Source organism: Neptuniibacter sp. 2_MG-2023 (genome assembly GCF_030547495.1).
Lineage (GTDB): Bacteria > Pseudomonadota > Gammaproteobacteria > Pseudomonadales > Balneatricaceae > Neptuniibacter.
On record NZ_JAUOQC010000008.1, the window covers coordinates 1 to 57,671 of the forward strand.

56 protein-coding genes (1 of these 56 running past the window's edge) are annotated in these 57,671 nt (G+C 42.0%); 43 read left to right on the plus strand and 13 right to left on the minus strand.

The features are described 5' to 3' along the window. The 6 genes from Q4486_RS09125 to Q4486_RS09150 form a co-directional block, all read left to right on the plus strand. Positions 1-329 (plus strand): hypothetical protein (locus Q4486_RS09125; RefSeq protein WP_303519140.1); only part of this gene is annotated, 329 nt, incomplete at its 5' end. A 94-nt stretch (positions 330-423) separates the two neighbouring features. Then, a complete protein-coding gene (locus tag Q4486_RS09130; protein WP_303519141.1) occupies positions 424-1,173 on the plus strand; it encodes an SDR family oxidoreductase in 750 nt (249 codons plus the stop codon). Positions 1,174-1,271: 98 nt separating this feature from the next. Then, positions 1,272-1,604, plus strand: coding sequence for a hypothetical protein (locus Q4486_RS09135; RefSeq protein ID WP_303519142.1), 333 nt, complete (start codon positions 1,272-1,274; stop codon positions 1,602-1,604). 98 nt (positions 1,605-1,702) lie between these two features. After that, positions 1,703-2,185, plus strand: coding sequence for a cupin domain-containing protein (locus Q4486_RS09140; protein ID WP_303417833.1), 483 nt, complete (start codon positions 1,703-1,705; stop codon positions 2,183-2,185). A 234-nt stretch (positions 2,186-2,419) separates the two neighbouring features. Further along, the gene (locus Q4486_RS09145; protein ID WP_303519143.1) at positions 2,420-2,773 is read left to right on the plus strand and encodes a DOPA 4,5-dioxygenase family protein; all 354 of its coding nucleotides are present in this window, start codon (positions 2,420-2,422) and stop codon (positions 2,771-2,773) included. 414 nt (positions 2,774-3,187) lie between these two features. Continuing rightward, positions 3,188-3,580 (plus strand): VOC family protein, encoded by a 393-nt coding sequence (locus Q4486_RS09150; protein WP_303417837.1) that lies wholly within the window; start codon positions 3,188-3,190, stop codon positions 3,578-3,580. A gap of 231 nt (positions 3,581-3,811) precedes the next feature. Here Q4486_RS09150 and Q4486_RS09155 read toward each other — a convergent pair whose 3' ends face one another. Beyond that, positions 3,812-4,372 (minus strand): hypothetical protein, encoded by a 561-nt coding sequence (locus Q4486_RS09155; protein WP_303519144.1) that lies wholly within the window; start codon positions 4,370-4,372, stop codon positions 3,812-3,814. Between the two features lie 590 nt (positions 4,373-4,962). Here Q4486_RS09155 and Q4486_RS09160 point away from each other — a divergent pair. Further along, the gene (locus Q4486_RS09160; protein WP_303417841.1) at positions 4,963-5,976 is read left to right on the plus strand and encodes a methyltransferase; all 1,014 of its coding nucleotides are present in this window, start codon (positions 4,963-4,965) and stop codon (positions 5,974-5,976) included. Positions 5,977-6,004: 28 nt separating this feature from the next. On the opposite strand, the gene Q4486_RS09165 is transcribed toward Q4486_RS09160, so the two are convergent. Continuing rightward, positions 6,005-6,946, minus strand: a complete 942-nt coding sequence (locus tag Q4486_RS09165; protein WP_303519146.1) for a LysR family transcriptional regulator — start codon at positions 6,944-6,946, stop codon at positions 6,005-6,007. Positions 6,947-7,068: 122 nt separating this feature from the next. Here Q4486_RS09165 and Q4486_RS09170 point away from each other — a divergent pair, with 122 nt between their 5' ends. The 6 genes from Q4486_RS09170 (at position 7,069) to Q4486_RS09195 (ending at position 15,483) form a co-directional block, all read left to right on the plus strand. Then, positions 7,069-8,250, plus strand: a complete 1,182-nt coding sequence (locus Q4486_RS09170; RefSeq protein WP_303519148.1) for an efflux RND transporter periplasmic adaptor subunit — start codon at positions 7,069-7,071, stop codon at positions 8,248-8,250. A 13-nt stretch (positions 8,251-8,263) separates the two neighbouring features. Further along, positions 8,264-11,428 (plus strand): efflux RND transporter permease subunit, encoded by a 3,165-nt coding sequence (locus Q4486_RS09175; RefSeq protein WP_303519150.1) that lies wholly within the window; start codon positions 8,264-8,266, stop codon positions 11,426-11,428. After that, a complete protein-coding gene (locus Q4486_RS09180; RefSeq protein WP_303519152.1) occupies positions 11,421-12,824 on the plus strand; it encodes a TolC family protein in 1,404 nt (467 codons plus the stop codon). Before Q4486_RS09175 ends, Q4486_RS09180 begins: the two co-directional genes overlap by 8 nt. A gap of 38 nt (positions 12,825-12,862) precedes the next feature. Next, positions 12,863-13,870, plus strand: a complete 1,008-nt coding sequence (locus Q4486_RS09185) for a zinc-binding dehydrogenase (RefSeq protein ID WP_303417851.1) — start codon at positions 12,863-12,865, stop codon at positions 13,868-13,870. Between the two features lie 280 nt (positions 13,871-14,150). Continuing rightward, positions 14,151-14,438, plus strand: a complete 288-nt coding sequence (locus tag Q4486_RS09190; protein ID WP_303519154.1) for a putative quinol monooxygenase — start codon at positions 14,151-14,153, stop codon at positions 14,436-14,438. Positions 14,439-14,571: 133 nt separating this feature from the next. Then, on the plus strand, positions 14,572-15,483 hold the full coding sequence (locus tag Q4486_RS09195; RefSeq protein WP_303417855.1) for a diguanylate cyclase: 912 nt from the start codon (positions 14,572-14,574) through the stop codon (positions 15,481-15,483). Between the two features lie 112 nt (positions 15,484-15,595). Here the strand turns inward: Q4486_RS09195 and Q4486_RS09200 are convergent, their stop codons facing one another. From Q4486_RS09200 to Q4486_RS09210, 3 genes are read right to left on the minus strand one after another with little or no spacing between them, the layout of a single operon-like run. After that, a complete protein-coding gene (locus Q4486_RS09200) occupies positions 15,596-16,831 on the minus strand; it encodes a cyclopropane-fatty-acyl-phospholipid synthase family protein (protein ID WP_303519156.1) in 1,236 nt (411 codons plus the stop codon). Then, the gene (locus Q4486_RS09205; RefSeq protein ID WP_303417859.1) at positions 16,818-17,627 is read right to left on the minus strand and encodes a DUF1365 domain-containing protein; all 810 of its coding nucleotides are present in this window, start codon (positions 17,625-17,627) and stop codon (positions 16,818-16,820) included. Before Q4486_RS09205 ends, Q4486_RS09200 begins: the two co-directional genes overlap by 14 nt. Next, positions 17,620-18,993 carry an NAD(P)/FAD-dependent oxidoreductase gene (locus Q4486_RS09210; RefSeq protein WP_303519158.1) on the minus strand — a complete coding sequence of 458 codons (1,374 nt, stop codon included), beginning with the start codon at positions 18,991-18,993 and terminating at the stop codon, positions 17,620-17,622. Before Q4486_RS09210 ends, Q4486_RS09205 begins: the two co-directional genes overlap by 8 nt. 137 nt (positions 18,994-19,130) lie before the next feature. Between Q4486_RS09210 and Q4486_RS09215 the strand changes: the two genes are divergently transcribed. The 9 genes from Q4486_RS09215 (at position 19,131) to Q4486_RS09255 (ending at position 27,598) form a co-directional block, all read left to right on the plus strand. Then, on the plus strand, positions 19,131-19,742 hold the full coding sequence (locus Q4486_RS09215) for a sigma-70 family RNA polymerase sigma factor (RefSeq protein ID WP_303417862.1): 612 nt from the start codon (positions 19,131-19,133) through the stop codon (positions 19,740-19,742). Further along, on the plus strand, positions 19,739-20,419 hold the full coding sequence (locus tag Q4486_RS09220) for a ChrR family anti-sigma-E factor (protein WP_303519160.1): 681 nt from the start codon (positions 19,739-19,741) through the stop codon (positions 20,417-20,419). Before Q4486_RS09215 ends, Q4486_RS09220 begins: the two co-directional genes overlap by 4 nt. Positions 20,420-20,462: 43 nt before the next feature. After that, complete coding sequence (locus tag Q4486_RS09225; protein ID WP_303519162.1) at positions 20,463-21,428, plus strand: DUF523 and DUF1722 domain-containing protein; 966 nt, start codon at positions 20,463-20,465, stop codon at positions 21,426-21,428. A gap of 61 nt (positions 21,429-21,489) precedes the next feature. Next, the gene (locus Q4486_RS09230; RefSeq protein WP_303519163.1) at positions 21,490-22,935 is read left to right on the plus strand and encodes a deoxyribodipyrimidine photo-lyase; all 1,446 of its coding nucleotides are present in this window, start codon (positions 21,490-21,492) and stop codon (positions 22,933-22,935) included. Between the two features lie 89 nt (positions 22,936-23,024). Beyond that, positions 23,025-23,243, plus strand: coding sequence for a TIGR02450 family Trp-rich protein (locus Q4486_RS09235; protein ID WP_303417870.1), 219 nt, complete (start codon positions 23,025-23,027; stop codon positions 23,241-23,243). A 200-nt stretch (positions 23,244-23,443) separates the two neighbouring features. Continuing rightward, complete coding sequence (maoP, locus tag Q4486_RS09240) at positions 23,444-23,782, plus strand: DUF413 domain-containing protein (RefSeq protein WP_303417872.1); 339 nt, start codon at positions 23,444-23,446, stop codon at positions 23,780-23,782. Positions 23,783-24,020: 238 nt separating this feature from the next. Next, on the plus strand, positions 24,021-24,431 hold the full coding sequence (locus Q4486_RS09245; RefSeq protein ID WP_303519165.1) for a MoaF N-terminal domain-containing protein: 411 nt from the start codon (positions 24,021-24,023) through the stop codon (positions 24,429-24,431). A 277-nt stretch (positions 24,432-24,708) separates the two neighbouring features. Continuing rightward, positions 24,709-26,145, plus strand: coding sequence for a rhomboid family intramembrane serine protease (locus tag Q4486_RS09250; RefSeq protein WP_303519166.1), 1,437 nt, complete (start codon positions 24,709-24,711; stop codon positions 26,143-26,145). A 97-nt stretch (positions 26,146-26,242) separates the two neighbouring features. After that, positions 26,243-27,598, plus strand: a complete 1,356-nt coding sequence (locus Q4486_RS09255; RefSeq protein ID WP_303519168.1) for a B-box zinc finger protein — start codon at positions 26,243-26,245, stop codon at positions 27,596-27,598. Here Q4486_RS09255 and Q4486_RS09260 read toward each other — a convergent pair. Further along, positions 27,595-28,413, minus strand: coding sequence for a pyruvate, water dikinase regulatory protein (locus Q4486_RS09260; RefSeq protein WP_303418077.1), 819 nt, complete (start codon positions 28,411-28,413; stop codon positions 27,595-27,597). The two genes, Q4486_RS09255 and Q4486_RS09260, sit on opposite strands and share 4 nt — an antisense overlap. A gap of 341 nt (positions 28,414-28,754) precedes the next feature. On the opposite strand from Q4486_RS09260, the gene ppsA reads away from it, so the two are divergent. Beyond that, on the plus strand, positions 28,755-31,118 hold the full coding sequence (gene ppsA / locus Q4486_RS09265; protein ID WP_303519171.1) for a phosphoenolpyruvate synthase: 2,364 nt from the start codon (positions 28,755-28,757) through the stop codon (positions 31,116-31,118). A gap of 148 nt (positions 31,119-31,266) precedes the next feature. On the opposite strand, the gene rrtA is transcribed toward ppsA, so the two are convergent. From rrtA to Q4486_RS09285, 4 genes are all read right to left on the minus strand, one after another. Beyond that, positions 31,267-31,896 (minus strand): rhombosortase, encoded by a 630-nt coding sequence (gene rrtA / locus Q4486_RS09270; RefSeq protein ID WP_303519173.1) that lies wholly within the window; start codon positions 31,894-31,896, stop codon positions 31,267-31,269. 18 nt (positions 31,897-31,914) lie between these two features. Further along, entirely contained in the window at positions 31,915-34,134 is a 2,220-nt protein-coding gene (locus tag Q4486_RS09275) for a VIT and VWA domain-containing protein (RefSeq protein ID WP_303519175.1), read from the minus strand. A 140-nt stretch (positions 34,135-34,274) separates the two neighbouring features. After that, positions 34,275-36,224, minus strand: a complete 1,950-nt coding sequence (locus Q4486_RS09280) for a bifunctional diguanylate cyclase/phosphodiesterase (RefSeq protein ID WP_303519176.1) — start codon at positions 36,222-36,224, stop codon at positions 34,275-34,277. Positions 36,225-36,410: 186 nt separating this feature from the next. Further along, positions 36,411-37,142, minus strand: coding sequence for a helix-turn-helix transcriptional regulator (locus tag Q4486_RS09285; RefSeq protein WP_303519177.1), 732 nt, complete (start codon positions 37,140-37,142; stop codon positions 36,411-36,413). 169 nt (positions 37,143-37,311) lie between these two features. On the opposite strand from Q4486_RS09285, the gene Q4486_RS09290 reads away from it, so the two are divergent. Then, entirely contained in the window at positions 37,312-38,166 is an 855-nt protein-coding gene (locus Q4486_RS09290) for a PA4780 family RIO1-like protein kinase (protein WP_303519178.1), read from the plus strand. Positions 38,167-38,176: 10 nt separating this feature from the next. Here the strand turns inward: Q4486_RS09290 and Q4486_RS09295 are convergent, their stop codons facing one another. Beyond that, on the minus strand, positions 38,177-39,118 hold the full coding sequence (locus tag Q4486_RS09295) for a LysR family transcriptional regulator (RefSeq protein WP_303519179.1): 942 nt from the start codon (positions 39,116-39,118) through the stop codon (positions 38,177-38,179). A gap of 150 nt (positions 39,119-39,268) precedes the next feature. Between Q4486_RS09295 and Q4486_RS09300 the strand changes: the two genes are divergently transcribed. Both Q4486_RS09300 and rraA read left to right on the plus strand, forming a co-directional pair. Further along, a complete protein-coding gene (locus Q4486_RS09300) occupies positions 39,269-42,340 on the plus strand; it encodes an FAD-binding and (Fe-S)-binding domain-containing protein (RefSeq protein ID WP_303519181.1) in 3,072 nt (1,023 codons plus the stop codon). A 502-nt stretch (positions 42,341-42,842) separates the two neighbouring features. Next, positions 42,843-43,334, plus strand: coding sequence for a ribonuclease E activity regulator RraA (gene rraA / locus Q4486_RS09305; RefSeq protein ID WP_303417897.1), 492 nt, complete (start codon positions 42,843-42,845; stop codon positions 43,332-43,334). A gap of 125 nt (positions 43,335-43,459) precedes the next feature. Here the strand turns inward: rraA and Q4486_RS09310 are convergent, their stop codons facing one another. Further along, positions 43,460-43,891 carry an Rrf2 family transcriptional regulator gene (locus Q4486_RS09310; protein WP_303417899.1) on the minus strand — a complete coding sequence of 144 codons (432 nt, stop codon included), beginning with the start codon at positions 43,889-43,891 and terminating at the stop codon, positions 43,460-43,462. Positions 43,892-44,046: 155 nt separating this feature from the next. Between Q4486_RS09310 and Q4486_RS09315 the strand changes: the two genes are divergently transcribed. Together Q4486_RS09315 and sppA are read left to right on the plus strand one after the other, a co-directional pair. Continuing rightward, positions 44,047-44,706, plus strand: coding sequence for an HAD-IA family hydrolase (locus Q4486_RS09315; RefSeq protein WP_303417901.1), 660 nt, complete (start codon positions 44,047-44,049; stop codon positions 44,704-44,706). 99 nt (positions 44,707-44,805) lie between these two features. Further along, positions 44,806-45,798: a signal peptide peptidase SppA gene (gene sppA, locus Q4486_RS09320; RefSeq protein ID WP_303519277.1), complete on the plus strand. Its 993-nt coding sequence runs from the start codon at positions 44,806-44,808 to the stop codon at positions 45,796-45,798. Between the two features lie 82 nt (positions 45,799-45,880). On the opposite strand, the gene Q4486_RS09325 is transcribed toward sppA, so the two are convergent. After that, the gene (locus tag Q4486_RS09325) at positions 45,881-46,459 is read right to left on the minus strand and encodes a nucleoside triphosphate pyrophosphatase (protein ID WP_303417903.1); all 579 of its coding nucleotides are present in this window, start codon (positions 46,457-46,459) and stop codon (positions 45,881-45,883) included. 111 nt (positions 46,460-46,570) lie between these two features. Here Q4486_RS09325 and Q4486_RS09330 point away from each other — a divergent pair, with 111 nt between their 5' ends. The 15 genes from Q4486_RS09330 to Q4486_RS09400 all read left to right on the plus strand — a co-directional run. Further along, the gene (locus Q4486_RS09330; RefSeq protein ID WP_303417905.1) at positions 46,571-47,089 is read left to right on the plus strand and encodes a YceD family protein; all 519 of its coding nucleotides are present in this window, start codon (positions 46,571-46,573) and stop codon (positions 47,087-47,089) included. Between the two features lie 23 nt (positions 47,090-47,112). Beyond that, on the plus strand, positions 47,113-47,292 hold the full coding sequence (rpmF, locus tag Q4486_RS09335) for a 50S ribosomal protein L32 (RefSeq protein ID WP_067986107.1): 180 nt from the start codon (positions 47,113-47,115) through the stop codon (positions 47,290-47,292). Between the two features lie 2 nt (positions 47,293-47,294). After that, complete coding sequence (gene plsX / locus Q4486_RS09340) at positions 47,295-48,311, plus strand: phosphate acyltransferase PlsX (RefSeq protein WP_303417908.1); 1,017 nt, start codon at positions 47,295-47,297, stop codon at positions 48,309-48,311. A gap of 116 nt (positions 48,312-48,427) precedes the next feature. Further along, positions 48,428-49,360, plus strand: coding sequence for an ACP S-malonyltransferase (fabD, locus tag Q4486_RS09345; RefSeq protein ID WP_303417910.1), 933 nt, complete (start codon positions 48,428-48,430; stop codon positions 49,358-49,360). Between the two features lie 24 nt (positions 49,361-49,384). Beyond that, the gene (fabG, locus tag Q4486_RS09350; protein ID WP_303417912.1) at positions 49,385-50,128 is read left to right on the plus strand and encodes a 3-oxoacyl-ACP reductase FabG; all 744 of its coding nucleotides are present in this window, start codon (positions 49,385-49,387) and stop codon (positions 50,126-50,128) included. Positions 50,129-50,308: 180 nt separating this feature from the next. After that, positions 50,309-50,542 (plus strand): acyl carrier protein, encoded by a 234-nt coding sequence (gene acpP, locus Q4486_RS09355; protein WP_067864849.1) that lies wholly within the window; start codon positions 50,309-50,311, stop codon positions 50,540-50,542. A gap of 109 nt (positions 50,543-50,651) precedes the next feature. Beyond that, positions 50,652-51,890 carry a beta-ketoacyl-ACP synthase II gene (gene fabF, locus Q4486_RS09360; protein ID WP_303417916.1) on the plus strand — a complete coding sequence of 413 codons (1,239 nt, stop codon included), beginning with the start codon at positions 50,652-50,654 and terminating at the stop codon, positions 51,888-51,890. Positions 51,891-51,908: 18 nt separating this feature from the next. Then, on the plus strand, positions 51,909-52,727 hold the full coding sequence (pabC, locus tag Q4486_RS09365; protein ID WP_303519182.1) for an aminodeoxychorismate lyase: 819 nt from the start codon (positions 51,909-51,911) through the stop codon (positions 52,725-52,727). A gap of 45 nt (positions 52,728-52,772) precedes the next feature. Continuing rightward, positions 52,773-53,798, plus strand: a complete 1,026-nt coding sequence (gene mltG, locus Q4486_RS09370; RefSeq protein ID WP_303519183.1) for an endolytic transglycosylase MltG — start codon at positions 52,773-52,775, stop codon at positions 53,796-53,798. Between the two features lie 17 nt (positions 53,799-53,815). After that, positions 53,816-54,451 (plus strand): dTMP kinase, encoded by a 636-nt coding sequence (gene tmk, locus Q4486_RS09375; protein WP_303519184.1) that lies wholly within the window; start codon positions 53,816-53,818, stop codon positions 54,449-54,451. A gap of 4 nt (positions 54,452-54,455) precedes the next feature. Next, positions 54,456-55,445, plus strand: coding sequence for a DNA polymerase III subunit delta' (locus Q4486_RS09380; RefSeq protein WP_303519185.1), 990 nt, complete (start codon positions 54,456-54,458; stop codon positions 55,443-55,445). A 14-nt stretch (positions 55,446-55,459) separates the two neighbouring features. Continuing rightward, positions 55,460-55,810 carry a PilZ domain-containing protein gene (locus Q4486_RS09385; RefSeq protein ID WP_303417926.1) on the plus strand — a complete coding sequence of 117 codons (351 nt, stop codon included), beginning with the start codon at positions 55,460-55,462 and terminating at the stop codon, positions 55,808-55,810. Positions 55,811-55,822: 12 nt separating this feature from the next. Further along, complete coding sequence (locus Q4486_RS09390; protein ID WP_303519187.1) at positions 55,823-56,602, plus strand: TatD family hydrolase; 780 nt, start codon at positions 55,823-55,825, stop codon at positions 56,600-56,602. Position 56,603: 1 nt separating this feature from the next. Continuing rightward, on the plus strand, positions 56,604-57,503 hold the full coding sequence (locus Q4486_RS09395) for a radical SAM protein (RefSeq protein WP_303417930.1): 900 nt from the start codon (positions 56,604-56,606) through the stop codon (positions 57,501-57,503). 159 nt (positions 57,504-57,662) lie between these two features. After that, positions 57,663-57,671 carry the start of a malate dehydrogenase gene (locus Q4486_RS09400; protein WP_303417932.1) on the plus strand. Its footprint extends 1,092 nt past the window's final position, so the window shows 9 of its 1,101 coding nt (coding positions 1-9); its start codon is at positions 57,663-57,665; its stop codon lies off the right edge, out of view.

Here is a 57,671-nt window from a genome sequence, read left to right on the forward strand (position 1 = left end):
GCCGAAGGTGGGTCTCAATTTACCCGTTTTTAAAAGGATTTAAAAAGGTGGAATATCCTCAAGAACAACCATACAAGTCGCTGCAATTGATAAAAATACCTGCCACGAATTTTGCTTCGCAAAATATAGCGCTAGGTATTTTTGCAACTGAGCTCAGCGTTAGGCTTTTGGTCATGGTAGATATTCGAGAAAAACGGAAAGTAACTATTAGCACGATTAAAGAGATCGGAAATCCACAAATATTCGCTCAACTAGGTTACGATGTTCTCAGTGAGGCACCAGCGATGGGGTTCGAGGGACTGGATGGTCAATCAGTTACAACGGTCTAAATGTGTCGCATGTTGGCCTAATAAAAACAGGCAGCAGGATGCTCGCAAGCTCGCGATTCTGCTGTAGACGTTCTGTACTTATACTGGGTGTGAAATGGAATCAAAATTAGTGTTAATAACGGGTGGTAGTCGAGGCATAGGGGCAGAGTCTGCACTATTGGCCGCCAAAAAAGGTTGGGATGTTGTTATTACTTATCGCAATCAAATTTCTGAAGCTGAATCGATTGTTGATAAAATATTACAGCTCGGTCGTAGCGCCTTGGCCATTCAGGTTGATGTAAGTAATGAGCAAGATATTTACGATTTGTTTAAAACTATTGATGAAAAGTTTGGCCGTTTGGATGCATTTGTAAACAATGCTGCTGTAATTACTCCTATATCTTCTTTCGTCGATATGCCACCTTCCAGAATCCGTGACGTCTTTAATACTAATGTTGTTGGAGCCTTTATTTGTGCGCAAGAAGCGGTAAAAAGAATGTCCTGTAATAGTGGGGGCCAAGGTGGGTCTATTGTAAACCTGTCTTCTGCCGCTGCAAGAATTGGTTCACCTAATGAGTTTATTGACTACGCAGCATCTAAGGGCGCAATAGATACTTTAACTTTAGGGCTGTCTAAAGAAGTGGCATCACAAGGCATTAGAGTCAATGCTGTTCGTCCTGGGCTTATTTCTACTGATATGCATGCTGATGCTGGCGATAAAGATAGACCTGAAAAATTGAAAAAATTTATACCCATGCAACGTGCCGGTTTTGCATTAGAGGTGGCTAGCTCTATAGTATGGCTAATTTCTGATGAAGCATCGTATGTAAATGGTGCTTTACTAGATGTTGCAGGTGGACGGTAAAACACCTAATAAACACATTAAAAATCGCCCATAAAACGTGGGCTGACTTGCTAACGCGTGCCTTTTATAGCGGTGTTATGTGTAATGAAGAATGATCAATGAAATCAGAATACCAGTTATTTTTCTGTGATACCTCTGGCGCTCATGAGCCAGTAGTTTCGTTTGAGTCAGAGTCACCTTTTCCTACACTCTTTGTCGGTCAGCGTGTGGATGATCATGGCTGGGATAGATTGAGAGGTGTCGGAGTATTAGGTTCTGAAGAAAACCCGATACGTTACACAGTCCATAGCTTGAAATCGGTTGTATTTGTTGAGAATGGAAAAAATATAATCCAAAGCTGGGTAAATTTAAAACCTTACTCTGGTGAAAGGTCACCAGTGTTTGGTAATACGGAGCCTGCAATGTCTTCAAGTGAGGCTTTAGGAAAATGAAAACACATAACAAACACATTAAAAATCGACCACAAAAAAACGTGGGCTGCACTCGCTAACGCTCGCCTTTTATGTGGGCGATGTCTCCGGAGAGAGTTATGGATAAATACCTAATCACTAAAGAAGAAATTGATCAATTTGAAGGTATATCTAAAACTCATTTTCTGAACGAAAACGCGAAACGAACTAATAAGTCTCTTGGTGATCTCGCCGGCTTAACGGGCTTTGGGTTTCATATAATTGAAATTCAGCCCAGCCATGAATCTACAGAGTTTCATAAGCACTACCATGAGGATGAGTGCGTTTATATTTTGGAAGGTGTCGCTGAAGCTCAGATAGGCGAGCAAATATACTCAGTAAAAGCGGGGGATTTTATAGGCTATCGAGCAGGTGGCGAAGCTCATGCACTGAGAAATATTAGTGATTCGATCGTATTAAAATGTATTGTAGTCGGGCAGCGTCTTGATCATGATGTGGGTGATTACCCAAAACTGAATAAGCGTATTTATCGGCATAAAAATATGCCGTGGAACCTCGTCGATATTGATAAAATTGATGAGCCTAATGCAGGTAAAAAATAAGAAGTGGGGAGCGACGCTTTTTTCTACATCACACTTGAAGCTTTGGCAAAGGCTGGCCTCCTACTAGGGAGGTTATCATTAGGAAGTCAGCCGAATGCTTAATAAGTGCCAAAGCGAAAGGTTAATAGCCGATGAATGCGTCTAATGGGGGGTAAGCAATACCAACCACTTATAGTGTTAATTGTGCTCGGCTTTAATTAAAATTTAAACCTCTCTATATAAAAAGGTCCGTTAATGGGTATAGAAAACGCTCCTGTTAATCATCATGATTACTATCATGCCCATGTATATTTTGAACAGGAAACCTTAGCCTTTGCCACAAAGCTATGTGAACAAGCAGGTGAACGGTTTGGCTTATCGATTGGTAGGGTTCACCAAAAAAACGTCGGGCCTCATCCTAAATGGAGCTGTCAAATAAGCTTCTCATCCAGTGAGTTTGATTTATTTATTCCATGGTTAGAGAAAGAACGTCATGGTTTAACCGTATTGGTTCATGCACTAACCGGTAATAACCTAAAAGATCATACGGATTATGCTTATTGGTTAGGAAAGCCGGCAGAACTTAATTTATCTATATTTAAAAACTAACAAAAAACATACGAAATAAATTACGTCGGCTGATGCTTTTAGTTCCGTGGCCGACTTCCGGCCAAAGGTTGGCCTTCTTCAAGGGAGACTCTGATGTATGAGCTCACCCTGAGAGCGAAAGGTCCATGAGTATTAACCTGATTTATATAATGACCTTAATGCGCTTAGATAAGTTTGTTTGCAGAGGGAGGGGGCAGCTCTTGCATCGTGCATATAGGTCACTGATACCTAATTAGGGCCATATTCTTTTAAGTTGATTATTGTGATTTTTGATAGACTTTCACAAGGCGTGTGAATTGTGTCACGACCGCTAATAATTGAGTTCTCAGGTGTGTTATATCGCTTAACTTCCAGAGGCAATCCGCACAATGTAAGATCTTACCCTTAAGTTCTTCACACATAAGAGAGTATGGAATGTTTAGTCATGTAATGGTTGGATCAGATGACATTGAAAGATCAAAGAACTTTTATAACTCAGTACTTGGAGTTCTGGGTGTAAAAGAGCCCGTTGTCAATGTTAACGACACAGGGCAGACACGGCTTTTTTATATTCATAATGATTCTATTTTCTGCGTAACTGAGCCAATAAACGGTAAGCCAATGAGTGCAGCTAATGGCTCCACTATTGGTTTTACATGCGATTCGTCAGAGCAAGTAAAAGAGTTACATGACGTTGCCGTAGCAAATGGAGGAACGAGTATTGAAAGTCCTCCAGGTTTGCGAAATAACACAACGGGGAAAAAGCATTTGTGTTATTTCTTAGACCCAGATGGTCATAAAATTTGTGGCATGTACCGTTGCGATTAACTATGCCTAACAAGGGCATTTAAAGAGCTTGCTCTAGGTGCTGGGGCTAGCGAAGTATATGTTCAGCAAGGCCCAGCCCTTTCATTTAATAGCTTCGATATTGATAGACTATTTGAGGGCAAAAACAACTCAAAATGAAAGGGGTTAGCCCTTTAAACTAGTTTTTTATCTGTATCCAACTGTGATCATTAATGGCCAAGGGTAGGGGAAAGTGGCTTATAATCATTGTTATTACCAGATCGGTTTCCTATAACAAGCAGGTCCTTTATATACGCTTTTCTTCTCTTTACAGTTAAAAAAGTCTTCGAGATCCACTTTAAGTTGACAGAAAATATCCCCGTAACGATCAGGTGATGCAATAATTGTAAGATCTCTATTGCTACCTGTAATCGATAGTTCGTAGACTCGTCGGCTAGGCTTACTAAATAATTCAGCTACACCTGCAACAGATATGTCGATTTCTTCTATCTCCCCTAGAGGCTCTTTATTTTTAATCTTATTATTAAAGGATAGAACTTTTACATCACCGTTTTTATAAATTGCGACTCTCTTATCAAAGAAGGGGTTCTGGGACATGTCAATAAAAAATTTTAAGCCCAGAAGCGTTAAGAAAGCATATGTAGGATAGGCCCACCAAAATGAGGTGAGCGTAGCGGCTGACAATAAAACTGGGTATACCCATAGGTATAAGTTATTAATAAGCAAAATATGATTGTCTGCGTAATAGACAGTGATGTGAGGGTACATGCGCCTAATGTAAACTTTATCAAACTCTTCTTTGTTTAAGTTCATAGTCATTCCTTAACTTAATATTTACATATCAGTATATCTGTCGATCAAAGGGTTAAAACTAAAGCTAAGTTTCTCCAACCAGAAGCAGGTTAAATCGCTGATTAGTCAGAGCCTAGGTTGTTCTCCAGGGATAGGTGTAGCTATATTCATACCTGTAAGAGTCTCAGTTTGCGATTCGTTAATCAATATCTGCTTCATGATAGGTGTTGTGCATATGATGTAGCTGAAAAACGTTGCGATGACGGGGTTTCGGCCAAAGGTTGGCCTCCTACAAAAGACCTTTAGGAGGTAGGAACTCACCCTTTATACCCAGAACTGCATTCTCCTTTATCCGCCTGTTTTATCTTCACTATATAGAAGTGTTTATCCTTGCTGAGGGATATGTCTGTCTGCCTTTTATTGGAGGGCTGGTGGAAAAAGGGATGAAACAGACTGTCGCTAAAAGTGAATCATATAGGTTTACATGCAGCTGTCTATATTTTAAATATCCTTTATAAACAATTAGTTATAGCCTTGGCGTGTAGTTTGCTTTTGAACTTGCTTAACAATAATAAGTAAAGGAGTACGCCTACTTTGGCGTAAAGCATTCTATGTCATCATCTGAAACTAATCCTACTCAACGAATCAATGAGCTTTATTGGGGTTTTGTTATCTCTAGAGCTATTCATGTGGCAGCCAAATTAGGTATTGCTGACCATGTAAGCGGCACGGCTGTCCATGCAAAAGATATAGCTAAACATTTATCATTGAATGAAGATCGTCTTTATCGGTTGATGCGCTTATTGGCTTCTTATGGGATTTTTGAGGAGACCGATAAAGGAATGTTTTTGGCTACACCGCTCTCAAGTTCAATTAGTAGCGACGGTGAGTTTTCGATTCGTAATGCTGCGCACATGGTTACAAAATCTATGTGGGAGGCATATGGCCACTTAGAACATAGCGTATGCACGGGTGAAGATAGCTATACAGAACTTTTTGGCAAAGGTGTTTTTGAGTACTTAGATGAAGACGCTGAAGAGAATAATCAGTTTGCCAGAGCTATGCATAATTATGCAGAGTTAGAGAATCCTGTTATTGCTGAATGCTGCCCTCTGAGTGATGCGAAAACATTAGTGGATGTAGGAGGAGGGCAAGGAGGCTTTATTAAAGCGCTTCTTTCTCAAAATGAACAGCTTAATGGCACCTTGTTTGATCAGCCACATATTGTCAATCAAGCCACTCATATAGAAGAGCAATCAGCACTTAACTTACGTTTTGATAAGAGCCATGGCAGCTTTTTTGAGAAGATCCCTTCCGGAGCGGATGCTTATGTTCTTAAACGGATTCTACATGATTGGAGTGATGAGGATTGCTGCAAAATACTGCAAACAGTCAAAGCCGCAATGACGCCTGAAAGTAAACTTTATGTGATCGACGCGATTGTACCTGAAGGAAATGTCCCACATTTCTCAAAAGATATAGAAGCTTTTCTTATGACCTGGGGCGGGCAGGAACGTGATAAAGAGGAGTTTGAGAAACTATTTAGCCAAGTAGGTTTAACTCTATCCGCTATTATCGAAACACCTACACCTCTATCGGTACTTGAGGTGCAGCTACCATCGTAGATGTTTTATAACCTATTCCCATAACGGGCTATTGATACATAGAGTCAAACCCAGGGATGTTATTTTCCCAAATGGGTTTGTCTTTTCCTATGAATTCACGCACGGCATCAAAGAAGAGTTGTGTACGTACTGGTAGTTCGCGATGTGGATAGATGGCATAAAGGTGATTAAATTCAGGTAATTTAATATGAGTCAAAATAGGTGTTAATAGACCTTGTTTAATTTCATCTGAGACTAAAAAGGCAGGTGTTAAAAAGTAGGTACTTCCAGATAGGGCTTTTAAGCGAATCGCATCCCCATCATTTGATCGGAAGGTACTATGGATAGGTACCGCAACTTCTGCACCTTGGTCGTTGATGTAACTAACTTCATCTATACGTAAGGTGTTGCTGGCATAACTTGCCGCAGGTAATTTAGCGAGCTCTTCAAGTGTTGCAGGTTCACCATAAGTTTGTAGGAATTCCGGTGTGGCTAAAATGACTAGGCGATTGCGAGCGAGTTGGCGTGAAATTAAATTTGATACTTTAGGTTGGCCGATACGAAAAGCAAGATCATAACCTTCACCGACTATATCGACCATGCGATCTTCTAAGTTTAATTCGACTTCTACCTGCGGAAAGCGTTTTTGAAAATCGTTTATTACGGGTAGTAAATAGCGGCGCCCAATAATCGCTGAACTGGTTATTTTTAAGAGGCCGCGGGGTTCAGTGTGATAGTTTTCGGCAATTTGTATAGTTTCACTTAATAAAAAGCGCATTTCGGTGGCTTTTTTGACCATCTCGGCGCCTGCGGCGGTTAAAGAGATAGTGCGAGTAGAGCGGTTAAGTAAACGTACGCCTAACTCCTCTTCCAATTTATTCATCTGTTTGGAAACAACTGAACGATCGATACGGTGAGATTCAGCAACTTTTGCGAAGTTACCGAGCTCTACAACATCTAGAAACATTAGCAAACGACTCGTTGTATCCATTGGATCTCTCTTCTCAAAAGTCTATTGGTGCTATTTTTGCACTAATCAAATGATAAATTGATTCTATTTTAACACATTCATAACCTTTATGATGATTGCAATTAAATTTAGAGGGATAGGCTATGTCATTCAATAAACCTAAAAAAGTAGTGGCTATAAGTGTCTTACTTACTGCACTCGCCGCTTGTAGTGAACCGGCGGAACAAGCAAAAGCACCCGCACAAAGGCCATTGACGCAAATTGATGTAGCGCAAGTTATTTATAAGCCAGTACAAACTTGGTTTACCTACACAACACGTTTAGAAGCACCTCAGCAGGTTGCTTTAAAACCACGTGTGTCTGGTGTTGTGAATACCATTGATTTTGTGGAAGGTCAGCAGGTAAAACAGGGCGATCTATTATTTAGTCTTGATCCACGTCCATTTGAAGCTCAAGTTGCAAGCTTAAATGCTCAAGTAGTTAGCGCGGTAGCAGAATACCAACAAGCTAAAAGTGAAGCTGCAAGGGCAACACGATTACGTAAACGTGATGCAATTTCTTCCGAAGAGGCTGAGTCTAGAGCTACTGCTGCAAAAAAAGCGCAAGCGCAAATTTCTGCTTTAAGAGCGCAGCTTCAAGCCGCTCAGCTTGATTTAGAGTTTACAAAGATCACTGCACCTATTGATGGCATTATCTCTCGTGCTGAGATTACCCGTGGTAATACGGTAAATGCTAATCAAAGTACGCTAACAAGTATTGTGTCTGATCAGAAGATGTATGCGTATTTTGATATTGATGAACGTACATGGAATAGCCATTTCGAAGAAGCTAAAGCCAGTGACAATTTACCGGTTGTGATGCAGCTACTCGGTAGCGATAAATATGCATACAACGGCCATGTAGATTTTATTGATAATCAGATCAATACGTCGACAGGTACATTGCGTGTACGTGCCACTTTTATTGATGAAGATCATAAGCTGCGTAGCGGTGCATTCGCTCGTATACGTCTAGCGAGCCAAGACGCAACACAACAAGTACTGATTCCTGAAAAAGCGATAGGTACAGACCTTAAAAATCGTTTTGTATTGATTGTTGATGACAAAAATACACTGCAATACCGTCCGATTAGTGTGGGTGACCGTTATGGTGAATTTCGTGCTATCACTTCCGGTTTAGAGGCTAAGGATATAATTGCGGTTAATGGCCCAGCTAAAGTGGGTCCAGGTATGCCAATTGAACCACGTAAAACCCAATTAAATGCTGACACTGTTGGGTTAACGCTAATTGCACCATTAAACCAACCTTTATTAACTGCTAAGTAATAAGAAGCGGCCCATGAATTTTTCACACTTTTTTATAAAACGGCCAATATTTGCGGCTGTATTATCATTGGTTATTTTAATCGGTGGTGCTATATCACTGTTTCAATTACCGATCAGTGAATACCCAGAAGTGGTACCACCGACGGTTGTAGTTACGGCTAATTACCCTGGTGCTAACCCTAAAGTTATTGCAGAAACCGTTGCTACGCCATTAGAACAGGAGATTAACGGCGTAGAAAGCATGTTGTATATGTTTTCACAAGCAACTAGCGACGGTCGCATGACGCTAACAGTTACTTTTGCTTTAGGAACCGATCTGGATCGTGCTCAAGTACGTGTGCAAAACCGTGTTAACAGCGCGTTACCTCGCTTACCACAAGAAGTACAGCGTTTAGGTGTTGTTGCTAAGAAAGCCTCTCCGAATTTAACCATGGTTGTACACTTATTTTCGAAGGAAAAAAGTCGCGAAACTGATTATTTATCAAACTACGCTGACCTGTACGTGAAAGATCAAATTGCACGTATTGGTGGTGTTGGTGAAGTGCGTGTATTCGGTGGTGGTAAATATTCAATGCGTGTTTGGTTAAATCCAGATGCCTTAGCTTCACGCCAGCTTACCGCAGGTGATGTTGTTAACTCATTAAGTGAGCAAAACCAACAGGTTGCTGCCGGTTCTTTGGGGGCTCAGCCTGCGCCTAATGATGCACAGTTCCAAGTGTTATTAAATGTTAAGGGCCGCTTAACCAGTATTGAAGAGTTTGAAGACATTATCATTAAGGTCGATGATGAGGGGGCTATTACTCGTCTGAAAGATATCGCAAGAGTCGAAGTCGGCCAAGATACTTATGCGCTGCGCTCTTTGTTAAATGGCCAGCCAGCAGTTGCGATGCCTATTTTCCAACGACCAGGCTCGAATGCGATTGAACTGTCGGATGAAGTACGTGAAACTATGAAAACGCTTGCAGAAGATTTTCCTGCAGGTGTTGATTACGACATTGTATACGACCCAACAGTATTCGTTCGTGGATCTATCGAAGCGGTTATTACCACTTTATTAGAAGCCATTGCCTTGGTTGTAATTGTGGTTATCGTGTTTTTACAAACATGGCGCGCATCGATTATTCCGTTAATTGCTGTGCCTGTTTCACTTATCGGTACGTTCGCTGTTATGCAGTGGCTAGGTGTTAGTATCAACACCTTATCGCTCTTTGGTCTTGTGTTAGCCATTGGTATTGTAGTTGATGATGCGATTGTTGTAGTTGAGAACGTTGAACGTAATATAGAGAAAGGGTTATCGCCTGTTGAAGCGTCTCGCGTTGCAATGAGCGAAGTGACCGGGCCTATTATTGCGATTGCACTTGTATTACTGGCGGTATTTATCCCGACTGCGTTTATTACTGGCTTAACAGGGCAGTTCTATAAGCAGTTTGCCTTAACGATTACAATCTCGACCGTTATTTCTGCGTTTAACTCGTTAACATTATCCCCAGCATTGTCGGCGTTGCTATTAAAACCGCACGGTGCAAAACCGGATCTGTTAACGCGAATCCTAAACGCTATTTTTGGACGCTTTATATTCCGACCTTTCAACCGTCTATTCGAAAAAGGCTCATTGGCTTACCAAACGTCAATTAAAAAGCTTATTCGTTTTAGCGTTATTGTTGGCATCATCTATATTGCTTTATTAGGCTCTACTGTTGGTTTATTCAATACCGTACCGGGTGGCTTTATTCCGGCGCAAGATAAGCAGTACTTAGTCTCTATTGCCCAGCTACCGGATGCTTCAAGCTTAGATAGAACCGAAGCTGTAGTTAAAGAGATGTCGGCCATTGCACAAGAGGTTCCGGGTGTTGCAAACATTGTTGCTTTCCCTGGTTTGTCGGTTAATGGTTTTACTAACAGTCCTAATAGTGCTGTTGTGTTTACACCCCTTGAAGACTTCTCTGAGCGTCAAGGACCTGGATTGTCGGCTGCAGCTATAGCAGGGGAGTTGAATAAACGGTTCTCCGTGATTGATGAAGCGTTTGTTGCTGTGTTCCCGCCACCACCAATTTTGGGCTTAGGTACCACAGGCGGCTTTAAACTGCAGATTGAGGATCGTTCAAACCAAGGTTTTGAAGCTCTCTTCAACTCCTTACAAACGGTTATTAAGGAAGCGCGACAGCGTCCTGAACTGATGGGTTTGTATTCAAGTTTCCGTATCCAAGTACCACAGATGGACATAGAAATAGACCGTGAACAAGCAATGTTGCAGGGTATCGCGTTAGAAGAAGTGTTTAACGCATTACAAATATACCTAGGTTCATTATATGTGAACGATTTCAATATGTTTGGCCGAACTTACCAAGTTAATGCTCAAGCCGATGCAGACTTTAGGTTAGATGCTAAACAGATCCTGAACTTAAAAGTCCGTAATAACCAAGGTGCGATGGTGCCTTTAGGCGCAGTACTGAGTGCGACACCAACAACCGGCCCGGATCGTGTAATGCACTATAACGGTTACCCAAGTGCAGAACTAAACGGTAGTCCAGCGATGGGATTCAGTTCAGATCAGGCTCAACAAGCGATCGAGGAAGTTCTAGCGCAGCATTTACCTGAAGGTATTGTTTATGAGTGGACGGAAGTTACTTATCAGCAAATTCTTGCGGGTAACACAATGGTATATATCTTCCCACTCGTAGTGTTATTAGTGTTCATGGTATTGGCTGCGCAGTATGAAAGCCTACGTTTACCATTAGCCATTATTTTGATTGTGCCGATGACTATATTCTCCGCTCTTTGTGGGGTCTGGTTAATTGGTGGTGATAACAATATTTTCACCCAAATCGCTTTAATCGTGCTGGTGGCCTTGGCCTGTAAAAATGCCATATTAATGGTTGAGTTTGCGAAGGAGGAGCAAGAGACTGGATTAACACGTTTAGAGGCTATTATTCATGCTGGCCGTATGCGTTTGCGTCCAATATTAATGACCTCCATCGCCTTTACTGCCGGTGTTATTCCTCTGGTACTCGCTACGGGTGCGGGTTCTGAAATGCGTCAGGCTATGGGTATTGCCGTATTCTCCGGCATGATCGGTGTGACGCTCTTTGGCTTGTTATTTACGCCTGTCTTTTATGCTTTAGTTGCTAAAAAGTCAGCGACTGAGATTAGTGACAAGAAGGAAGACGCGCATGTTTAAGTTGAACTTAACATCAACAGCTAAGCTTTCTACATTAGCGGTGGCTATAACCTTGGCGGGCTGCGCAAGCAGCTCTAACCTTGGAGAAAGTAGTTTAGAAAAAGAGGCTTTTTTTGCAGCTCAAAGTTATGCTGCTGAATTGAGTGAAAGTGGTGCAAATAATCAATGGTGGGAAACCTACCAAAGCCAGCAATTAGATGCTTTTGTTAAGCAAGCACTGGAATCTAATCGTAATTTACAAGCGGCTCAACAGCGCCTAAAAGCGTCCATGGAACAACTTGGTTACGAAGAAGCTCAATATTTACCGCAAGGTGATGTAACCGCATTAGGTAACCGTGAATCAACTGCGGGCGTAATTGAAAGTAATGCTAGTTTAGGTGCCAATTTTAGTTGGCAGCTTGATCTGTTTGGGCGAATCTCCGCTTTGATTAAAGGTGCTGAGGCCAAGAGCTTTCAAGCACAAGAGCAAAAAACACAGTTAGTGGCAGAGATCGTTAGTGGCGTGACCCGAAGCTTTTTTGAGTGGCAAGGTAATCAGCTAAAGTTGCAGATTGTTAATCAACAGATTGTTGCGTTAACGGAAAGTATAGATGTATTGCAAGCTCGAGTTGATGAAGGTTTCGCTTCTAAATTAGATATTAATCGGACCTATGCTCAGTTAAATGAGCAAAAAACACTGTTGCCACAGATAGAAACTGCACTGTATCAAAATAAGGCAACATTGGCGGTTCTGTTAGGACAGACGCCTGAACAAGTACAGTTGAGTTTTGAAACAGATCTAATTAACAGTAATCTAATCCAGCCGGTAGCTTTAACTCAGCCAGAGAAAGCGGTGAGTCTACGTCCTGAGATTAGCATTGCCCGCTATCAGCTACTTGAGCAAAGTGCGCTGGCGGATGCCGCAAGAGCGGCCTTGTATCCGGATATTTCTATCTCGGGCTTTGTTGGGCTAATTAATCCTATTGGCGGTCAATTATCGAGTAATGACGATGCTTGGTCGCTGACGCCTCAGCTAAGCTGGTCAATTTTAAGCTGGCCCGCATTAAAGGCGCAGGCAAGAGCTCAAAGTTCACTAAGCCAAGCTGCATTTTCTGATTATGAAAATACGATTGTTAGCATTATTGCTGAATCACAAACCGCGTTGGTTAGCATGAAGCAGTCAAAAAACCTGCATGAGTTTGCAGAAAAAAGACTACATCACGCTGAAATTGCACATGAACAGGCCAAGGCAATGTATGAAGAGGGGCAGATGCCTTATCTAGATTTATTGTCAGCTCGTCAAGATGCCTTAGTTGCTAAACAAGCAGCGGTTGATGCAAAAATCGCCTTTATGCTCGCTAAAATCTCTACTTACAAAGCGTTTAGTGGTGGTTGGAGTAGAACACTAGTGTTGTAACTGGTGTTTATATTAAGAAAAAAGAAAAGGTAATAATTGTGGTTAACATAGCCAGCACGATGCAAGCAATCACCTTGGGAGAAGTCGGGGATGACTTTTCTTTGGTAAAGCAGGAGATGCCCACGCCGCAGCGGAAAGAAAGTGAACTGCTGATTCGTGTTGAATATGTTGGCCTTAATCCCATTGATGCAAAGTTAGCTAAACATGGTTTCCCTGATTGGCAATATCCGCATATTTTGGGTTTAGATGCTGTAGGTACCGTGGTAGATGCCCCTGTCGGTGTAAGCCCTAATATTGGTGATCGAGTGATGTGGCATGCCAATATTAAGCAACAGGGGATGTTAGCAAACTATGTTGCAGTACCTAATTTTGCAGTCTCTAAATTACCTGAAGGACTCGCACCTGAAGTTGCTGCTGCTCTGCCTTGTGCCGGAATGGCAGCTATTTTCGCTCTAGATAAATTGCAAATCCAAGAGGGTGAGAACTTGCTGATAGATGCAGGTGCGGGAGCGGTTGGTCAATTTGCTATTCAATTTGCGAAACAGCGTGGTGCTACGGTCTTTACTGTCTCAGCTAAAAATACTCATGCTTATTTGAAAAAAATAGGCGCTGATAAGTGTTTTGATTATAACGATAAAAATTTACTTAAAAAATTCAAGCTAGCATTAGGGCATAGTCAATTTGACGCTGTTGTTGATACTGTAGGTGGCGCAAATACTATTCGTAATATAGAACTATTACGTTTTTGCGGAAGAATTGCCTGTTTAAATGGTTTGCCTGAATTACCCTCTTCATTGTTATTTTATAAAGCCCCGGTTATTAATATTGTTTCTTTAAGTGGCGCTTGGTTAACCGAAAGCTTATGTGCTCAACAAAAGATGAGCTTTATGGGTAATTTGTTAATGAATAGTGTTAATGATGGCAGTATTAAAGCGCCTAGCATTATTCCTGTTTCGTTTGAGGCTGAGGAAATTACTCAAGCTTTAAAACAGCAGCTAAAAGGTTGTGTTTTTGGCAAGCAGGTAGTGCAAGTTCCGACTCAGTAAAACCTTACTTGGTTTGCTTGAAGTGATTCTGCTTGATCCTCAACGTTGCCGTATTTTATCCTCCGTTACTAAGCGTCCATTTTAAAGTGGTAGGCAACTTGAAAGCGCGATTTTAGGTAAAGCTCTGCCTAGAAAATCTTATGCCTACACAGCTTATATCTGCAAAAATAAGCTTGAAAGTCCTTTCTCCTATTTGTTTATATTCTGTGAATTTTGTTGCTTTAACGTTAGTGATAGTCCAGTTTGTTAAGCGGATCTTGTCTGTTTTAGAGGGGAAGTTTTGCCTAAAATTATACTGCAAGGGTTTATTCTTGTGCCTGACTCCGATCTTGAGAGAGTTAAACGTGAGCTGCCAAAGCATGAAAAACTCACCTTAGAAGAATCCGGTTGTTTAGTTTTTATGGTGACTCCTGATCTAGTTAATAGAAATAAATTTAATGTTTATGAAGAGTTCGTGAGTCGTATGGCTTTTGATCATCACCAAGCCAGAGTTCGATCCTCTATATGGGGGGAGGTGACTCAAGGTGTTGAAAGGCATTACCAAATCAGTGAAGAGGTTTCTGTGTAGGCTTGTCCGTCAGTAGGCATATAGGTTGTGTGAAGTATTAGTATGCTACATTAAGAGATGTTTTTAATAGCAGCTCGAAACTAGTAATCAGTTATAGCGATCCTTATGCATATTCTAGTGAGTAGGTGAATAAGTGGAAAATTCCCATGAAGCTTTAAGGCTGATTCTCGATTCAATTACTGAACATATTGTTGTTATTGATGATATGGGAACGATTCAGTATGCCAATAAAAGTTGGTCGGATTTTGGTAGTAACAATGCTTGCTCCGTTGGTGAAAATTGGCGGGGGATTAATTACATTGATGAATGTGATAAAGCTGCGGCAATGGGGGATGACTTCGGAGAAAAGGCAAGAAATGGCATTTTAAGTGTTATTAACAAAGAGACGCCCGCGTTTTACTTTGAATACCCCTGTCATAGTCCGGATGAAAAACGTTGGTTTATGATGCGAGTGACTGCGCTGCAGATGTCGTGTCAGGATTACTTTGTTATTTCACACCAAAATATTACCGAGAGAAAATTGGCTGAAGAAGAGGTAAGAAATCTTGCTCGGCTTGATGGGCTTACTGATATTCCTAATCGCCGAGCTTTTGATGAGTTTCTTTATAATGAGTGGCGGCGATGTTTAAGATTAAAACAACCTATCAGTTTAGCAATAGTCGATTTAGACCATTTTAAACTTCTCAATGATATCTATGGGCACCAATCGGGTGATGAGTGTTTAATCAAGATAGGTGCCTTATTGAAAGAGTTTGCTAGTAGACCCGGCGATATTTGTGCGCGATACGGCGGTGAAGAGTTTGCTTTGGTATGGGGAGGGACTTCGCTTGAACAGGCTGAAACGCTTTCAAATAGATTGTTGGAGGAAATTCTTGCTCTAAATATCAATAATAGTGATTCACCTATCAACAAGTACCTAACGGCCAGTGTGGGGTTAGCTGAGATGGTTCCCCACTTAGGTTGTAATGAGGAAGAGTTGATTAGCAAAGCCGACAGCATGCTATATAAAGCGAAAGATCAGGGTAGAAATAGAGTTGAATGTTAGGCGATAAAAATATGATATGTTGATCTTCTGAATCAACATGATTAAGCATCGCCTCAAGGCTACTAGGCAGCCCATATGGCATTATTCAGCTAAGATCATTCTCTTGTGGGCTTTAAAGCTTATCGTCCGCGTGGGCTAATACATAGAGTCCTACATCAATAGAACCATGTTCAAAACCTCCCTCACAGTAAGCTAGATAGTAGCGCCATAAACGGTGGAAGGTTTCATCAAACCCTTGTGCTTTAATATCTCCCCATGATTTTTCAAAATCGCTATACCATTCGCGTATAGTTCTGGCGTAGTCTTTACCGAATAGTTGATGTTTTTTAAGTATAAAGCCATGTTCGCTTAGTTTTTCTTTAAAGGCTGATACGCTAGGTAGCATACCGCCAGGGAACACATAACGTTGGATAAAATCGGCTTGTTTTCTGTAGCTATGGAAGCGCTCATCCTCGATGGTTATCACTTGCAGTACAGCTTGGCCTCCAGGTTTTAAGACACGTTTTAACGTTTCAAAATAAGTATCCCAATGGGCTTCACCGACCGCTTCAAACATCTCAATAGAAACCACCGCATCATATTGGGTATGGAGGTCACGGTAATCGGTTAAACTCAGATGGACTTTATCAGTGAGATTATCATCTTTAATACGTTGTTTAGCCCATTTTAGTTGTTCTTGGGATAAGGTTATGCCGTGAATTTTTAGATCATGCTCTTTGCTTGCTTGGGCTGCAAAACCTCCCCAGCCGCAGCCTATCTCGATTACATGCTCACCCGGTTGGGCATTGAGTAGTTCGAGAATGCGCGCGTTTTTTCTTTGTTGAGCTGATAGAAGGGATTCGTCTGAGTGACTATATAACGCAGAAGAATAGGTCATAGAACTATCAAGCCAGTGTTTGTAAAAATCATTCCCTAAGTCGTAGTGGGCTGCGATATTTTTCCGGCTTCCCGTCAGTGTATTGTCGCGCGTCCAGTGATAGATATTGTGGAGTGTACTTGTCACTATGCGTGCTTTAGATAGGTCCGCTAGGGAGCTTTCATAAGCGAGCGCCCATTTTACTAACTCTGTAAGATTTGAGCTTTCCCATTCTCCCGCTAGATAGCTTTCTGAACCACCATTGATACCGCCAAAAAATAGGCGATAGAGTGGTCGAAAGTTGTTTAATTGGATATCGGCTTCTGGCTGACTATGACCAATCTTGCATGTAAAACCACTTGGTAGCGTTAGGCGAAGTGTGCCTTGATGACCATTCAGTTTTTTATGGAATAGACTAAGGAGCTTTTTTTCAAACCAAGTGGCTTGAGAATAGGGAGCTTTAAGGGTTGTTTGCTGCTCATAAGCTTTCATAATGGGTCACTCCGCTTTTGTCCTGCCAGCTAATACTGTGTTTTTGTCGCGTATCTCTAGGCTGTAAACTTAGTTTTTTGCGCCATAACCTGAGTGCTTCCCAATGGATAGCTAGAATGACTTTTAAGGTCATTAGGGGGTATTTAAAAAACACTTTTAGTAAGGTTTTATCTGTTAACTCGCTTTGGGTTCCCGTAAATGTCGCTTGCAAAATAGGTTGCCTTGCTCCTAGTGTTGATTGCTCTGTTTGTCGAATGCTGACGGCGACCTTATCTGAAGGTGGGGAGATACGAAAAGAGTAGGCGGTATCCATAGGTATAAAGGGGCTCACATACATCTCTTTATTGCAGGAATGCCGTATTTGATCGGTTTTACTATCAGCCTCAAGCAGGTAAGTATGTCGTGAGCCGAATGTATTACTGACCTCGTAGAGGATCACGTCTAATTGATCATCTTGGTTGTAACAGAAATACACGCTAAGTGGATTGAAAGCATAGCCTAGAATACGGGGATAACAGAGTAGGCGTATTCGATGTGTTGCTTGGTTATAACCCCGTTGAGTTAGTAACTGACGGATGTTTTCAGCTAAGTTGCCGTGACCGCTACCATGATCTTTTTCATTAAATGAAAAAAGATTAAAACGGTTAATAGAGAGCCATCTAAATCGGTCTAAACGGGGTAGCTCATCTATATCTAGGCAAAGTGAGAAAACCTTATAGATAAATCGGTGTTTTGCAGGGCGAAAACGATGATGCATAACGGCCCCTTGATAGAGGCAAGAGCTTAATTTAACCATGGGCTTTAACCTGTTCAGCTGGGGCTGTTTCTCTACTTTGTGGTTTGCTAACAAAAATACGACTATTTTTGTCTTCGAGTGTCCAAGGTCGAGGTATACCGCCAAGCTGTTCAGCTACGGCGAGACCCGCTTGCAACCCGTCTTCATGGAAACCATAGCCAAAGTAGGCACCACAAAACCAAGTTCGCTTTTTACCTTGTAGTTGCCATAACTCTTTTTGCGTATTAAGAGCACCTTGAGAAAACTCAGGATGGTCATAAAAAAAGGTGCGAATGATGCTTCCATCTTGAGGATCTTTTAGCGGGTTAAGTGAAAGAAACAGAGGCTGCTCAGTGTTAAGCGGTTGTAATTGGTTCATCCAATAAGTTACTGATACCTCTTGAGATTGATCCCGTTGTCCAGTGGATATGTAGTTCCAGCTTGACCAAACCGCTTTACGTTTTGGCATTAAGGATGGATCTGTATGTAAATATGCTTTATTACGCTGATAGGGGAAGTGGTTAAGCAGGCGTTTCTCATCATCCGTTGGCGCCTCTAATAAAGCGAGGGCTTGATCCGAATGACAGGCTAGCACTATATCATCGTAGTATTCACGTTTACCGTGTAGATCTTCAATAATCACATGATCGTCACAACGAATAACTTTGTGAATACGGCTATTTAAGCGGATTTTATTCTGTAGGGAATCGGCTATTTTATTAACATAGCAGTGACTTCCGCCAATTACTGTTTTCCATTGAGGGCGATCTTTAAGCTGAGCCAGTCCATGATTTTTACAGAAGCGGAGAAAACTGCTGGCCGGGTAATTCAACATTTTTTCTACAGGCATTGACCAGATCGCGGCACCCATAGGTAGTAGGTGATTATAAATAAAAGCATCACCATAGTTATGCTGGTGTAAAAGCTCTCCTAAGGTCAGTTTATTGATATCTGACTGAGCTAGCATTGTGTTTGCATCGTTATAAAATCTAAGCAGCTCACGAACCATTTGCCAAAAACTAGGCTTTATCATATTGCGCTTTTGCGCGAGTAAACCGGATAAACCTGTACCAGAATATTCCAGTGCACCTTGGTTTATAGATACAGCGAAAGACATGTCCGTTTCACAGGTATTGATTTTTAGTGTTTCAAAAAGCTTCACTAGGTTCGGGTAATTTGGAGGGTTAAAAACAATGAAGCCTGTATCTACATCCACCTGCTTACCTTGAATATCACAAGTGACTGTATTTGAGTGCCCACCTAGTCGATCGTCCTTTTCGTACAGTGTTACATCGTGTGCCTTGTTTAATAGCCAAGCACAGCTTAGTCCTGAAATACCAGAACCGATCACTGCAATTCTTTTTGGACGAATAGAGGCAATATTCATTTTATGATCCATATTTAATTATATATTCATCGCTTGTTACGCAGGGTGAAGAAAAAAAGATCATGTACTATGCATATATATTTTCAGTTATATGGTTTGGGGTGATCCAATCTTTGTAAGGTATCGTAAGGGATAGTATGGAAAATAAACCACCAGGTGAAGATGTGGAAAATGTTGTAGCTATGCCATCGATGTCAAACCGTCTAAGCGGTGCAGATCCCGATTGGAGCGAGATGCTATCTCGTTTAGCGGAGAGTAAAGATAAAACGCTGTATATAGCGTTGTTTCGGCATTTTGCGCCAAGAGTTAAATCTTACCTTATACGTCTAGGGCTTGTGGATACAGTTGCAGAAGAGTTAATGCAGGAGACCATGCTCGCTGTTTGGCGTAAATCTCATCTTTACAATAGTAATAAAGCTGCCGCGAGCACTTGGATATTCACCTTGGCTAGAAACAAAAGTATCGACTTAATGCGTAAGCAGAAATATCCAGAATACGATCTGGAAGAGTGGCAAGAAGAGCCAGATCATCAGGATAACCCATGTGAGCAAGGGGTTATTTCTGACAGGATGAATAGTGCGATTAACACTTTACCGGAAAACCAAGCACAGGTTATCTATATGTCTTTTTTTGAAGGGCGATCTCACGCAGATATCTCTGATCGTCTAGGCGTGCCTTTAGGTAGCGTCAAATCAAGAATTAGGTTGGCATCTGAAAAGTTAAAAACTATGTGGAGGGATGGTGTATGAATATTAAGCATCATCTTGATGAGGCAACATTAGTTAGCTATGCCGCGGGCTCAATGTCCCAAGCAATGGCTTTAGTGACCGCTTGTCATCTCTCTATGTGCCCCCAGTGTCGTGAACGATTAGCTCACTCTGAAGCAATGGGAGGTGTTTTATTAGATGCTTTACCACCAGCAGAGGTCGCTGAGGATTCACTACAGAAGCTATTAGCCTGTATTGATGAGGAATCTGATATAGAGGCGGTGCTGTTGGATCGTCCTGATATTAATAAGCCTCATAAAGATCACAGTGATAAAGGTATCCCAACAGCCTTAGGGGATTATATTGGTGGTTCATTGGCAAATGTTGAATGGAAACGAATAGTCCCAGGTGTGTATTTTCATGATCTTCCCTGTAAAAGCGAGCGGGGCGGTGTATCACGATTGCTACGGATTGCCCCAGGCAAGGCTATGTTGCCTCACAGTCATGATGGTAATGAACTAACCTTAATACTGCAGGGATCTTTTTCTGATGAAATTGGCCGCTTTACAGTGGGTGATATCGCGGACCTTGATAGTGAAGTGGAGCATCAGCCGCTGGTGGATAGTGATGTGGATTGTATCTGTTTAATTGCAACGGATGCACCACTCAAATTTAGTACATTACTAGGAAAGATTGTTCAGCCGATGACCGGTTTTTAAATAGTCTTTGAGCCGAATAATTAAGTATTTAGAGGGTGTTGGAATGGAAACTAGTGAGCTTAAACTCTCAATTCCTGTCGGTGTTAGTGCTTGTCTTCTTGGGCACAAAGTTCGTTATGACGGTGGTCATAAGCGTTCCAAGTATTGCTTGAATGTATTGAGTGAATGTTTCGATCTAAAACCTTTTTGTCCGGAAGTTGCCATAGGGTTGAGTACTCCCCGTGAACCTATACGTTTAGTCGGCAGTGCTGAGGCTCCACGTGTTGTTGGGGTTAAGGATCCTACACTTGATGTGACTGATCGGCTTACGGCTTATGCTGATCAAGTGAGCAGTACAGAGAAAGACCTTTGTGGTTATATATTAATGCAGGGCTCGCCTAGTTGTGGCATGGAAAGAGTCAAGGTTTACCATGAAAATGGGATGCCTAATGTATCCGGTAGCGGCGCTTATGCGGCAAGATTAATGAAGCATAATCCAGCCTTACCTGTAGAAGAAGATGGTCGTTTGAATGATGCCGTACTGCGAGAAAATTTTATTACGCGGGTCTTTGTTTACTATAACTGGCAACGGGAGGTTATGAGTGACCCTAGCTTACATAAAATTATTCAGTTCCATAGCCGTCATAAGTATCAATTAATGGCGCATAGTTATGAAGGCTATAAGCAGTTGGGTAAGTACTTAGCGGATGAAGCATGTAAACAGCCTATAGATGAGGTTGTGCAAAAATATATTCTTGATCTGATGACCTATCTGACCAAAAAAGCGGACCGTAAAAGTCATACCAATGTGCTTATGCATATTATGGGCTACCTCAAAAAAGAGATTGATGCCGAAACTAAACAGGATCTATTAGAAGCGATTGAGCAATATAGAACCAATAAAGTGCATTTAGTTGTTCCTTTAGCATTACTCAAACATTATTTAAAACGACATGGCTCTGATTATATTAAATCCCAAGCTTATCTTGATCCTTACCCCCATGAGCTTGGGTTAAGAAATTATATCTAACAGGGTTCCTTCCTATGGAACTGGCTTAAGAGCTGCGTTTAAACTTTTTTATTGAGATGTCGTGAAAAATATAAAACTAGTTTGGTTTAGAAATGACCTTCGTACCCGTGACCATCGTGCCCTTTATACGGCCTGTGAGCATGTTGCTCAGAGCGCAAGTAGCGCTGAAATGGGTGTTATTGCCGTTGCTGCGATTTCATCTAAACAGTGGATGCTGCAAGATGAATCTAAGAGTCGAGTTCAGTTTTGGTTAGCTAATCTCCATTCATTAAAGGATGAGTTGGCTGGGCTTAATATTCCGTTAAAGCTTATTCATGCAGAGACTAATCAAGAGATCCCACAGCAGCTACTTAGATTAGCTAAGCAATATAATGTAAAAGCTCTCTATTTTAACGATGAAGTACCAGAATATGAGCAGCAACGAGATCAGCAAGTAGAACAACTTTTTCAACAGCAAGGGATAGGTTGTCATCGTTTTGAATCAGATCTAGTGCTTCCAGCGGGGTCTGTGCTTAACCAACAAGGCTTGCCTTATAAAGTATTCACACCATTCAGTAAGGCTTGGCGACAACAATTTACACAGAGTGAGCAGGGGCCTTTACCCGCTCCCCGGTCTTTGTCGTCTAAGGTTTATACTGCTATTGAAACGGATAATATTCCAGAGGATATAGGTTATGGCCTAAGGCTTGGAGCTGACTGGAATAAACAGATCTGGCCAGCAGGTACAGAAAGTGCGCATCGGAAGCTACAGCAGTTTGTGTCGGAGCAGTTAACCGATTATAGCCAGTTAAGGGACTTTCCTGCGCAAACGGGAACCTCCTCACTTTCACCTTATTTAAGTGTTGGTGTACTAACAGCAAGGCAGTGTATTGCAGGTGTGCAAGCTTATTCAGATGATCCTGAATGGTTTTATAATCAATGGGTTACTGAGCTTGTTTGGCGGGAATTCTATCGTCATCTTTTAATTCTTTTTCCTGAAATGAACCGTTGGAAACCCTTTAAACCTGATATAGAAAAGAAAATAGCTTGGCAGCACGACAAAGCCAAATTTGATGCTTGGTGCAAGGGTGAAACAGGCTTTGATATTGTTGATGCAGGGATGAAGCAGTTATTAGAAACAGGATGGATGCATAATCGTGTGAGAATGATAACGGCCTCGTTTTTAACAAAACTACTGCGTCAAGATTGGCGTTTAGGTGCGCGTTTTTTTATGCAGCATTTAATTGATGGTGATTTTTCTTCTAATTTAGGTGGTTGGCAGTGGAGTGCATCGGTTGGTGCTGATGCAGCGCCTTATTTTAGGATTTTTAATCCAATGCGACAGGCTGATCGTTTTGATGCAAAAGGCCTTTATTCTCAGCAGTGGTTGGACTTGGGCCATCCAGGCGACACCAATATGGATACTGATCTATTGGGTGATGCTTTGCCTTCTGATTTAGGCCAACGACCTCAACCTATTATTGATTATGCAGCTGAACGTAGGCGTAGTATTGAAGAGTACCAGTAAGTATTTAAACGTACCTTAATGCTGATCTAGGCTAGCGGGTTAATATTTATGGTTATAACCTTCGTTATTAATTGGGCAGAATTTATCAAATGAATCAATTTAATCCTAATAAACTCCTGCTTTCCAAGTGGACGGCGGTTAAGCCGGTCGAGAAAAGGAAACACTTTATTGTCACTGAGCTTGTTAAGGATGAGTTGGAACAACAGGTCATCGGTTGTGTCTTAGAAGCGGTGATCAATAAACAACAATTCCCTATGGATTTTAATGAGTTGAAAGACCAAAATCGATGGTTGCAAGGCTGGATATAAAAACCTCAATATTTTGCTTCTTTAAATACTTCTATTCGTCATCTTTTAGGATTATTATCGCAAAAAAACTGATCGGTGGTATGTGTTAAAGCCGTTGTGAATGAGGCTGTTAGCATCTAAATCTTTCCTCAAGGTTAAAGAGAACCACTCGATTTTTCTATTGTCAGCGATATTACTTAATAGATTTGGGGAGCATGTAGATGCAACTTGATGACGCTTTCAAGTCAGATAAATTATTTAGAGATCCTAAAAACTTTCCTTACGGTTTTGCACGCAGTGGTGAGTTCACGCGTGAGCAAGCCCAGTTAATTGAGAATCATGGTCATGCTTATATTGAATTAGCATCAGGCGCACGCGCCCCTTTATGTGATCAAGAGCAATCGTTTATGGCGTTCTGCAAAGGTGATAAAGACGCAGAATCTCTCCATGAGCGAACTTGGAAGCGTTACCAAGATAAAGTAAACCGTAAAATAAACTGCTATACCTTGGCGAGTATTCCTTCTGTATCGGATGATGATACCTCCGATGATGACGATTAAGGGTTTTAACCTTTATAAAAACAGCACCTCTAAGCCTTTATAACGCTTAGAGGCGCTATTCATAGCGCCTTTTGATAAAGTACTCAAACAGTCAGCACTAAAATACCAGTATAACTACGTCGATGTATTGCTTTAGCTCGTCTAAACAGAATGATGCATCAGCTGTTGGCTAAGCGACCCGATCGTTGCTCTTTAATCTCAACCTGAGATCTAATCCAAGACTAAAATGGTAACTATTATGAAAAAGGCAAACGGCTTCTATTCACTCGTTTTACCATTCTTTTGTTTACTATTCGCGGTTGGAAATACTTATGGCGACGCTTCTGAAACGACTCGAGTTCTGAATGGAACTCAAATCACGTATATGTACTCGAGTGGCCGTTCATATAATGTGAAGTTTGAAGAGAAGGGAGTTAGCTACCGCTATCTGACAGGCTCAAAACCGGATGTGTGGTGGGGGACTTTTCCATATCAAGCAATGGAGGTGGAAGATAATCTTTATTTTGCCTCCTGGTTTGAGAAAGGCTACGGTGATTACGTTACCTTGCTGATTAATTTTGATAAAAACGTTATACATGGCAGTGCCATTATAGGTGGAAACGAAGTGCACTTTCATAAAGCTGAGCTTGTGGAGGTTGCTAAGCCTTGAGTCTTTATCTGTGGTTAGCAGATTAAGATAATAGTTATAAAAACCACTGATTACAGGCTATATGCCCCATTGTTCGATGGGGTATCTTATCAGCGATATAGGCTTAACTTGTGTCAGTTAGGATTTAATTGGTTTTGAGTAAGTCTTCTAACTCTCTGTTTTTTATTGATTTTCATAGAAAGGCAGGCATAAGCTTTTAACCGTGCTAGTCTTTCCTAAAGACTGATAATAATAAGATAAATGATAACTGTAGATCAGAGGATGGATCTGACGCGTTATGGTCATTATACCAACGGAAAAACGATTTGATTGGAAGCGCCCTCCAATCATGCTGTTCATCTTGGTGCTCACCAATGTGATTATTTTTTTTGTATATCAAGGAGGAGATGAAAAAAAGCTTCAAGGTGCTTTAGATCGTTATGACAGGTTGGAATACTTTGAAACAGAGTGGCCTGTCTATCTTGATTATCTTCAAAGTAATGATGTTCCTGAAGCTATTATCTCCGATTACCAAACACTTTATAACCAAGGCCATCACCAGCAGCTTAGTTTTTATATCCTTAGCGATTTTCACTTTCTTGACTATTTAAATGCCCACTGGGTTAGTTTTCAAGAACCTACAAAAGGGGATTATTGGAAAGATAGGCGGCAAATACACGATGAATTTGAATCAACCGCCCTTTATGGTTTCGGTTTAAAGCCTAAAGATCTTGGTCTTGCTGAATTAGTCACCTATCAATTTTTGCATGGTAGTCCTATGCACCTATTTGGAAATATGTTTTTCCTCGTTATTTTCGGTTTTGCTGTTGAAGCAGCTATAGGGCACTTTCGGTTTCTTCTGTTTTACCTTGTCTCCGGTATCGCTGGTGGCGTTCTGTTTGTCATGGTCAATCAATACAGTCCAAATGCGCTGGTGGGTGCCTCCGGTGCTATTTCCGGAGTGATGGCTATGTATTTAGGTGTGTTTCGTTTTAGGAAGATAGAGTTTTTTTACTGGTTTTTTGTTTTTGTTGGTTTTATTCGAGCCCCAGCACTGTTTATTCTTCCGCTCTATATAGCAAATGAGCTCTATAACTATCTCACTTATACGGACTCTAATGTTGCCTTTATGGCTCATACTGGGGGCTTTATTAGTGGGGCTATCTTGATATTGACTGCATTGCTGGTCGATCCAAAAATGTTGGATGAGGAATATCTGGCAGAGGATGAGGTTGAGTCTCCAAAGCAGAGAGATTTAGATAAAATTTATAAAGCCTTAGGCCGTTTCTCTTTTGATACGGCTTTAAAAGCGTTAGATGAGTTTATTGATACTTATGGCGAAGATTTTGACCTGCTGAAATTGAAATACTCAATATTAAAAGGACGTGAAGATCCAGAGCAGGAAGCCGCACTTATCAAGCTATTGAATATGGAAAAACTCAATCTTAACCAGTTGGAAAGGGTGGAAACACTTTGGTTAGATAATGAAAGCCTGAAACAGAGCATGTCTAATGATGAGGTTCTTCAGCTAGGCTGGCGCTTGTCAGCCTTGCCTAGCCTAATGACCTCTGAACAGATTTTTATTTATCTTTATTCTAACGGGATCAAAAATGAGACCTTGAGCCACTTTGCGAGAAAGCTTTCCATCGGCTTTGGTGAGCGAGAGCATGAGGCGAAAAAAGTAAAATATGAAAAAGCGGCTGTTGAGATCTATGAACGATGCCGTAGATATTAAATGTTATAGAGCTAGGATGACTCATTAAGTGATATGGGTGATTTAATACGCCGAGTTTTTATCGGTTTAACAACCGCTTGTAGGAGTTAAATGCAATATGGAGTATTGCAAATACCATCCACTAACTGCAGCAACCTATCATTGTGAACATTGTCAGATCAGTTTATGCGATCACTGTATTGATGATGATCCTGAATACCCCGAGCCGCGCTGTTTTGTCTGTGGGGGTGAGGTGGATAGTTTAGGTTCTGCCGATATCGCACCTTTCTGGCGGAGGTTGGATAGTGCTTTTCAATATCCAATGAATAAACAAACTATATTATTGATCATGATTGCATCGGTTCTCACCTCTATAGGTGCATTTATTGGCGGGATAACGGGTTTTTGTATATCTCTCGCAATAACCGCTATCACAACCAAATACAGTTTTCTGTGCTTACAAGGCACGACAATGGGGGTTCTCAGAGCACCTGATATGAATGAAGCGTTTTCCGGCGGCTTTAAAATCATATGGCATATTATTGTGATATTGATTGTTATCAGTTTAATGATTTCAGGTGTTGAAAGAGTCTTTGGGGGGCTTGTTGCCGTCTTATTTTTGATCTTTTGGATAGTCTGTTTGCCTGCTGTTTTTATTAACTATGCGCGGTTTGAGGATATAGGCCCAGCGATTAATCCCATTGAGATTGGGCGATTGGTTGTGACGCTAGGTAGTGCTTATCTGCTCTTACTATTATTTATTACGATCATGATGGCTTCGGTTGGTACCTTGCATGAGATATTAGACGAGCAATTCTATTTTTTCTCGGCGGTTTTACAGAGCATCGTCTCTTACTATTATCTGATAGTGATATTCCACTTAATGGGTTATCTCATTTTTCAGAAACAAAAAGCATTAGGTTTTTCTAGCCGTTTAGAATCATCGACACCTTCAGATCAACGCTCTGAGAAAAATAGAGTGTTGTCTAAAGTTGATATTCTTACCAAAGAGGGTGACTTTGAAGGGGCGCTGGCTACGTTTAAGCAGGGGACTAAAGTCGTCATCAATGATTATGATTTTTATAGCCGTTTCTTTGATTTTCTTTGTGGCATAAAGAGAATCAAGGAGATCGATAATCTCTTAGTCGATTATTTAGCGATTTTAAAAAACTATGGTCGGGAGAATCTATTAACAACGGTTTATCAGCGTATTTTGCTGCTCGATAAGCAATATGTACCGGCATCACCTGAAGTGCGTTATCAACTCGCCTTAGGGTGCTTTGATTCGGGCAAATCCCTTTTTGTTGTGAAATTACTGAATGGTTTACACCGAGATTTTCCTGATTATAAGGAGCTTATACCTGCATATGAGCTGATGGCTAAAGCGCTAGATGATCTTCCGAATAAAGAGCATCAAGCTGAAAAGTTTAGAGGCTTAGTACGGCAGTTAAAAGGCGCTTCAACGCAGGACTAATTCATCCTGCGATTGAGGCCTGCTTGCGCCATAATTCGGGTGGATATCTCTTCTATAGAGAAGTTAGTTGTATTAATACTGGGAATATTAAGTTTCTTAAATAGCTTCTCTACTTCACGCACTTCAAAATCACACTGGTCTAGAGAAGCGTACTTACTGTTAGCGCGGCGCTCATGCCGTATTGCCGCTAACTGAAATGAGTCAATTGTTAAGCCGTAGAGCTTATGTCTATATTTTTCAAGAACATCAGGTAACTTATTGAATTCTAAATCTTCTTCTGTGAGAGGGTAGTTGGCCGCTTTGATTCCAAACTGCATCGCCATATAAAGGCAGGTGGGTGTTTTACCGCATCGAGATACACCCACTAAGATAATATCGGCATTTGCATATTGGCGTGTTCTGGCACCATCGTCGTTGTCTATTGCGAAGTTGACGGAATCAATTCTATCTTTGTAACGCGTCTGCTCAACAATACCGTGGGACTTACCAACAGAGTAATTCGAGCGGGCATTGAGTTCGCTTTCGAGCGGTTTTAAAAAGCTTGAAAAAACATCAATTTTGAATGCGACAGATTCAGCAATAATGGCGCGAATATCTTCATTAACTACTGTATCGAAAATAAGCGGTCTTGTGCCATCTTTAGTTGCTGCATTGTTGATACGAGATACCGCTTCTTGCGCTTTTTCGGGCGTATCTATGTAAGGAAGTGTTATCTGCTCAAACTCTATACTATCGAATTGGGCTAAAAGACTGTGTCCTAAAGCTTCAGAGGTAATGCCGGTGCCATCAGAGATAAAAAAAGCTGTTCGTTTCATCATTGGTTTATAAATATAGCGGACAATAGAGTGAGCACTATAACAGATTGGCTAAAGTAGAGGGATTTTGATCCGGCTTAAATAGATCTGAAAAACACTATAAATAGAGTTTTAAGTCTGTAAATGCATTCGGGCTCTGCGATTTTCGCCTGTTTTAAATCATTTAAACTGGGCTTGGTAAGGATTTTTTGTTTTCACTCAAGTAAGATCAAAGTCAGATTAGCGCTCTTTTCGACGTTTAATCACATTATAATAAGTAGGAAAAGGTCAGCAAAATGTAATGCTGATAGATCCCCATGGGGTTGATAAACAGTTACGACAGCCGAGTAGGAGATAGACCGTTGCAGAACTATGTACTGCGCCTTGATCAGGTAGGTATGAATGATATAGAGAAAGTGGGTGGTAAAAACGCTTCTCTAGGGGAGATGTTGCAAGAGCTGGCGGGGGCAAATGTTAAAGTCCCGAACGGCTTCGCAACGACCGCGCTTGCCTATAAAGATTTTTTAACTTATGGCGGCTTAGAAGACCAAATTAAGGATAAGCTAGAACAGCTGGATACGAATAATATCCAAGATCTTAAAGAGGCAGGAAAAGCAATTCGTGCCTTAATTATGGGTGCTGAGTTTCAACCGCAACTTAATAGCGCGATTGAAGCCGCTTGGGCAGAAATGTCTAATGGCGAAGATATTGCGGTCGCTGTCCGTTCATCTGCAACAGCGGAAGATCTTCCAGATGCATCCTTTGCCGGCCAGCAGGAAACCTTTCTTAATGTTCGCGGGCTTGAGGATATTAAAGCCTCGATAAAAGAGGTGTTTGCATCGCTGTACAATGACAGAGCCATCTCCTATCGCGTTCATCACGGTTTTGAACATAGCGAAGTGGCCTTATCTGCCGGTGTTCAGAGAATGGTTAGAAGTGAGACCGGTGCTTCAGGTGTTATGTTTACCTTAGATACTGAGTCCGGTTTTAACCATGTGGTCTTTATTACTGCTGCCTATGGGCTAGGTGAAACCGTTGTACAAGGTGCGGTAAATCCCGATGAGTTCTATGTTTATAAACCTACGCTTAAAATGGGTGCGCCTGCGATTATTCGCCGAACTATAGGTTCTAAAGCGATCAAGATGGTTTATTCCGAACCCGGTTCCGAGAGCCCAGTTTGTACTGTCCAGGTTAGCCCAGAAGAGCGCTGTAGCTTCTCTATTGATGATGGCGATGTGGAAACGCTTGCTAAGATTGCTCTAGAAATAGAATCCCATTACGGGCGTCCTATGGATATTGAATGGGCGAAGGATGGGGATACAGGTGAAATATTTGTTGTACAAGCACGCCCTGAAACGGTGAAGAGCCGCAGTAATCAGGCTGTGATTGAACGCTATTTACTGAAAGAAACAAGCCGAGTTCTAGTTGAGGGTCGCTCTATTGGCCACCGAATTGGCTCCGGCAAAGTACGTATTGTCTATGACCTTAGCGAAATGGATAAGGTCCAACCCGGTGAAGTACTTGTTACGGATATGACAGACCCTGACTGGGAACCTGTTATGAAACGCGCCGCTGCAATCATTACTAACCGTGGTGGGCGTACTTGTCATGCGGCGATTATTGCCCGTGAACTAGGTATTCCTGCAATTGTTGGTTGTGGTGATGCGACAGAGCAGTTTGTTAATGGTCAGTTGGTGACAGCATCTTGTGCTGAAGGTGATACTGGGCGAGTGTATGAAGGCAAGTTAGATTACGAGCATCAATCTAATAGTGTCGAATCTATGCCGGAGTTACCTTTCCAAATTATGATGAATGTTGGAAATCCGGATAGGGCGTTTGATTTTCAGGCCTTACCTAGTGCTGGAGTCGGTCTTGCGAGATTGGAATTTATTATCAATCGCATGATTGGTATACACCCTAAAGCCTTGTTGAACTTTGATCAGCAAGCTCCTTCATTACAGCAAACGATTAAACGTCGTATCTCTGGTTATAAAAGCCCCGTCGATTTTTATGTTGACCGTCTTGTTGAGGGTATATCTACCTTGGCAGCGGCTTTCTATCCAAAGAAAGTGATAGTGCGTATGTCGGACTTTAAGTCCAATGAATACGGACACCTGATTGGCGGTGATATGTATGAGCCAAACGAAGAAAACCCTATGTTAGGGTTTCGTGGGGCTACTCGGTATATATCAGAATCATTTCGTGATTGCTTTGAGTTAGAGTGCCGAGCGCTTAAGCGTGTTCGTGATGAGATGCAGCTAACCAATGTGGAAGTGATGATCCCATTTGTGCGCACCCCAGGAGAGGCTAAGCAAGTGGTTGATCTTCTTGCGGCTAATGGTCTCAAACGAGGAGAAAATAGCTTACGTGTCATTATGATGTGCGAGATACCTTCCAATGCTTTGTTGGCTGAAGAGTTTTTAGAGCATTTTGATGGTTTCTCTATAGGGTCAAATGATTTGACTCAGTTAACATTAGGGCTCGATCGAGATTCTGGCGTTATTGCCCATCTTTTTGATGAACGAGATGAAGCGGTTAAAAAACTACTCTCTATGGCGATCTCTGCTTGTAAAAAACAAGGTAAATACATTGGTATTTGCGGCCAAGGCCCATCAGATCATCCTGATCTTGCGCGTTGGTTGATGGAACAGGGGATTGATACAATTTCCTTAAATCCAGATTCAGTGTTAGATACGTGGTTTTTCTTAGCTAATAACGAAAAATAAAGCTTAACCGCTTGGTTTAAAGGAGATTACTTATCGAGTGATCTTCCGCCAAGCGGGTTTTCTATAGCGCATTACCTGTAGGCTTATCCTCCTGTCTTTTTGAGCGTAAACGCTCGCCTTAAGTGAATACTCTTTTGCTTTTTAATCGTTATTTCGCCGATCGGTTTCGTCTATATAGGCACCATAGTGCAATGCCAATTGCTGCGCCAATTAGATGAGCGGGTGGATATAGGCTCCATCCCTCTGTGACAAATAGAGCGTTTTGAGCCGTTAGTTCTACAATGGTTTTAATGAGAATCATAAGCAAAGGAACAAGGCCCAGTAGGGATGGTTCTTTTTTATACCAAAACAGAGCGGCGAGGGTGATCACTGTATATAGAACACCTGAGATTCCTGCATAGCTTTCAAGGCTTGAAAGAGGTGAAAGTAGGTACAGATCTAACGCCGTAGCGGAGACAACTATTCCATATATTAAAAGCTTAGGGCTTTGCTTTTCGAGATAAAATGCGGCAACAGTAAAGGTTGTTAAATCCCATAACAGGTGGTTCCACGAGCTGTGTATTAAATGGCCGGTTATCAGCCGCCAATACTGTTGTTGTTCGATAATGGCGACGTAATCAAAACTTAATGAGTGAAGCCCTACTAAGCTGTTGGGTAGAACACCTAAAATCAACATTATTGCGCAGGCTATAAGAGTTACATAGGGGGTGGAGCCTTTATGAGGCGAAAGCCCCCCCCTTGGGGAGGCTGTGAATGTGTCGTTAAATAAGGAACGCATAATCATCATACCTTGCTATTAAACGTCTTTAGAGCGGTTTGAATGAGAGCGACTTAATTGAACTAATGCAATACTGGCGGCCATCAAGATAACCAACCAAGGGGATATGGCGCCACCTCCGGATCCAGAGCGGCTAGGCGATACGGATGCACGCTGCTGACTTTGGTTGGGTTGAGCAGAGGACGAGTCAATAAACATCGGCTGTTGTTGATCAACGCGGTTTTGCTGTGCCGTAACGGGTTGTTGTGCACGTAACTCGCGGGCTTTCTGTTCTTTCTCTACCCGTTGCTGATTATTACGTTGAATGTTTAATGCTTTAAATACCTCATCTCGTACCACAATCATTGAGGTGTAATCTGTTACTAAACCATATTCAATAGCCGTATCCGTTATCGCTTGCTCGGCGTCTTTATCTGTTCCTAAATAATCAATCTTTGCTTGTAGCTCCTCAATTGCTGCATAAGCCCATAAACGTTCGAGTTCTGGATGCTGAGTGGATTGTTCTGGAAGCATAAAACGTGTTTTGTAGCTCTTCTCTTTGCCATTAACAGTACCTGTTAATGTGATTTCAGCTTCGCCAGGCTGATAATAGTGACCAAAGACAGTTAACTGCTGACCATGATAAAGGGTGTTCACTAAACGAGGTTTTACGATCTCTTTACTACGTACGCCTGATACTTTTAGGCTGACATCGCGCATAGCTGCATGAGACATTTTGCCCTTTGCTAGCATTAATTGGCCCATAATGTCGTCAGCATTAGAGATTGACATAGCAAAGCCATTAGATACCCGTGTCATCTCCTCTAGTAGAGGGCGGTTGGCACTATTACCCATAATAAAGGTAAATAAGCGCGCATCACGTTTTTCTAGGAGATTAAGGAATTTTGATTTCTCAGTTTCACCAACATTAGCAACACCATCAGTAACAAGGATAATCGCAGTGCTGCGGTCGGAATCTAGTTGATCAATGCCATTTTTTAATCCTGCATATAGGTTGGTGCCATTTCCGGGTTGTACATTATCAAGCTGGGTCATAACGCGCTTAATGGTCTGTTTATCTGCGGGTTGATAACCTTGAGTGAAATTCTGTGCCTGATTATTAAAGAGAACGACTTTAAAACGATCTTGAGGCGGTAGCTGTCCCAGTCCCTGACGTACACCTTCTACTAAACTTGAGAATTTACCTTGCATTGAGCCGGATATGTCTAAGACGAAGACCCAGTCCCGTCCTTGTGTAACAAGAGGTAGATCAGTACCCGGTGTTAAGGTTAGCTTAAAGGTACCTTTACTGTTATTCGCCTCTTTATAGCTAATCATATCGACGCTGGCAGGAAGCCCCTCAGCTTGCCTCCAGTAGAGAAGAATATCTTTATTTAATTGTGTCAGTGTTGTTGGTTGGTTAAGTGTTTTTGTATCTGTTTCATCGTTAAGGTCTAAATGAGTGGGCGTATTCGTGTCCGGTGTTTCCAGGTCCGGTGAGATAGTGTGATCAATCCTATTGTGTACCTGTGTAGCGGTTTGGTTAATGAGCGCAGCTTGCCACTCATAAGGAGCGACTTGTTGTAGTTGGGCATTTGGATGTTGAGGCATGCGCAGCCCATCGACTGGATAGCTTGTACGCAGTTTTACATTAAAGGTAAACGCTTCTTCAACGGTTTCATTGCGGCTCCAAAAACTGTGTTTTTCAACATCTACACCGCCATCTTCAAGTGGATAAACATAACGACCTATACCTGTGTCCGTTTGAGTGTTTTGTAGATAGACCAGTTTTATTTTTACGTCTTGGTTTGCTTTAACTGGAAAAACGGAGATATCAAAAGTTTTATACTTATCTTTTTCCACAAGAGCTGTTTCATTGCCTTGTGCTTTCTGTTGTTCATAAATCTGTCGTGCTTGTTGCTTTTCGACGACTTCGCCAGTGACCGGTTTACCATCTATCCAGTAGCTGAACTCGCCAACAGCCGCTTTTTCTGGCACAGGAAACGAATAGATCGCTTCGAGGTCATTGCTGTTGGGATTGTGGAAGGTCTGCTCGATGGTCGTGGTGGCATACATATCTTCGATAACAACATTAACGTGGTGTTCTTTGATCTGTAAGTCAGTGTAATTTGCATTATGGGGTTTGAGTAAGCCCGCAGCTTCTATGGAAGGTGAATAGAATAGGGATGAGCTTAGACCAAAGCTTAGACCTAACGCTGTTAAGAGTGCTGTTTTGTGTGTGCTTGTTAAGTTAGTCATTATGTTTCCCTCGTGAATGAACGAGGGAAAGATTGATGGAATTTGTTTTTAGCTAATACGTTTCTATGTAAAGTTACGAGATATTGAACTTTGGGTATTATATTTCAATACCAGAGCTTGTTTTTGGTTGAGTAAGACGCTTATTGCATTGATGTGGTTTCAGCAATGGATTGAAAGGAGGCGCCAAATTGATTTGTGAGATCCAGATAGTTTTGGGGTTTGCTAAATAAATAGCCTTGTAAGTAGTGAACGCCGAGCGCTTTTAGTTTGTTTTTTTGCTCAACTGTTTCTACACCTTCAGCAACAACTTTATAGTTAAGTTCATTGGCCATTAGCATTACTGCTTTAATAATAGTCGCTCCATTTGAATCTAGTTTGTTGACGAAGGAGCGATCAATCTTAACAATGTTTACCGCTAGGTCTTGAATAACTGATAATGATGAATAGCCGGTTCCAAAGTCATCGACGGAGATAAAAAAACCTAAGGTTTGTAGCTGTTTTATTGCCTGTAAAAGCTTTGGCTTATCACTAGAGAAAACTGATTCTGTAATCTCGATATGGAAGAGGTTAGTATCAACTTGGTACTTATCTATCATATTCCTAACGATGTTTACAAACTCAGCATCTTCAAATTGAACGATAGAGACATTGATACAGATTTTTATATTTAAGCCATCTTGCATCATTAATTTTTGCTGTTGTATCGCTTTCTCAAGCACCCAATAGCCGATCTCTCGTATAGCGCCATGTTTTTCTGCTAAAGGGATAAACACATCAGGGGGAATCGCTTTTCCTTTATGTTCCCATCGCAGCAAGGCTTCCACGGCGTGGCATTCACCATTTCTAGTATCAATGATAGGTTGATACACAAGGTTAAGCTGTTTTCTAGAAACTGCCTTTCTGATAGCGGAAGAGAGTGCAAAGTCGCGTTGTACCTTTTCTGCTAGATCTTTGCTAAAAAGCACATAGTCCGTTTTTTGTGTATGTTTATTTTCATACATTGAGACATCGGCGAAAGAGATCAATTCCTCTATAGATTGGCTATGGCTGGGAAAAATAGATACGCCAATGGATGCATTTAAGTCAATTTTATACTCATCAAATATAAAGGTAGATTCAATCAGGGTATTGATTTTATTGGCAATGATCTCGACTTGTTTTTTGTTAGTTGTTTTAGCAAGGATAATAAATTCATCGCCACCCCAACGGCAGATTAAGGCATTATTATCGAAATTCTCTTTTAAACGTGATGCCAATTGTTTAAGAAGAGTATCTCCCACATGATGTCCAAAGTTATCATTCACTGGTTTAAAACTGTCTAAATCAATAAAAAATACAGATAGGTGTTTGTCTTTGGCAGTATGTTTTATCTGCTCATTTGCTGCTTCGATAAAGGCGGGTCGGTTTAAGAGCTTAGTGAGTGAGTCTAGCTGACTTAATTCAATGATCTTGTCTGTTCTTGATTCAACTTCACTTTGCATGTTTTTGAGCAGTAGAGTGTGTTGATAGCGGAGCCTGATGGAGTCTAAAGTGAATCGAGCCGATTTATACGCACTAAAGAATATAATGCCAGCGAAGATTAAGCCTAAAACCCCTAGTAGTTGGTGCTCAGGCGTACTTGATGAGGTTAATAGTAGTGAATAGGGGACGAGTAAAATTTGCGGGTAGAGGATTGCAAGCAGTAGATCTCCGGATAAAACGGTGGATGCGCCGCCTGCTAAGGTTGCAACAATGACCATTGATATACAAAGTTGATAAAGATCAGAGTCGGAATAAAAGTAAATACAATAAAAGGCCCAGAGTGAAGCGGTAAGTAATGCGCCTATGCGGAACCGTAAGAGGTCGCTGGATGTCCCTAGTTCGCCTTGTTTTGACTTAACACACCAAGTGTAACTGTGGAATAGTCGCCATAGCATCAATAACAATACAGCTACCCACCAGCCCAGTCTTACGTATGCATGGCTTGTTGAATCAAACCAAAAGACTAAGCCTGAAGCAGCGGCTAGCATTATTAGAAAGCCTGCATAGGAACTCCGATAGAGAAACTCTAATCGATCATTCAGTTCAACTTTATGATTACAGGAACGCAATATCAAACTCCATTAACATAAAAAACACTTTTTATGTCGAGATAAAAAACGACCAGAGCCTACGGTAAGTGTAGTTAACTTATACTTAATTGATTTTGTAAGTGTATTCCTAGATTCGCATTCCTTCCAGTAGCGTTTTGTTGAACAAGGTTAGCGCTAACCGTTTTCTATTTTTATGAGGGATATTTACTTACTCATTTTCTTAAATAGAGAGTACTGCCACTGGCGAATGGCTAAAACCATAGTTGTGCCATTTTTTTGCTGGCTTGGTGCTGCATGATCCTCTTGCATCAGTTCATTAAACTCGGCAGCTAAGCGCTCCATCTTTTTTTGTAAGCGGGCGTTAGAGCTATCGGTAAGGATCGCGTTGGTGACGATGAGTTTTTCGTTAGCTTTATCAAAACGAGAACTGAAAAAGTCTTGTTCTACCTTCTCTTGAAAGAACTGCTGTATGGGACCATTTGGTAACCAGTGAAAATTGGGGGCGACTAAAAGTTTGACTCTATTGTTGGGTAATAGATCTATAATTTTTAATCGATCAAGCTGTGCTAACTTTTGAATACAGGTAGTTTCAGGGATATCATATGTGTAGATAATATCGTCATAAGACATACCGCTTATAACGCTTACAGTGATTAGCAGAAGGGTTAAATCGTTAGCGATCTCTTTTTCCTGCTCTCGGGTTAGCTGTATGAGTTGATGTTGCGCTTTACTCATCCGTTGTACTAACTCGGATAGCTCGATATTTAGCATATCGCAAATGCGCTCTAAGCGTTCTAAGGTAAAGTTTTTATCTGCAAAAAGGCGCTTTACTGATGCTTCACTCAGTTCTAGAGCGTTAGCAACATCCACATAGGTTTTTCCTTGTGCCTTCAACTCGCGCTTTAGAGTATCAATCAGTGGTCCTGCTTGTGCCATAAATAAGCCTTTAAATAGAAAGGAGATCGGGTTGTTATCTTATCTGAAACAATAATTGCGCGTCAGTAAGCGTTTAACGAATACTCTTGTTAAAAAGATCGGCGGATAAAATTGCTTCTTTTTATTTCATATAGTTTCATATGTACTCTAATCCATGTATAAGGGCACCATGAAAATCCCTAAAAGAATACAACCACTTGTTGATGATGGTCTAGTCGATGAAGTTCTCAGGCAGTTAATGAGTGGCAAAGAGGCGGTAGTGTACGTGGTACGTTGTGGATCAGAGATCCGTTGTGCCAAAGTTTATAAAGAAGCGGCAAAACGTAGCTTTAAGCAAGCCGTACAGTACCAAGAAGGCCGAAAAGTGCGGAATAGTCGCCGTGCGCGCGCCATGGAAAAAGGTTCTAAATTTGGTCGAGACCAGCAGGAAACTCTTTGGCACAATGCTGAAGTCGATGCTCTTTACCGTTTAGCTGCGGCAGGGGTTAGAGTTCCTGAGCCTTATGGCTGTTTCGACGGCGTTTTGCTGATGGAATTAGTTACGGACGATAATGGTGAAGTCGCACCACGTCTTAATGATGTGGCGATGAGTGCCGAGCAGGCCTTAGCCGATCATGCGATTGTGATTCGCGATATCGTTAGAATGCTCTGTGCCGGCTTAGTCCACGGTGACCTATCTGAATTTAATGTGCTAGTTGATGCCTACGGCCCCGTTATTATTGATCTTCCTCAGGCGGTTGATGCGGCAGCGAATAATCACGCCCAGTGGATGCTGGAACGTGATGTTAATAATATGCGTAGCTATTATGGGCAGTACGCGCCGGAGCTATTAAATACGCAGTATGCTAAAGAGATCTGGGCACTCTATGAAGAGGGCGATTTAGCCCCCGATACTGAATTAACTGGGTTATTTGAAGAGAGTGGCGAAGCTGCTGATGTTGATTCAGTTCTACTTGAGATCAAAGAAGCCTTTGCTGAAGAGCAAGAGCGCCTTGCGCGTATAAGCGACTCAGAAGAGTCTTGATTGATTTAGGTTAAGGGAGCGCTTTAGTTACATGATTGGGTAATTGAGTCGTTTTAAAATAGTCCTGTAGCATAATGATCATTGTTTCTGCGGCAGGACTTAGTGCGCGACCTTTACGGGTAATAATGTAAATTTTCCGTTGTAGTCCAGGTGATTGTAAAGGCACAAAAATTAGCGTTGAAAAAGCGCTAGTGCTGGCCGCAAGTGCCGGAAGTATAGAAACACCTAGCCCCGCTTTTACCATATCTGCCAGCCCAGCTGGGGTTGAGACTTCAATTAATGGGCTTTGGGTGTTTAATCCCAGATTGTTTTCCCTTTCTAATTTATATAACTGTGAACGGGTGCCGGTATCTGTGGTTAAATGGATTCTTGGTAGTGAGCTCACCTGTGCCCAACTGAGTTGTGTCGCTTTACTCATAGGGTGGTTTGAGGGGAGAACAATACCGTACTGATCCATTAAAACCGGTTGATAGTTTAATTCCGGTTGATTTGAATGATTACCTCCTAAGCCAAAATCCACATCATTTTCTAATACCCGTTGTTCAATGCCACTCGCATTATCATCGCGCAGATAAAGCCCTATATTGGCATAGGCTTGATGGTAGGATTTAATAATCTCGGGTAGCATTCTGCCGATCATTGAGGGCGAGGCCGCAATACCAATCTTACCTTTTTGTTGAGAGGTGGTTGCTTTTAGGTCATTAAAGGCAGTATCAAAATCGGAGATTAGCTTTTCAGCCACTGGGAAGAAGTTTTCCCCTTCGCCAGTTAGCATCACGCGGCGGGTTGTGCGGTCAAACAGCTTCAATTCCACCTGCTCTTCGAGCTGTTTTATGGTGGCGGTAAGTGTTGATTGAGTCAGGTGCAGGTTTTCGGCAGCCCGCGTAAAACTACCACTTTTGGCAATTTCAGTGAAAGCACGTAGATGGCGTATAGATATATTATTCGACATAATCAATTAATTAATAGAATTTTATCGTTTGATTGATAAATAACAATTCTGCATCATAGCACCCAATATCACAAATTTGAGCAACAACCGCGATATAAGCCTGATTTTTGAGCAGATCAGTGCTGCGGTTGCCTATAGAGGTCCTAAAAGATGATCCCTCGTCTTTCGCAAGTCGAAACCACTAACGCCCTGTATCTTGATTATATTGATGCACTTAAACAAAACGGTTTTTCCGGTGATCTAAACCCTGATTACGCGAACCGCATTGTGCTATCAACGGATAACAGTATCTACCAGATGTTACCGCAAGGGGTGCTTTACCCGCGATCAGAACAGGATTTGGTACTTATTGCTAAGTTGGCGGATGAAACTCGGTTTGCCGAGGTGAAACTAAGTGCCCGTGGCGGTGGTACAGGGACTAATGGTCAATCCTTAACAGACGGTTTGATCGTTGATGTTTCCAAACATATGAATCAGGTACTAGAGATCAATGCAGAGGAACGCTGGGTCCGTGTTCAGGGCGGTGTAGTTAAAGATCAATTAAATCGTGCTCTAAAGCCGTATGGTTTGTTTTTTGCACCCGAGCTATCCACCAGTAACCGTGCAACCATTGGTGGCATGATCAATACCGATGCCAGTGGTCAAGGCTCTGTTATGTACGGAAAAACCCGTGACCATGTGCTTGAGCTTAACTCAGTGTTTCTCGGCGGAGAGGTTTGGTCATCTAAGCCTATTACGGATGACGAACTGGCTGAGATCAAAAAGCGTGACGACAAAGTAGGCGAGGTGCATCGCCAAATTGATGCGATTTTCACTGAAAAGAAAGAGCTTATTGATGCGAAATTCCCTAAGCTTAACCGCTGCCTCACCGGTTATGATCTTGCACATATTCGCGATGAAAACGGTCTTTTTAATCTAAATTCTGTGTTGTGTGGTGGTGAAGGCTCTCTCGCTTTTATTACGGAAGCGAAGCTTAATGTTTTATCTATTCCCAAATATGCAGCGCTGGTTAATATCAAATACGATAGTTTTGAAACCTCATTGCGTGACGCGACAGACTTAATGAAGTTTGGCCCAACATCTATAGAAACTATTGATTCTAAAGTACTTAACTTGGCAATGGGCGATATTATTTGGGATACAGTCAGTGCTTATTTTCCAAGCGAAGCGGGCGAGCCAGATATAAAAGGGATCAACTTAGTTGAATACACGTCTGATGATGAGGCCGCATTAAAAGCAGATGTTGCAAAGTTAGAAGCCCATTTAAAGACCGTTGAAGGTGAAGAGGGTAAAAGCTTTGGTTTCTCGGTGGTCTATGGCGCGACGGAAATTAACAAAGTTTGGGCCATGCGTAAAAAGTCGGTTGGCTTGTTAGGTAATGCAAAAGGCCAAGAGCGTCCTATCCCTTTTGTTGAAGATACAGCGGTTCCACCAGAAAACCTTGCTGACTTTATTATGGAGTTCCGTAAGGTCTTAGATGATAGAGATCTGCCATATGGCATGTTTGGTCATGTGGATGCGGGTGTTTTACATGTTCGTCCGGCAATCGATATGAAGGATGAGCGGCAAGAATCGCTGATTCGTGAGATTACTGACCAAGTGGTGGCGCTCACGGTTAAATATAAAGGGCTTTTGTGGGGGGAGCACGGTAAAGGGGTTCGGTCGGAATATTCACCTGAATTTTTTGGTGAACTCTATCCTGAGCTGCAAAAAATTAAAGTCGCCTTTGATCCACGAAATCAAATGAACCCTGGCAAGATTGCTACCCCTGCAATTGACGGGGCCGAACTGCTTAAAATTGATCAAGTGCCAACCCGTGGTCAATTTGATCGTCAGATCAGTGCTGCTGTACGGGAAGAGTATGACTCTGCCATGTTCTGTAACGGCAATGGTGCTTGTTTTAACTATGATCCGAATGACGCTATGTGTCCCTCTTGGAAAGGCACGCGTCAACGTATTAATTCCCCTAAAGGCCGTTCGTCATTAATTAGAGAGTGGCTTCGTTTAGTGGAAAAAACAGGTACTGACTTACAAGCTGAATCAGCTAAAGTGAAAACCCGTTCGTTTATCGCTTCACTGCCGAGTCGTATTAAAAATACATTGGCAAAAACAAAAGATAATGAATATGACTTCTCTCACGAAGTACATGAATCCATGATGGCTTGCTTAGCTTGCAAATCTTGCGTTGGTCAGTGCCCCATTAAGGTTAATGTTCCCGATTTTAGAGCGCGCTTTTTAGAGGTGTACTACGGGCGTTACTTGCGTCCAGCTAAAGACTATATGGTGGGCAGTTTGGAATACATGATTCCATGGCTGGCTAAGTTTCCGGCACCTTACAACTGGGCTATGAAGAATAGGGCGCTTAAAGCTATTTTCCGTAAACATGTAGGCATGGTTGATAGCCCAGCTATTTGTACCAATAGTCTTATTTCTGGCATGAAAGCTCGGGGGGTTCAATTTGCGACGCCTGATCTTATAAAAGATTTAAGTGCGGAGGATCGTGATAATGCCGTTATTATCGTACAGGACGCTTTTACGAGCTATTTTGAATCTCAACTTGTCTTGGATCTAGTTGACCTCTTAACGGGCCTAGGTTTTTATGTGCTGATGGCACCCTTTAAACCCAACGGCAAGCCACTACATGTGCATGGTTTTATGAAAGCGTTTGAGAAAGCTGCTGAATCTAATGGGAGCATGCTTAAGGCTTTAGATGAAACCGGTGTACCTTTGATTGGTGTTGATCCCTCAATGACCTTAACTTACCGTCAAGAGTATGGGTATGTTATACCTGAAAAAAATCTACCTAAGGTTCAGTTGATTCAGGAGTGGTTGGTAACACATGTTGATCGCCTTAAATCCTATAATTCAGCCAATTTGCCGAGCGCTGAATTTAAGTTGCTTGCGCACTGTACAGAAAAAACCTCCGAAGCCCCATCTATTCGCCTTTGGCAGGAGATTTATGAAGCTATGGGGCAAAAGCTAAGTATCCAAGCGGTCGGCTGTTGCGGCATGTCGGGGACTTATGGTCATGAGACTCAAAATGCAGAGACCTCTAGGACGATCTACCAATTGAGTTGGTCCGATGTGGTAAATGCGCCTGAGAATAAGAATAAGCTGGTTGCTACCGGTTATTCGTGTCGTAGCCAAGTTAAGCGAATAGATGAGCAAGTTATTCCTCATCCTATTCAAATGTTACTGGCTCAGTTGAAAACTAAACATTAGTAGTGATTTGCTTGCCGTATAAAAAACGCAGCTAATTGAGCTGCGTTTTTTTATTTTATTTGAACCTATATTGATTGCCTTTGTACTGATTTTGCATGTGCGAGAGGGTTTCGATTGAGGGTGCCTAACCTCCTGTTTGTGGTCAGTGATTATTGGGGTTTTACGTCATTAAAAACCTTCGCTTGGTCATAAATGAATTTTGCTAGGTTGTTTTTTTACGATTGAAGAAGAGATCATATTTATCGTAGATTCTGTGCATAGTGCACAATAGCAGGGTCTAGGTTGCTGCTTTTTTAGTAAGTATTGATCTGTAACGTTGAGGTTGCTTATGGCCGAATGAGCAGCGGGTGATTTTATTCTTCTAAAGCTTATTTCAACTAATGACCCTTAAATTCCTGCCTAAGTTGTAGTGCAATTGCACAATGAATCGGCGAATATACATTTTTTACTTTAAGCCTTGCAGTATAGTTGCTGCGCACAAAACTCAATTAAGGAGCTAACCGTGGAAGATCTATTGCCTGAACTATGTGATCAATTCCCAGACCTGGTACAGGTCGTAGAGCCAATGTTTGGTAATTTTGGTGGTAAAGAGCGTTTTGGGGGTGAAATTGTCACGCTAAAAGCATTTGAAGATAACTCTTTAGTTCGTGAACAGGTTGCGCTTCCAGGTAAAGGTAAAGTGCTCGTTGTTGACGGTGGCGGTTCTATGCGTAAAGCCATGTTGGGTGACATGCTAGCTGAAAAAGCGACGGTTAATGGCTGGGAAGGCATTATTATCTACGGTTGTATCCGTGATGTTAACGCGATTGCTGATCTTAATATTGGAGTTCAGGCGTTGGGGGCACATCCGATGAAAACTGATAAAAAAGGGTTGGGTGAACTTAATGTAAGCCTAACCTTTGGCGGTGTAACGTTCCACCCTGGAGAGTATGTATATGCTGATAACAATGGCGTATTGATCTCACCTGAAAAGCTTGACGTATCAGAAGGCTAAGTTGTCAGTTATTTTTAAAAGCCCGTGTTTGAGATTTTTTTATTTCAAGCTTGGGCTTTTTTCTAGGTTTATTTTTATGGCCTTAGTGTTTTGCGTGGTCAATGTTTAACTGTTTGAGAGGGGAGTTACCCTGCGCTGCGAGCAATGAGAAGTGTGCGCATTTTAGGATTAGTTAACAGATCTTCAAGGGTGTATTTTTCCAATACTTTTATAAATGCTTGCTGGGCCTCTACTAAGACCTCTTGGAGTGAGCATTGATTGGTCAGGCAGCAGGTTTGTTCCGCACAGTTAATTAACGGCTGTGAGCCTTCTGATTGATTAACAATGTCAGCAAGGTTTATTTCTGCTGTTGCTTGCGCTAATTTTATGCCGCCTTTTTTTCCGCGAAATGTGGCTAAGTAGCCCGATTTAGCTAAAGCATGTACAACCTTTCTAAGATGTTCAATAGATATATCATAGTAGTTAGCTATCTCTGAAAGTGTGACGAGACGGTCATTATGAATAGCAGCATAGAAAAGCACGCGAAGTGTATAATCGGTAAATCGACTTAATTGCATTTTTAACTTTTTTTAGGGATAAGTTCCTAAAATATACGTTACGTCACTTAAGTAAAGCAAGATATAGGTCAAGAATTAATAAGTTTGCTTGAAGTTTACGCTCAGTCCTATATATAGATGTATTCTCACTAATTAAGATGGCTCAAGGGAGTTTTGTGTATAAGTTATTGATTTTTGATTGGGATGGTACGGTTATTGATTCAACTGCACGTATCATTTCTAGCATGCAAGCGGCAGCGCTTGATTGTGATTTTCCCGTGCCATCCAGTGCTTCTGTGATGAATATTATCGGCCTAGGCTTACCTGAGGCGATCAGAATACTGATTCCAGATATAGATGATTCTGGTATTGAGCTGATGCGTGTTCAGTATGGTCATCATTTCTTAGGCGTTAATGAAACCCCAACCCCTTTGTTTCCGGGTGTGCAAAATACTTTAGAGAGTATGCATGCTAAGGGGATGCGTATGGCGGTTGCAACGGGCAAAAGTCGTCGTGGTTTAGATAGAGCTTTTGCTCAAACGGGTCTGGCTTACCTTTTTGAAATTTCGCGTTGTGCGGATGAAACTATATCTAAACCTAACCCTCTTATGTTGGAAGAGATATTAGCTGAAACAGGGGTGCTTGCCTCTGAAGCGATAATGATAGGCGATACGGAATATGATCTCGAGATGGGTAAACGAGCAGGTATGGATGTGATTGCGGTAAGTTATGGTGCGCATCATATTGATCGTTTAAAAGGTTTTGATCCTGTTTTGGAGGTGGACAACTTTCCAGAACTGGAGCATTGGTTAGATAGTAAAGGCGCTTTTGCCTAACAGGAGTGATTTGTGTCTGATAATCCATGGAATGAAAAAAAAGGCCAAGCGTCAGAGGCCGAAGCTATTAATGATTCAGTAAGTGATACTCAATCTGATATAGATGCGAATAGTAAATTAGGTAAAGCGGTAGAGAATGCTAAACAGGACTCCTCAAGTAAAAAAGAGTGGAAGCTTATAGAGAAACTCTTAAATGGGATGTTTGTTGAACAGCGTAGAGCTCGCCGCTGGGGGATCTTCTTTAAATTTCTGACTTTTGGGTACCTGTTTGCGTTGATGGGGCTTCTACTTTTTAATAATGATTTAGAAAAAAGCTCCTCGCTTGAAGCACATACTGCCGTTATAGAAGTTAAAGGGCCAATTAGTGCTGATGATGAGGCGAGTGCCGATGCGATTATTTGGTCACTTCGTGAAGCTTTTGATGAAGATAATGCAAAAGCGGTTATTTTGCGTATAAATAGTCCTGGCGGTAGCCCTGTTCAAGCAGGCTATATCTATGATGAGATTAAGCGTCTTCGCACGATGCACCCAGAGAAGCCTCTCTATTCTGTTATTGCGGATATTGGTGCGTCAGGGGCTTATTATATAGCGGCGGCATCGGATGCTATCTATGCAGATAAAGCAAGTTTAGTAGGCTCTATTGGCGTTGTGGCAGGTGGATTTGGTTTTGTTGACCTTATGGATAAAGTAGGGGTTGAACGCCGTCTTTATACTGCAGGTGAGCATAAGGCTTTTCTTGATCCTTACTCTCCAAGTAATGAAGCCGAAAAAGAATTTTGGCAAAGCGTACTTAATACCACGCATAAGCAGTTTATTGATCAAGTTAAGCAGGGGCGTGGTGATCGCTTAAAAGACGATCCACGTTTGTTTAGTGGGCTTGTGTGGACGGGTGAACAGGCCGTTGACTTAGGGCTTATTGATGGCTTAGGTAGTACGAGTTCAGTGGCACGAGAAGTCGTTAAAGTTGAAAAGCTTGTCGACTACACACCAAAACGTCAACCATGGAAGCAGATTGTGGATGAGCTTGGTGTTAGTTTTACCAAGGCGATAAGTACACAGTTGGGCTTAAGTCAGGGTGCGCAGCTACGCTAATTAGCGGGCTTATGAGAAAAAATGGAGGGCTAAGCCCTCCATTTTTTTTACCTAACACTCTGTTAGCAGTTAAATTTTAGCATTACAGGACATTGAATCCCTCTTTTTCCAGCATACGCACTAAACGAATTAACGGTAGGCCGATCAGGGTATTCGGATCTTCGCCTTCTAAACGTTCAAATAATACGATGCCGAGTGCCTCTGATTTAAAACTGCCTGCGCAATTGTAGGGTTGCTCTGCGTGCAGGTAATGTTCAATCATCTCATCAGTTAATGTTCTAAAAACAACTTTAAATGGCACCGTTTCGCTTTGAACCTTGCCACTTTTTGAATTAATCAGGGCTAGGCCTGTTAAAAAAGTAACGGTGTGGCCTGATAGTTTTTGTAGCTGTTTGACTGCATTTTCATGAGTATGGGGCTTGCCTAAAATTTCATTGCCTAAAACAGCGACTTGGTCGGAGCCTATGATTAAACTATCGGGCTCAGTTTTGGCTACTTTTTGTGCTTTTTCTATGGCTAATCGTGCAACGAGATTCTCGGGTGTTTCATTAGCTAGAGGTGATTCATCTATATCTGGAGAAATACAGGCGTATTTAAGCTGTAGTTTGTCTAAAATTTGACGACGAAACGGTGAACTAGATGCTAAAATCAGGTTTCTCATGTCTTTTTTTAACCGTTAATGTATGAAGGCTCGAATATTAGCGGTTTTATTACATAATTAAACCCCAAAGTCTTTGACAGATGGGTTTTCGAGCCCTAGAATTGCGCGCTTATGTCAAACGGTCCATTACCTAACAAAGTAGACCCGCGAAAACTTGCTGAGCGGGAAGTGCGGATAACAGGTGCAGTCGCCTTAGATAGGATGCCTATACTTTGCCAATCATTGATTGGTACAGAAGGCTCTATTGATGTCGATCTCCAGTTTGCTGTTGATGAACAGCGTATTCGTACCATTACTGGCAGCGCTGAAGGTCATGTTTTCATGACGTGTCAACGTTGCTTAGATCCAGTAGAGGTTGCCGTAGAGGTAGATTTTAATCTTGGCCTTGCTGCCAGTGAGGATGCTGCAAAACAGCTTCCTCGCATTTATGATCCTCTGATAGTAGGGGATGAAGAGATTGAGTTGCTTTCTGTGGTTGAAGAAGAGTTGATTTTAAGCCTTCCTCATGATGCTTATCATGAAGATTGCTCGATCAAAACTTCATACGGCGATGCCGGGGCAGTGGCAGAAAACAACGATAAACCGAATCCATTTAGTGTGTTGGCGCAATTAAAAGCCAATAACAAATAGAAAGAACCAGGAGCTATTTAGTCATGGCAGTTCAGAAAAGTAAGAAGTCACGTTCCCGTCGCGATATGCGTCGTTCACACGATGCGCTAGGTAACCCGACTCTATCTGTAGAAGCAACTACAGGTGAAACGCACCTTCGTCACCATGTATCTGCTGACGGTTTCTACCGTGGCAAACAAGTAATTAAGCAGGATGACGAGTAATATTGTCAGCCTACTACACCATTGCAGTTGATGTGATGGGCGGGGACTTCGGTCCCCGCATTACGATCCCCGCTACAATCGACGCATTAAAACGTTACCCGCATCTTTCGGTCAAACTTGTTGGCCATCAAGAAGCTATTACCCCTCTTTTGACCCAATTAAGCTCTGAAATTGCCTGTCGTCTTGATGTTGTTCATGCGGCTGAGACTATCTCAATGTGCGCGAAACCTTCGCTAACGATTCGTAACGGTCAAGAGTCTTCAATGTTTAAATCCCTTCAGTTAGTTGCTGATAAGCAGGCGCAGGCGTGTGTCAGCGCTGGGAATACTGGAGCTTTGATGGTTTTGGGGCGGTATATATTACGCACATTGCCTAATGTGGATCGACCCGCTATTACTTCAACTGTTCCGACTGCTGATGGGCATTGCCATATGCTTGATCTTGGCGCTAATGTTGATTGCAGTGCTGAACACCTCCTTCAGTTTGCTATAATGGGGTCAGTGATGGTGCAAGCGGTGGATGGTATAACTGAGCCTAGAATCGGCTTGCTCAATATAGGTGCCGAGGAAGTTAAAGGTAATGAGCAGGTTAAGCTTGCTTCTCGCTTAATTGAGGAGAAGGGTGGTCTTAATTATATAGGCTACATTGAAGGGGACGATATATATAAAGGCAAAGCCGATGTTGTTGTTTGTGATGGTTTTGTCGGTAATATAGCGCTTAAAAGTAGTGAAGGCTTAGCGCGATTAATGAGCCATAAATTCCAATCGAGTTTTAAAAAAGGCCTGTATCGTAAAGTATTAGCCTTTCTTGCTAGTCCGATTTTAAGTGAAATAAAGCAGCAGTTGGATCCATCACGACGCAATGGTGCAAGCTTGTTAGGTTTGCAAGGAATTGTTATCAAGAGTCATGGGGCAGCTAATAAAACCTGTTTTGGTTATGCTCTAGATCAAGCTGTAGCCGAAGTAGAGCAAAACCTTCCAAGTAAGATATGCAATGAAATTGAGCATAAGCTTGCTTGATTCGCTTTATAGCGGTTTTAATTACCTCGTAATGTTGTAAACTACGCCCCTTTGGCCTGTGTTCTTTTATCAATCCGCAGGCTTGCTATTAATTTTATTGTCGATTTGAGGAAATCATGTCGCAAAAACTCGCTTTTGTTTTTCCGGGACAAGGCTCCCAACAACAGGGAATGCTTGCTGAATTAGCAGAATCTCATCCTGTGATTACCGATACCTTTGCTGAAGCATCTGAGGTTCTAGGTTATGACCTATGGGAGCTTGTTCAGAATGGTCCTTCAGAAGATCTAGATCGGACAGATAAAACCCAGCCTGCGTTGTTAACGGCTGGTGTGGCTTTGTGGCGACTTTGGCAGGAGATGGGGGGTGAAATGCCTACTGTTCTTGCGGGTCATAGTCTAGGAGAGTACACAGCATTGGTTTGTGCTGGTGCTATTAGTTTTGCGGATGGCGTGAAACTTGTGAAAATGCGCGGTGAATTCATGCAAACGGCTGTTCCTGCGGGCGCCGGTGCTATGGCTGCCATTCTTGGTCTTGAAGATGCTGCTATTGCGCGTGCTTGTAAAGATGCGGAGCAGGGTGAAGTAGTTTCTCCTGTAAATTACAACTGTCCAGGTCAGGTTGTTATTGCAGGTCATAAAGATGCCGTTGCTCGCGCTATCGTGAATTGTAAAGAAGCGGGTGCAAAAAGAGCAATTCCTTTACCTGTAAGTGTTCCCTCTCATTGTGATTTAATGAGACCTGCCGCTGAGCAGATGGCGATTGAACTATCAAATATTGAAGTTCGTATGCCGAAAATTCAGGTTTTACAAAACACGACGGCGAAAGTACCCTCATCAGTGGATGAGCTAAAAGAAAATCTGTTAAGTCAGCTGTATAGCCCTGTACTTTGGACCAAAAGTGTTCAAAATATGGTCGCGCAAGGTATTGAAAACGCACTAGAATGTGGGCCAGGTAAAGTATTATCGGGTCTGAACAAAAAGATTCATAGACCTCTGATCGTAGCTGCGATTAATGATGCGGCGGGCCTTGAAAAAGCGCTTAATGCATAATCGTACGAGCAAGGAATAATAAGAATGAGTATTGAAGGTAAGGTAGCGCTTGTAAGCGGCGCAACACGCGGTATAGGTAAAGCGATTGCGCTCGAGCTGGGTAAGCAGGGTGCGGTTGTTATTGGCACTGCAACAAGTGAAAATGGCGCTACATCCATTGGCGAGTATCTATCCGAATCGGGTATTAAAGGTACGGGCTTAGTTTTGGATGTTGCAAGTAGTGACTCCGTTGCCGATGTGCTTAAAACAGTACAAACAGATTTCGGTACAATCGAGATACTTGTTAATAATGCAGGTATTACTCGTGATAATATCTTAATGCGTATGAAAGACGATGAATGGGATTCAGTTTTAAATACTAATCTTAATTCTGTTTTTCGCTTGGTCAAAGGCTGCCTAAGAGGCATGACTAAAGCTCGCTGGGGGCGTATTATAAGCGTCAGTTCAGTCGTTGCATCTATGGGTAACGCTGGGCAGGCTAACTATGCGGCCGCTAAATCAGGCATGGAAGGCTTTACCCGTGCTTTGGCTCGAGAAGTAGGTTCCCGTAACATTACGGTAAACTGTGTAGCGCCTGGGTTCATCGATACAGATATGACCAGTGGGCTTGCTGATGAGCATAAAGAAGCGTTGAAATCACAGATTCCTCTGAATCGTCTTGGGCGACCAGAAGAAATTGCATCAGTTGTTGGTTTTTTAGCCAGCGAAAGTGGTGGATATGTGACTGGAGAGTCGATTCAGGTCAATGGTGGCATGTATATGGGCTAAAAGCGGCCTAGGGGAATTGTTTTTTTCCTCGAAATGTTGATAATGTGCCGTCAGGTAGAGAATGTTTTCATTTTAGCTGAGTTAGGTTTAAGTTAACTTGGTTGGCTGAAATGCTTTTAATAAAATTTCTTTCCGTATGCTAAATCGGTATATGGTGTTAATAAGAAGATAGGAAGAGATATGAGCAGCATTGAAGAGCGCGTAAAAAAGATCATCGCAGAGCAGTTGGGTGTTAAAGAAGAAGAAGTTACTCAAGAAGCTTCTTTCGTTGAAGATCTGGGCGCTGACTCCCTAGACACTGTTGAGTTAGTAATGGCTCTAGAAGAAGAATTCGAAACAGAGATCCCAGACGAAGAAGCTGAGAAAATCACTACAGTTCAGCTAGCAATCGATTACATCAACGCACACCAGTAATCGCTAATAGCACGAATCTCTGACAAGCCGCCTATCCTAGATAGCGCGGCTTTTCTTTTGTCTGTCAGTCTTATTTTATACATCTGTATTCCGTGTATGGAGATATTCAATGGCACATAGGCGTGTAGTTGTCACTGGAATTGGCATGTTAACGCCAATAGGTAATACCGTCGCTGAAACTTGGTCTCAGTTATTATTAGGTAAAAGTGGTGCGGCACCTATTACTCACTTCGATGCATCCTCCTATGGGACACGTTTTGCTTCCTCAGTTAAAAACTTCGATGTAACTCAATATGTGAGCCAAAAAGAAGCGCGTAAAATGGATCTTTTTATCCAGTACGGGTTGGCTGCAGGGATACAAGCGATTGAAGACGCTGCTTTCGAAGTTACGGAGGAAAATGCTGGGCGTATAGGATGCGCAATAGGCTCGGGCATTGGTGGTTTACCAATGATCGAGAAGAACATTGATATACTGGGTCAGTCTGGCCCTCGTCGAGTTTCTCCTTTTTTTGTTCCCGGTAGTATTATTAATATGATTTCCGGTAACTTGGCCATTAAGTATGGTTTTAAAGGGCCGAATATCGCAATTACAACGGCCTGCACAACAGGAACGCACAATATTGGTCAGGCAATGCGTATGATTCAATATGGCGATGCAGATGTTATGTTGGCCGGCGGTGCTGAGATGGCGACAACACCTCTAGGCATTGCTGGTTTTTCAGCGGCTAGAGCTTTATCGACGCGTAATGAAGATCCTGAAGCGGCTAGTCGTCCTTGGGATAAAGATCGTGATGGTTTTGTTCTTGGCGATGGCGCTGGCATACTTGTTCTTGAGGAGTATGAACATGCTAAAGGGAGAGGCGCAGAGATCTATTGCGAGTTGGCTGGTTTTGGTATGAGTGATGATGCATATCATATGACCGCGCCGCCTGAATCGGGAGAAGGGGCTGCATTAGCGATGAGCAACTCAATTGCTGATGCTAAAATTTCATTAGATAAAATCCATTATATTAATGCGCATGGCACTTCGACTCCCGCAGGTGATGTGGCTGAATCTAATGCAGCTAAACAGGTTTTAGGGAGTGCGGCTGATAGTGTTCGGATGAGTTCAACAAAATCAATGATAGGGCATCTACTCGGTGCTGCGGGCGCTGTTGAAGCTATATTCTGTATAAAAGCCTTGAAGCATCAAATCGCACCAGCAACTATTAATTTAGATCAACCATCTGAAGGCTGTGATCTGAATTATGTGCCTCATACGCCGCAAGCGTGTGTTATAGAGGCAGCTTTATCCAATTCCTTTGGCTTTGGCGGGACTAACGCATCACTACTCTTTAAGAAAATTTAATTGTTTATTAGGTAAGTTATGCAGGCTGCTTGGGTAAATGGTATTTCTACTGATCAGATAAAAGTTGCTGATCGGGGGATTTGTTACGGCGATGGGGTATTTGAAACGATTGCTGTTGTAGATGGGCGCCCACAGCTTCTGTCTCAGCACTTAAGCCGTATGCGTTCTAGCTTAGAAAGGCTAGGGTTTCCCGAAGGAATAGAGTCTGCAATTGAATCAGATCTTGCTCTACTGCCGTTTGAGGGAGATCAAACACTCAAGCTGATCGTGACAAGGGGAGATGGGATTCGCGGTTATATGCCCCCTCAAGAGGTTTCAGCGACCCGTGTTGTGACGCTAACGGATCGAGTGATAAATAATGATAGGGCTGATCGAGGTATTGCTACCCGGTTGTGTAACTATCGTTTGCCTCTCAACCCTGCGTTGGCGCAATTAAAGCATCTGAACCGTTTAGATCAAGTAATGGCCCGTAATGAGTGGCATGATCCTAATATTGCAGAAGGCATTATGTTAGATTCAGAAGGGTTTGTGGTTGAAGGTACAATGAGTAATCTATTTTGGTTGAATTCCGCAACAGGAGAGCTTCAGACACCGCTTATTGATCGTTGTGGGGTTAAAGGTGTGATGCGCGATCATATTATCTCTCTATTGCAGAGAGAAGATATAAGGGTTGTGGAAGGGCGCTTTGCCCCATCTGTTTTGAGTGAAGCGAGTGAAGCATTTGTTTGTAATAGTCTGATTGGTATCTGGCCAATTATTGCTTTAGATCGTAATCATTATAAGATCGGTTCCATGACTCGAAAGCTGCAATCAATTCTTGCTCGAGAGTTAGATTGAATTTGAGAGATTATTCGCCTTTTATTAGCTCAGGAAGTTAAGTAGTTGAGAAAAATATTATCTGTTATTGCTTGCGTACTATTGATTGCCGTTGCTGCTGCATATTGGTTGTATAGTGATTTTAAACTTTATATCGCCACGCCTTTGAATTTTTCTGAGAATGAAGTTGTTGTCGTAGATAAAGGATTATCTTTCAATGGCTTGGTCAATAAACTTAAAGCTAAAAATGATAATATAAATATTTATTATCTTAAGCTCTATGCTCGTCAAACAGGGCTTGGCAGAAAAATTAAAGCGGGCGAATACCACTTAACCTCCGATATGACGCCTGTCATGTTATTGAAGAAAATAACCTCAGGGCGCTCGATAAATTACAATTTCACAATTGTCGAAGGTAGTAATTATAAGCAGCTATTGGCCGCGCTACAGTCAAATCAATATTTAAATAACGATATTGAAGGGCTTTCGCCAGAACAGTTACTCGAGCAGCTAGATACAGAATATAAACATCTTGAAGGCCTCTTTCTTGCTGAAACCTATAGTTTTGAAAAAAACAGTTCAGCTTTTGCATTACTCAAACGGTCGCATAAAATGCTTGTTGATCGGTTAGAGCAACAGTGGGCGTCTCGAGATAAAAAACTGCCTTATCAATCAGCGTATGAAGCCTTGATCATGGCTTCGATTGTTGAAAAAGAGACGGCACGTGCTGATGAAAGGCCAATTATTGCCGGTGTGTTTGTGCGTCGTTTAAATATAGGTATGCGTTTACAGACGGATCCTACGGTTATCTACGGTATGGGAGATAATTACAAAGGTAATATACGTCGTTCAGATCTACGTAAGCCGACACCTTATAATACCTATACTATTTCAGGACTGCCGCCAACGCCTATTGCTATGGTTGGGCCTGATGCGATTACTGCGGCACTTCACCCTAAAGAGGGCAAAGCACTCTATTTTGTTGCAAAAGGTGATGGAAGCCATTACTTTTCTTCAACGCTTAGAGAACACAATAATGCAGTGAAAAAGTACCAGTTGTCGCGTCGTAAAGATTATCGTTCATCACCGTAAATAATAAACAGGAATATATGACTAGAGTTCAGCGAGGCCGCTTTATCACTGTTGAAGGTACGGAAGGGGTTGGTAAATCGACGAATATTGATTTCCTATGCAACCTTCTGGAAGCGCGTGGGATCGAGATTGTGTTGACGCGAGAGCCAGGTGGTACACCACTCGCTGAGGAGTTGCGCGCACTTTTACTGAGTCCACGTGATGAGCGTGTAAGCGAAGATACTGAGCTTTTACTGATGTTTGCCGCTAGGGCTCAGCATATAGAAAACGTCATTCGTCCCGCATTAGATCGAGGTGCTTGGGTGATCAGTGATCGTTTCACTGATGCGACCTTTGCTTATCAAGGCGGTGGACGTGGCATTGATTACGAGCATATAAGCCTATTAGAAAAACTGGTTCAGCATGGTCTTCATCCGGATTTAACCTTGTTATTGGATCTGGATGTTGACGTCGGTTTGAAGCGCGCTTCTGCGCGTAGCGAACCCGATCGATTTGAACAAGAAAAAATCGACTTTTTTAGCAAAGTTCGAGACGCTTACCTTCAGCGAGCTAAAAATGAGCCTCAGCGTTTCGCTATTATTGATGCGTCAGTTCCATTGCCTGAAGTTCAGCAGCAGATAGCATCCGCAGTCAGTTTGTACTTGGGTAATTAGATTTATGTCTGAGCTTGTATCAATTCATCCTTGGTTTAATGATCGCTTTCGACATCTTGCTCAGTTACATCAAGATAAACGGCTTCCTCATGCGCTTTTACTGCATGGTATGTCAGGTATAGGTAAAGTCGATTTTGCTAAAGCCTTTGCTCACTATCTACTTTGTCAGAGCCCTGAAAATGGTAAAGCTTGTGGGCATTGTAAGCCTTGTGAGTTGAACCTGGCTGGTAGTCATCCGGACCTGTATTTGCTAGAACCTGAAGAGCAAGGTAAGCAATTAAAAGTTGATCAAGTTCGAGCATTAAACGAATTTATTTACAGTACGGCACAGCAGGGCGGGTATAGAGTTGTTGTGCTTAACCCTGCGGATTCAATGAATATCGCATCTGCAAATGCTCTATTAAAAATGCTTGAAGAGCCGGGCAGGGATACGCTGATTTTGCTGATCACCTCAAAAATGGGGCAGCTATTGCCGACCATTAAAAGTCGTTGTCAGCATGTTGAGTGCCATCCTCCAGCTGAAGCGATTAGCTGGTTAATGAATGCGGCGGAGTTAGATGAAGAGCGTGCTAAAAATATACTTCATATTAATTTAGGTGCGCCTATGGAGGCGTTAGCTTATATTGATAATGGTTTAAATGAGCAGAGGGCGCAGCTTGTTAGAGGTTTGGCCGATATACTTAAGCAACGCCGTACCGCACTTGAAGTCGCACAAAGCTGGAATAAACTAAACATTGAACTTATTTTAGGCTGGTTCTATAGCTTGCTGATTGACGCCGCGAGAGGGGCTGTATGTGAATCAAGTGAGTTTGTTCGTCAAGATGATGCTCGTAATATGATCAACGCAGTTGCTAAAAAAACTAACCCCGTTAGAATCTTCAAGTTAGCAGATAAAGTTCATGAAGAGCGCAAAGCTATATTGTTAAGGCAAAACCCTAATAAGCAATTATTGCTTGAATGCATCCTACTGGAGTGGGCTGCACTGCTCAATTAAGGAGAAAACGCTTTATGGTCGCAGTGCCACGTTTAAGCCATGGTATTTTATCGTTAACGATAAAAACCAAAGAAGAGTTGTATGAGGCTTATTTACCGTACATTGTTAATGGCGGTTTATTTATACCTACACTGCGCTCCTACCACCTTGGTGAAGAAGTTTTTATGCTACTGGAGCTGATGGAAGAGGGTGATAAGATACCGGTAACGGGTAAAGTTATCTGGGTTACCCCTAAAGGCGCTCAAGGTGGTCGTACACCCGGTATAGGTATTCAGCTATCGACTGATGATTCAACGTTGATAAACAAAATTGAAAACTACCTTGCAGGCTCTTTAAGTTCTGAGCGAAAGACTAACGCACTTTAAGTTACCCTCCCTATGTTTATTGATTCGCACTGCCATTTGGACAGGCTAGACCTGTCCCCGTACAGCAATGATTTTTCCCAGATGCTTCAGGCGGCAAGTGACCGCAAAGTCGAAAAGATGCTTTGTGTTTCCATTGATCTTGCCAATTTTGATGCTATGTATTCCCTTATTGAAAAATATAAGCAGGTTTACGCTTCGGTTGGTGTTCATCCGCTTAGTGCATCTGAAGAGCAGGTAAGTATTGGTGATCTTGTTGCGCGAGCAGAGCGTGAAAAGATCATAGCTATTGGTGAAACGGGTCTAGATTATTTCTACCAAAAAGACACACAAGAGCCGCAACAAGAGAGCTTCAAAAATCATCTGCTTGCCGCAGGTCAATTGGGGCTTCCCACTATTATCCATACCCGAGAAGCTCAACAAGACACCATCTCTTTGATTAAGGCTCATGGTAATTTAGATTCTGCTGGGGTGATGCATTGCTTTACCGAAAGCTTAGCGATGGCAAAAGCATCGCTTGATCTAAATTATATGATCTCTTTTTCGGGCATTATTACATTTAAAAATGCGGCCGATTTGCGTGAAGTCGTTAAAGCGGTGCCTCTGGATCGTATCCTGATCGAGACAGATTCGCCTTATTTAGCGCCAGTTCCTCACCGCGGTAAGAAAAATGAGCCTAAGTACGTTGTTGAGGTTGCTCAATGTGTAGCGGATTTGAAAGGCATTAGCGTGGAAGCGGTAGCCGAAGCCACCCGCGAAAACTTTTATACCTTGTTTAATCAAGCACAGAGATAAAATGCATCTATATCCACCCATTAATTATATAGAACCTGTCTTTCGTCCTCCGAGTGAGGCCAATTCGCTAATATTGCAGGTAACAAATGGGTGCAGTTGGAATCGGTGTACTTTTTGTGAAATGTATACACAGCCCCAGAAGAAGTTCAAACCTAAAGCCCAGCAAGAGATCGTTGAGGATCTTAAGCGTTGTGCGCAATCCCTCGCGGGCGTAAGGCGTGTCTTTTTAGCTGATGGTGATGCAATGGCGCTCTCCTTTGAACGCCTCAAAGACATTCTGCTGGCGATAAAAGAGTACCTGCCAACGGTTAGTCGAGTTTCCTCTTATTGCTTGCCTCGTAACCTGAAAAATAAGAGCGTTGAAGAGCTAGCAGAGCTTAAACGTTTAGGCTTATCGCTACTTTATATTGGTGCAGAAAGCGGTAATGATCAGATTCTTTCAAAAATAGACAAAGGGGAAACATTCCAAACAACAGTTGATGCGCTGCATAAAATTAAAGGGGCGGCTATCAAATCATCGGTAATGATCATCAATGGTATGGGTGGCATTAATTACACTGAGCAGCATGCTTTTGATTCAGCAAGACTCGTCAATGAGACTCAGCCAGACTATTTGGCTACTCTTGTGCTGTTTTTTCATCAAGGGGAAGAGGATTTTATTTCAGCATTTGGTGATGATTTTGTCATGGCATCCCAACGTCAGCTTATACAAGAGATGGAACAATTTATAACCAATCTTGAGTTAGAACAAACCATTTTCAGAAGCGATCATGCTTCAAATTATTTAGTGTTAAAGGGGGTTCTTAATCGGGATAAGGAGAAATTGTTATCCATGATTAATAGTGCGCTCTCTCTAGATAATCATATACCACTTCGTTCCGAGTCTTCTCGTGGCTTATAAGCCACTTCAAGAAATATCCTTATTGCTGGCTTTTCAGCGACGATTAGCGCTATATTTTCTATCTATAAGGTGAATTAATTACATTCCCGCTCCAAATTGTTATACTTTGGTATTAAGTATAATGATTTGTTGTAAGTATATTCTACGAGGTTATAAGGTATGAGACGT

Bases quoted from the DNA above. Each gene is read 5' to 3' on its own strand.
- Q4486_RS09130 (WP_303519141.1), top strand. From the start codon at position 424: ATGGAATCAAAATTAGTGTTAATAACGGGTGGTAGTCGAGGCATAGGG.
- Q4486_RS09135 (WP_303519142.1), top strand. From the start codon at position 1,272: ATGAAATCAGAATACCAGTTATTTTTCTGTGATACCTCTGGCGCTCAT.
- Q4486_RS09140 (WP_303417833.1), top strand. From the start codon at position 1,703: ATGGATAAATACCTAATCACTAAAGAAGAAATTGATCAATTTGAAGGT.
- Q4486_RS09145 (WP_303519143.1), top strand. From the start codon at position 2,420: ATGGGTATAGAAAACGCTCCTGTTAATCATCATGATTACTATCATGCC.
- Q4486_RS09150 (WP_303417837.1), top strand. From the start codon at position 3,188: ATGTTTAGTCATGTAATGGTTGGATCAGATGACATTGAAAGATCAAAG.
- Q4486_RS09155 (WP_303519144.1), bottom strand. From the start codon at position 4,372: ATGAACTTAAACAAAGAAGAGTTTGATAAAGTTTACATTAGGCGCATG.
- Q4486_RS09160 (WP_303417841.1), top strand. From the start codon at position 4,963: ATGTCATCATCTGAAACTAATCCTACTCAACGAATCAATGAGCTTTAT.
- Q4486_RS09165 (WP_303519146.1), bottom strand. From the start codon at position 6,946: ATGGATACAACGAGTCGTTTGCTAATGTTTCTAGATGTTGTAGAGCTC.
- Q4486_RS09170 (WP_303519148.1), top strand. From the start codon at position 7,069: ATGTCATTCAATAAACCTAAAAAAGTAGTGGCTATAAGTGTCTTACTT.
- Q4486_RS09175 (WP_303519150.1), top strand. From the start codon at position 8,264: ATGAATTTTTCACACTTTTTTATAAAACGGCCAATATTTGCGGCTGTA.
- Q4486_RS09180 (WP_303519152.1), top strand. From the start codon at position 11,421: ATGTTTAAGTTGAACTTAACATCAACAGCTAAGCTTTCTACATTAGCG.
- Q4486_RS09200 (WP_303519156.1), bottom strand. From the start codon at position 16,831: ATGAAAGCTTATGAGCAGCAAACAACCCTTAAAGCTCCCTATTCTCAA.
- Q4486_RS09205 (WP_303417859.1), bottom strand. From the start codon at position 17,627: ATGGTTAAATTAAGCTCTTGCCTCTATCAAGGGGCCGTTATGCATCAT.
- Q4486_RS09210 (WP_303519158.1), bottom strand. From the start codon at position 18,993: ATGAATATTGCCTCTATTCGTCCAAAAAGAATTGCAGTGATCGGTTCT.
- Q4486_RS09215 (WP_303417862.1), top strand. From the start codon at position 19,131: ATGGAAAATAAACCACCAGGTGAAGATGTGGAAAATGTTGTAGCTATG.
- Q4486_RS09220 (WP_303519160.1), top strand. From the start codon at position 19,739: ATGAATATTAAGCATCATCTTGATGAGGCAACATTAGTTAGCTATGCC.
- Q4486_RS09225 (WP_303519162.1), top strand. From the start codon at position 20,463: ATGGAAACTAGTGAGCTTAAACTCTCAATTCCTGTCGGTGTTAGTGCT.
- Q4486_RS09235 (WP_303417870.1), top strand. From the start codon at position 23,025: ATGAATCAATTTAATCCTAATAAACTCCTGCTTTCCAAGTGGACGGCG.
- maoP (WP_303417872.1), top strand. From the start codon at position 23,444: ATGCAACTTGATGACGCTTTCAAGTCAGATAAATTATTTAGAGATCCT.
- Q4486_RS09245 (WP_303519165.1), top strand. From the start codon at position 24,021: ATGAAAAAGGCAAACGGCTTCTATTCACTCGTTTTACCATTCTTTTGT.
- Q4486_RS09250 (WP_303519166.1), top strand. From the start codon at position 24,709: ATGGTCATTATACCAACGGAAAAACGATTTGATTGGAAGCGCCCTCCA.
- Q4486_RS09255 (WP_303519168.1), top strand. From the start codon at position 26,243: ATGGAGTATTGCAAATACCATCCACTAACTGCAGCAACCTATCATTGT.
- Q4486_RS09260 (WP_303418077.1), bottom strand. From the start codon at position 28,413: ATGAAACGAACAGCTTTTTTTATCTCTGATGGCACCGGCATTACCTCT.
- rrtA (WP_303519173.1), bottom strand. From the start codon at position 31,896: ATGCGTTCCTTATTTAACGACACATTCACAGCCTCCCCAAGGGGGGGG.
- Q4486_RS09275 (WP_303519175.1), bottom strand. From the start codon at position 34,134: ATGACTAACTTAACAAGCACACACAAAACAGCACTCTTAACAGCGTTA.
- Q4486_RS09285 (WP_303519177.1), bottom strand. From the start codon at position 37,142: ATGGCACAAGCAGGACCACTGATTGATACTCTAAAGCGCGAGTTGAAG.
- Q4486_RS09290 (WP_303519178.1), top strand. From the start codon at position 37,312: ATGAAAATCCCTAAAAGAATACAACCACTTGTTGATGATGGTCTAGTC.
- Q4486_RS09295 (WP_303519179.1), bottom strand. From the start codon at position 39,118: ATGTCGAATAATATATCTATACGCCATCTACGTGCTTTCACTGAAATT.
- Q4486_RS09300 (WP_303519181.1), top strand. From the start codon at position 39,269: ATGATCCCTCGTCTTTCGCAAGTCGAAACCACTAACGCCCTGTATCTT.
- Q4486_RS09310 (WP_303417899.1), bottom strand. From the start codon at position 43,891: ATGCAATTAAGTCGATTTACCGATTATACACTTCGCGTGCTTTTCTAT.
- Q4486_RS09325 (WP_303417903.1), bottom strand. From the start codon at position 46,459: ATGAGAAACCTGATTTTAGCATCTAGTTCACCGTTTCGTCGTCAAATT.
- Q4486_RS09330 (WP_303417905.1), top strand. From the start codon at position 46,571: ATGTCAAACGGTCCATTACCTAACAAAGTAGACCCGCGAAAACTTGCT.
- rpmF (WP_067986107.1), top strand. From the start codon at position 47,113: ATGGCAGTTCAGAAAAGTAAGAAGTCACGTTCCCGTCGCGATATGCGT.
- fabD (WP_303417910.1), top strand. From the start codon at position 48,428: ATGTCGCAAAAACTCGCTTTTGTTTTTCCGGGACAAGGCTCCCAACAA.
- fabG (WP_303417912.1), top strand. From the start codon at position 49,385: ATGAGTATTGAAGGTAAGGTAGCGCTTGTAAGCGGCGCAACACGCGGT.
- acpP (WP_067864849.1), top strand. From the start codon at position 50,309: ATGAGCAGCATTGAAGAGCGCGTAAAAAAGATCATCGCAGAGCAGTTG.
- fabF (WP_303417916.1), top strand. From the start codon at position 50,652: ATGGCACATAGGCGTGTAGTTGTCACTGGAATTGGCATGTTAACGCCA.
- pabC (WP_303519182.1), top strand. From the start codon at position 51,909: ATGCAGGCTGCTTGGGTAAATGGTATTTCTACTGATCAGATAAAAGTT.
- tmk (WP_303519184.1), top strand. From the start codon at position 53,816: ATGACTAGAGTTCAGCGAGGCCGCTTTATCACTGTTGAAGGTACGGAA.
- Q4486_RS09380 (WP_303519185.1), top strand. From the start codon at position 54,456: ATGTCTGAGCTTGTATCAATTCATCCTTGGTTTAATGATCGCTTTCGA.
- Q4486_RS09385 (WP_303417926.1), top strand. From the start codon at position 55,460: ATGGTCGCAGTGCCACGTTTAAGCCATGGTATTTTATCGTTAACGATA.
- Q4486_RS09390 (WP_303519187.1), top strand. From the start codon at position 55,823: ATGTTTATTGATTCGCACTGCCATTTGGACAGGCTAGACCTGTCCCCG.
- Q4486_RS09395 (WP_303417930.1), top strand. From the start codon at position 56,604: ATGCATCTATATCCACCCATTAATTATATAGAACCTGTCTTTCGTCCT.